This is a genomic window from Actinoplanes sp. KI2, assembly GCF_025630775.1.
Classification (GTDB): Bacteria; Actinomycetota; Actinomycetes; order Mycobacteriales; family Micromonosporaceae; genus Actinoplanes.
The window spans coordinates 110,910-166,188 of record NZ_JAOSZE010000021.1 but is presented as its reverse complement, the minus strand read 5'-3'; the positions used below and the strand labels follow the sequence as shown (position 1 = coordinate 166,188).

At 72.4% G+C, this 55,279-nt stretch carries 57 protein-coding genes and 1 riboswitch (2 of these 58 only partly in view); of the genes, 41 read left to right on the top strand and 16 right to left on the bottom strand.

Features of this window, described 5'->3' with window-relative positions; all coding sequences use genetic code 11:
• The 6 genes from gsmA to ODJ79_RS23105 form a co-directional block, all read left to right on the top strand.
• On the top strand, positions 1 to 341 hold the 3' end of the coding sequence (gsmA, locus tag ODJ79_RS23130; RefSeq protein ID WP_263025629.1) for a sporangiospore maturation cell wall hydrolase GsmA. It extends 790 nt beyond the left edge of the window; the window shows 341 of its 1,131 coding nt (coding positions 791-1,131); its start codon lies off the left edge, out of view; its stop codon occupies positions 339 to 341.
• A gap of 76 nt (positions 342 to 417) precedes the next feature.
• Positions 418 to 663: a hypothetical protein gene (locus tag ODJ79_RS23125; RefSeq protein WP_263025628.1), complete on the top strand. Its 246-nt coding sequence runs from the start codon at positions 418 to 420 to the stop codon at positions 661 to 663.
• Between the two features lie 11 nt (positions 664 to 674).
• A complete protein-coding gene (locus ODJ79_RS23120; RefSeq protein ID WP_263025627.1) occupies positions 675 to 1,451 on the top strand; it encodes an aldo/keto reductase in 777 nt (258 codons plus the stop codon).
• Positions 1,452 to 1,494: 43 nt separating this feature from the next.
• Positions 1,495 to 5,400: an ATP-dependent RNA helicase HrpA gene (hrpA, locus tag ODJ79_RS23115; RefSeq protein WP_263025626.1), complete on the top strand. Its 3,906-nt coding sequence runs from the start codon at positions 1,495 to 1,497 to the stop codon at positions 5,398 to 5,400.
• Between the two features lie 75 nt (positions 5,401 to 5,475).
• Positions 5,476 to 5,865 (top strand): DUF6401 family natural product biosynthesis protein, encoded by a 390-nt coding sequence (locus ODJ79_RS23110; protein ID WP_263025625.1) that lies wholly within the window; start codon positions 5,476 to 5,478, stop codon positions 5,863 to 5,865.
• Between the two features lie 65 nt (positions 5,866 to 5,930).
• A complete protein-coding gene (locus tag ODJ79_RS23105) occupies positions 5,931 to 6,710 on the top strand; it encodes a LamG domain-containing protein (RefSeq protein WP_263025624.1) in 780 nt (259 codons plus the stop codon).
• A 68-nt stretch (positions 6,711 to 6,778) separates the two neighbouring features.
• Here ODJ79_RS23105 and ODJ79_RS23100 read toward each other — a convergent pair whose 3' ends face one another.
• From ODJ79_RS23100 to ODJ79_RS23080, 5 genes are all read right to left on the bottom strand, one after another.
• Positions 6,779 to 8,023, bottom strand: a complete 1,245-nt coding sequence (locus ODJ79_RS23100) for an aminotransferase class I/II-fold pyridoxal phosphate-dependent enzyme (RefSeq protein ID WP_263025623.1) — start codon at positions 8,021 to 8,023, stop codon at positions 6,779 to 6,781.
• Positions 8,024 to 8,025: 2 nt separating this feature from the next.
• A complete protein-coding gene (locus ODJ79_RS23095; protein ID WP_263025622.1) occupies positions 8,026 to 8,820 on the bottom strand; it encodes an SDR family NAD(P)-dependent oxidoreductase in 795 nt (264 codons plus the stop codon).
• A complete protein-coding gene (locus tag ODJ79_RS23090) occupies positions 8,817 to 9,581 on the bottom strand; it encodes a tryptophan 2,3-dioxygenase family protein (RefSeq protein ID WP_263025621.1) in 765 nt (254 codons plus the stop codon). The genes ODJ79_RS23095 and ODJ79_RS23090 overlap by 4 nt, the downstream gene beginning before the upstream one ends.
• A gap of 25 nt (positions 9,582 to 9,606) precedes the next feature.
• Positions 9,607 to 10,518 (bottom strand): diiron oxygenase, encoded by a 912-nt coding sequence (locus ODJ79_RS23085; protein ID WP_263025620.1) that lies wholly within the window; start codon positions 10,516 to 10,518, stop codon positions 9,607 to 9,609.
• A 148-nt stretch (positions 10,519 to 10,666) separates the two neighbouring features.
• The gene (locus ODJ79_RS23080; RefSeq protein ID WP_263025619.1) at positions 10,667 to 10,894 is read right to left on the bottom strand and encodes a hypothetical protein; all 228 of its coding nucleotides are present in this window, start codon (positions 10,892 to 10,894) and stop codon (positions 10,667 to 10,669) included.
• A 300-nt stretch (positions 10,895 to 11,194) separates the two neighbouring features.
• On the opposite strand from ODJ79_RS23080, the gene ODJ79_RS23075 reads away from it, so the two are divergent.
• Entirely contained in the window at positions 11,195 to 11,773 is a 579-nt protein-coding gene (locus ODJ79_RS23075; RefSeq protein WP_263025618.1) for a dihydrofolate reductase family protein, read from the top strand.
• On the opposite strand, the gene ODJ79_RS23070 is transcribed toward ODJ79_RS23075, so the two are convergent.
• From ODJ79_RS23070 to ODJ79_RS23060, 3 genes are read right to left on the bottom strand one after another with little or no spacing between them, the layout of a single operon-like run.
• Positions 11,755 to 12,465: a helix-turn-helix domain-containing protein gene (locus ODJ79_RS23070; RefSeq protein WP_263025617.1), complete on the bottom strand. Its 711-nt coding sequence runs from the start codon at positions 12,463 to 12,465 to the stop codon at positions 11,755 to 11,757. The genes ODJ79_RS23075 and ODJ79_RS23070 overlap by 19 nt on opposite strands.
• A gap of 35 nt (positions 12,466 to 12,500) precedes the next feature.
• Entirely contained in the window at positions 12,501 to 13,175 is a 675-nt protein-coding gene (locus tag ODJ79_RS23065; RefSeq protein ID WP_263025616.1) for a polysaccharide deacetylase family protein, read from the bottom strand.
• Between the two features lie 60 nt (positions 13,176 to 13,235).
• Entirely contained in the window at positions 13,236 to 14,519 is a 1,284-nt protein-coding gene (locus ODJ79_RS23060) for a citrate synthase (RefSeq protein WP_263025615.1), read from the bottom strand.
• Positions 14,520 to 14,683: 164 nt separating this feature from the next.
• Here ODJ79_RS23060 and ODJ79_RS23055 point away from each other — a divergent pair, with 164 nt between their 5' ends.
• The 12 genes from ODJ79_RS23055 (at position 14,684) to ODJ79_RS23000 (ending at position 24,774) form a co-directional block, all read left to right on the top strand.
• Complete coding sequence (locus tag ODJ79_RS23055; protein WP_263025614.1) at positions 14,684 to 15,523, top strand: universal stress protein; 840 nt, start codon at positions 14,684 to 14,686, stop codon at positions 15,521 to 15,523.
• Between the two features lie 33 nt (positions 15,524 to 15,556).
• Complete coding sequence (locus tag ODJ79_RS23050) at positions 15,557 to 17,797, top strand: putative bifunctional diguanylate cyclase/phosphodiesterase (protein ID WP_263025613.1); 2,241 nt, start codon at positions 15,557 to 15,559, stop codon at positions 17,795 to 17,797.
• 309 nt (positions 17,798 to 18,106) lie between these two features.
• A complete protein-coding gene (locus ODJ79_RS23045; protein WP_263025612.1) occupies positions 18,107 to 18,898 on the top strand; it encodes an exodeoxyribonuclease III in 792 nt (263 codons plus the stop codon).
• 19 nt (positions 18,899 to 18,917) lie between these two features.
• Complete coding sequence (locus ODJ79_RS23040) at positions 18,918 to 19,658, top strand: MarR family transcriptional regulator (protein WP_263025611.1); 741 nt, start codon at positions 18,918 to 18,920, stop codon at positions 19,656 to 19,658.
• Positions 19,655 to 20,041, top strand: a complete 387-nt coding sequence (locus ODJ79_RS23035; protein WP_263025610.1) for a VOC family protein — start codon at positions 19,655 to 19,657, stop codon at positions 20,039 to 20,041. The genes ODJ79_RS23040 and ODJ79_RS23035 overlap by 4 nt, the downstream gene beginning before the upstream one ends.
• Positions 20,042 to 20,304: 263 nt before the next feature.
• Positions 20,305 to 21,480: a chromate efflux transporter gene (chrA, locus tag ODJ79_RS23030; protein WP_263025609.1), complete on the top strand. Its 1,176-nt coding sequence runs from the start codon at positions 20,305 to 20,307 to the stop codon at positions 21,478 to 21,480.
• A gap of 100 nt (positions 21,481 to 21,580) precedes the next feature.
• The gene (locus ODJ79_RS23025; protein WP_263025608.1) at positions 21,581 to 22,306 is read left to right on the top strand and encodes an L-type lectin-domain containing protein; all 726 of its coding nucleotides are present in this window, start codon (positions 21,581 to 21,583) and stop codon (positions 22,304 to 22,306) included.
• A gap of 100 nt (positions 22,307 to 22,406) precedes the next feature.
• Positions 22,407 to 22,766, top strand: a complete 360-nt coding sequence (locus ODJ79_RS23020) for a nuclear transport factor 2 family protein (RefSeq protein WP_263025607.1) — start codon at positions 22,407 to 22,409, stop codon at positions 22,764 to 22,766.
• Positions 22,767 to 22,768: 2 nt separating this feature from the next.
• Positions 22,769 to 23,572 (top strand): glycosyltransferase, encoded by an 804-nt coding sequence (locus ODJ79_RS23015; RefSeq protein WP_263025606.1) that lies wholly within the window; start codon positions 22,769 to 22,771, stop codon positions 23,570 to 23,572.
• 97 nt (positions 23,573 to 23,669) lie between these two features.
• Positions 23,670 to 24,134, top strand: a complete 465-nt coding sequence (locus ODJ79_RS23010; RefSeq protein WP_263025605.1) for a glycosyltransferase — start codon at positions 23,670 to 23,672, stop codon at positions 24,132 to 24,134.
• Positions 24,135 to 24,157: 23 nt separating this feature from the next.
• A complete protein-coding gene (locus ODJ79_RS23005) occupies positions 24,158 to 24,433 on the top strand; it encodes a hypothetical protein (protein ID WP_263025604.1) in 276 nt (91 codons plus the stop codon).
• Positions 24,430 to 24,774, top strand: coding sequence for a hypothetical protein (locus ODJ79_RS23000; RefSeq protein WP_263025603.1), 345 nt, complete (start codon positions 24,430 to 24,432; stop codon positions 24,772 to 24,774). Before ODJ79_RS23005 ends, ODJ79_RS23000 begins: the two co-directional genes overlap by 4 nt.
• Before the next feature lie 66 nt (positions 24,775 to 24,840).
• On the opposite strand, the gene ODJ79_RS22995 is transcribed toward ODJ79_RS23000, so the two are convergent.
• On the bottom strand, positions 24,841 to 25,722 hold the full coding sequence (locus ODJ79_RS22995) for an SDR family oxidoreductase (protein WP_263025602.1): 882 nt from the start codon (positions 25,720 to 25,722) through the stop codon (positions 24,841 to 24,843).
• 85 nt (positions 25,723 to 25,807) lie between these two features.
• Here ODJ79_RS22995 and ODJ79_RS22990 point away from each other — a divergent pair, with 85 nt between their 5' ends.
• Positions 25,808 to 26,380 (top strand): TetR/AcrR family transcriptional regulator, encoded by a 573-nt coding sequence (locus ODJ79_RS22990; protein WP_263025601.1) that lies wholly within the window; start codon positions 25,808 to 25,810, stop codon positions 26,378 to 26,380.
• A gap of 20 nt (positions 26,381 to 26,400) precedes the next feature.
• Here ODJ79_RS22990 and ODJ79_RS22985 read toward each other — a convergent pair whose 3' ends face one another.
• Complete coding sequence (locus ODJ79_RS22985) at positions 26,401 to 26,979, bottom strand: TetR/AcrR family transcriptional regulator (RefSeq protein ID WP_263025600.1); 579 nt, start codon at positions 26,977 to 26,979, stop codon at positions 26,401 to 26,403.
• Between the two features lie 91 nt (positions 26,980 to 27,070).
• On the opposite strand from ODJ79_RS22985, the gene ODJ79_RS22980 reads away from it, so the two are divergent.
• The 12 genes from ODJ79_RS22980 (at position 27,071) to ODJ79_RS22925 (ending at position 38,904) form a co-directional block, all read left to right on the top strand.
• Complete coding sequence (locus ODJ79_RS22980) at positions 27,071 to 27,982, top strand: NADP-dependent oxidoreductase (RefSeq protein WP_263025599.1); 912 nt, start codon at positions 27,071 to 27,073, stop codon at positions 27,980 to 27,982.
• A gap of 168 nt (positions 27,983 to 28,150) precedes the next feature.
• Positions 28,151 to 28,297, top strand: a complete 147-nt coding sequence (locus ODJ79_RS22975) for a hypothetical protein (RefSeq protein ID WP_263025598.1) — start codon at positions 28,151 to 28,153, stop codon at positions 28,295 to 28,297.
• Complete coding sequence (locus tag ODJ79_RS22970) at positions 28,294 to 30,015, top strand: gluconokinase (protein WP_263025597.1); 1,722 nt, start codon at positions 28,294 to 28,296, stop codon at positions 30,013 to 30,015. Before ODJ79_RS22975 ends, ODJ79_RS22970 begins: the two co-directional genes overlap by 4 nt.
• A gap of 16 nt (positions 30,016 to 30,031) precedes the next feature.
• Positions 30,032 to 30,157: riboswitch (cobalamin riboswitch) on the top strand.
• Between the two features lie 9 nt (positions 30,158 to 30,166).
• On the top strand, positions 30,167 to 32,287 hold the full coding sequence (locus ODJ79_RS22965; RefSeq protein ID WP_411267362.1) for a VWA domain-containing protein: 2,121 nt from the start codon (positions 30,167 to 30,169) through the stop codon (positions 32,285 to 32,287).
• Between the two features lie 5 nt (positions 32,288 to 32,292).
• Positions 32,293 to 32,892 (top strand): cob(I)yrinic acid a,c-diamide adenosyltransferase, encoded by a 600-nt coding sequence (gene cobO / locus ODJ79_RS22960; protein WP_263025642.1) that lies wholly within the window; start codon positions 32,293 to 32,295, stop codon positions 32,890 to 32,892.
• On the top strand, positions 32,886 to 34,334 hold the full coding sequence (locus ODJ79_RS22955) for a cobyrinate a,c-diamide synthase (protein WP_263025595.1): 1,449 nt from the start codon (positions 32,886 to 32,888) through the stop codon (positions 34,332 to 34,334). The genes cobO and ODJ79_RS22955 overlap by 7 nt, the downstream gene beginning before the upstream one ends.
• Positions 34,335 to 34,353: 19 nt before the next feature.
• On the top strand, positions 34,354 to 34,722 hold the full coding sequence (locus tag ODJ79_RS22950; protein WP_263025594.1) for a cobalamin biosynthesis protein: 369 nt from the start codon (positions 34,354 to 34,356) through the stop codon (positions 34,720 to 34,722).
• A complete protein-coding gene (locus ODJ79_RS22945; protein ID WP_263025593.1) occupies positions 34,719 to 35,615 on the top strand; it encodes a hypothetical protein in 897 nt (298 codons plus the stop codon). The genes ODJ79_RS22950 and ODJ79_RS22945 overlap by 4 nt, the downstream gene beginning before the upstream one ends.
• 89 nt (positions 35,616 to 35,704) lie before the next feature.
• Positions 35,705 to 37,144, top strand: coding sequence for a hydrolase (locus ODJ79_RS22940; protein WP_263025592.1), 1,440 nt, complete (start codon positions 35,705 to 35,707; stop codon positions 37,142 to 37,144).
• A gap of 88 nt (positions 37,145 to 37,232) precedes the next feature.
• Positions 37,233 to 37,688, top strand: coding sequence for a fluoride efflux transporter FluC (locus tag ODJ79_RS22935; protein WP_411267361.1), 456 nt, complete (start codon positions 37,233 to 37,235; stop codon positions 37,686 to 37,688).
• Positions 37,688 to 38,047, top strand: a complete 360-nt coding sequence (crcB, locus tag ODJ79_RS22930; protein WP_263025640.1) for a fluoride efflux transporter CrcB — start codon at positions 37,688 to 37,690, stop codon at positions 38,045 to 38,047. Before ODJ79_RS22935 ends, crcB begins: the two co-directional genes overlap by 1 nt.
• 44 nt (positions 38,048 to 38,091) lie before the next feature.
• Positions 38,092 to 38,904: an alpha/beta fold hydrolase gene (locus ODJ79_RS22925; RefSeq protein ID WP_263025591.1), complete on the top strand. Its 813-nt coding sequence runs from the start codon at positions 38,092 to 38,094 to the stop codon at positions 38,902 to 38,904.
• A 939-nt stretch (positions 38,905 to 39,843) separates the two neighbouring features.
• Here the strand turns inward: ODJ79_RS22925 and ODJ79_RS22920 are convergent.
• The gene (locus ODJ79_RS22920; RefSeq protein WP_263025590.1) at positions 39,844 to 41,319 is read right to left on the bottom strand and encodes a glutamate--cysteine ligase; all 1,476 of its coding nucleotides are present in this window, start codon (positions 41,317 to 41,319) and stop codon (positions 39,844 to 39,846) included.
• Between the two features lie 81 nt (positions 41,320 to 41,400).
• The gene (locus ODJ79_RS22915) at positions 41,401 to 41,922 is read right to left on the bottom strand and encodes a hypothetical protein (RefSeq protein ID WP_263025589.1); all 522 of its coding nucleotides are present in this window, start codon (positions 41,920 to 41,922) and stop codon (positions 41,401 to 41,403) included.
• 98 nt (positions 41,923 to 42,020) lie between these two features.
• Between ODJ79_RS22915 and ODJ79_RS22910 the strand changes: the two genes are divergently transcribed.
• Positions 42,021 to 43,157: a peptide chain release factor 1 gene (locus ODJ79_RS22910; RefSeq protein WP_263025588.1), complete on the top strand. Its 1,137-nt coding sequence runs from the start codon at positions 42,021 to 42,023 to the stop codon at positions 43,155 to 43,157.
• 85 nt (positions 43,158 to 43,242) lie between these two features.
• The gene (locus tag ODJ79_RS22905) at positions 43,243 to 45,315 is read left to right on the top strand and encodes a hypothetical protein (RefSeq protein WP_263025587.1); all 2,073 of its coding nucleotides are present in this window, start codon (positions 43,243 to 43,245) and stop codon (positions 45,313 to 45,315) included.
• A gap of 14 nt (positions 45,316 to 45,329) precedes the next feature.
• Here ODJ79_RS22905 and ODJ79_RS22900 read toward each other — a convergent pair whose 3' ends face one another.
• The gene (locus tag ODJ79_RS22900; protein WP_263025586.1) at positions 45,330 to 46,064 is read right to left on the bottom strand and encodes an ATP-binding protein; all 735 of its coding nucleotides are present in this window, start codon (positions 46,062 to 46,064) and stop codon (positions 45,330 to 45,332) included.
• Positions 46,065 to 46,215: 151 nt separating this feature from the next.
• On the opposite strand from ODJ79_RS22900, the gene secA2 reads away from it, so the two are divergent.
• From secA2 to ODJ79_RS22875, 5 genes are all read left to right on the top strand, one after another.
• Positions 46,216 to 48,507 carry an accessory Sec system translocase SecA2 gene (secA2, locus tag ODJ79_RS22895; protein ID WP_263025585.1) on the top strand — a complete coding sequence of 764 codons (2,292 nt, stop codon included), beginning with the start codon at positions 46,216 to 46,218 and terminating at the stop codon, positions 48,505 to 48,507.
• Positions 48,508 to 48,839: 332 nt separating this feature from the next.
• Positions 48,840 to 49,394, top strand: a complete 555-nt coding sequence (locus ODJ79_RS22890) for a winged helix-turn-helix domain-containing protein (RefSeq protein WP_263025584.1) — start codon at positions 48,840 to 48,842, stop codon at positions 49,392 to 49,394.
• A gap of 10 nt (positions 49,395 to 49,404) precedes the next feature.
• Complete coding sequence (locus ODJ79_RS22885; protein ID WP_263025583.1) at positions 49,405 to 50,037, top strand: uridine kinase; 633 nt, start codon at positions 49,405 to 49,407, stop codon at positions 50,035 to 50,037.
• 166 nt (positions 50,038 to 50,203) lie between these two features.
• A complete protein-coding gene (locus ODJ79_RS22880) occupies positions 50,204 to 50,620 on the top strand; it encodes a TraR/DksA family transcriptional regulator (RefSeq protein ID WP_263025582.1) in 417 nt (138 codons plus the stop codon).
• A gap of 66 nt (positions 50,621 to 50,686) precedes the next feature.
• Positions 50,687 to 51,559 (top strand): DUF72 domain-containing protein, encoded by an 873-nt coding sequence (locus tag ODJ79_RS22875; protein WP_263025581.1) that lies wholly within the window; start codon positions 50,687 to 50,689, stop codon positions 51,557 to 51,559.
• Here the strand turns inward: ODJ79_RS22875 and ODJ79_RS22870 are convergent.
• Entirely contained in the window at positions 51,534 to 52,274 is a 741-nt protein-coding gene (locus ODJ79_RS22870; RefSeq protein ID WP_263025580.1) for a DUF72 domain-containing protein, read from the bottom strand. The genes ODJ79_RS22875 and ODJ79_RS22870 overlap by 26 nt on opposite strands.
• A gap of 77 nt (positions 52,275 to 52,351) precedes the next feature.
• Between ODJ79_RS22870 and ODJ79_RS22865 the strand changes: the two genes are divergently transcribed.
• Both ODJ79_RS22865 and ODJ79_RS22860 read left to right on the top strand, forming a co-directional pair.
• Positions 52,352 to 52,606, top strand: coding sequence for a BatC protein (locus ODJ79_RS22865; RefSeq protein WP_263025579.1), 255 nt, complete (start codon positions 52,352 to 52,354; stop codon positions 52,604 to 52,606).
• Between the two features lie 8 nt (positions 52,607 to 52,614).
• Positions 52,615 to 53,835 (top strand): cupin domain-containing protein, encoded by a 1,221-nt coding sequence (locus ODJ79_RS22860; protein WP_263025578.1) that lies wholly within the window; start codon positions 52,615 to 52,617, stop codon positions 53,833 to 53,835.
• A gap of 45 nt (positions 53,836 to 53,880) precedes the next feature.
• Here the strand turns inward: ODJ79_RS22860 and ODJ79_RS22855 are convergent, their stop codons facing one another.
• Positions 53,881 to 54,576, bottom strand: a complete 696-nt coding sequence (locus tag ODJ79_RS22855; protein ID WP_263025577.1) for a hypothetical protein — start codon at positions 54,574 to 54,576, stop codon at positions 53,881 to 53,883.
• Between the two features lie 82 nt (positions 54,577 to 54,658).
• Positions 54,659 to 55,279, bottom strand: the end of a protein-coding gene (locus ODJ79_RS22850; RefSeq protein WP_263025576.1) for an FtsK/SpoIIIE domain-containing protein. 2,007 nt of this gene lie beyond the right edge of the window; 621 of the gene's 2,628 nt are visible here — the last part of the coding sequence; the start codon falls outside the window, past its right edge; the stop codon is at positions 54,659 to 54,661.

Sequence of the window (55,279 nt, the reverse complement as noted above, 5' to 3'; positions counted from 1 at the left end):
ACGGAAACTACTTCGGGATCAAGTGCCAGAACGGCAAGTACGGCACGATCGCGAAGGGTTGCCACGTCTACAACACCAGCGAGTGCGACAAGGCCGGCAAGTGCTTCGGCACGACGGCGAGTTTCCGGATCTACGCGACCATGGCCGACTCGTTCCGCGACCACGGCAACTTCCTGCGGGTCAACAGCCGTTACCAGCCGGCGTTCAGCTACACCAAGGACGCGAACAAGTTCATCTGGCAGGTGTGGAAGGCCGGGTACGCGACGGACCCCAACTACTTCACCAAGATCACGGGGTTGATGGCCTCGCGCAACCTGTACCAGTACGACATCTGGAAGTAAGTCAGAGCTTTTGCCCCCATCGGCTGATGCAGCTGATGGGGGCAATTTGCGTATTACGCTCGTTTTGCTGAGGCGGATGACCCTCGTGCCGGGTCGCTCGGGGGTCGGCGAGGACACCGAGGAGGCCGAGATGACCGACAAGACCACGCGGGAGCACGACGAGGCCCGGGAGAAGCTGGAACGGGCCCTGGCCGAACGGGCCGCGATGCACGACATCCGGCTGCCGGGGCTGGGCGCGCTGCCCACCGCCGACCCGTCGGCGCGGCTGCCGAGCGCGGCCCGGCTGCGCTCGCCGGTACCGCATCACGTCCCGGCCGCGTAAGACTGGGGCGTATGAGCATTCCCGCGCTTGCGCTGCGGTCCGGCCCGGCGATGCCGGTGCTGGGCTTCGGCACCTGGCAGATCCGCGGCGAGTCGGCGTACCAGGCGGTCCGGCACGCACTGGACGCCGGCTACCGCCACATCGACACCGCCACCATGTACGGCAACGAGGCCGAGGTGGGCCGTGCGCTCGCCGACTCGGGCGTACCCCGCGACGAGGTCTTCGTCACCACCAAGCTGCCGCCCGAGCGGGCCGGCCGCGAACGCGCCACCCTCACCGAGAGCCTCCGGCAGCTGCGGGTGGACGCGGTCGACCTGTGGCTGATCCACTGGCCGCCGTCACGCGGCCGGTCGGTGCGGGTGTGGCAGGAGTTCGTCGACCTGCGCGACGCCGGGCTGGCCCGGGCCATCGGGGTCAGCAACTTCGACCTCGACGAGATCGACGAGCTGACCAAGGCCACCGGCGAGACGCCGGCGGTCAACCAGATCCGCTTCGGGCCGACGCTGTGGGACCCGGCGCTGGTCGAGGGGCATCGGGCCCGCGGCATGGTGGTCGAGGGGTACTCGCCGTTCAAGACCACCAACCTGCACGACCCGGTGCTGACCCAGATCGCCGCGCTGCACGGGGTCGACGCGGCCCGGGTGGTGCTGCGCTGGCACGTCCAGCACGAGATCGTGGTGATCCCCAAGTCGAAGACCGCCGCGCGCATCGCCACGAACTTCGACATCTCCGGTTTCGAGCTCACCCCGGACGAGATGCGCTCGATCGACGGTCTGGGGCGGCGTTAATCACCAGGCGATTCCGGCCCGTTCCGCCTATTCTTGCTGCGCCATGTCTTCCACACCCGCCGCGCTTCGCACCCGGCTACAACAGCTCCTGCCCCGCGACGAACGGCGACTCCAGCGTCGCCTGGAGGGCACCCGCAAGATCCGCGACGAGGCGGCCCGCGCGGCCGTGCTCGCCGAGATCGAGGCCGAGGCCTCGCAGGCGTTTGAGCGCCTCGAGGCCCGGCTCGCCGCGGTACCCAAGGTCACCTATCCCGAAGCGCTGCCGGTCAGCCGGCGCAAGGACGACATCCTCGCCGCCATCCGCGACCACCAGGTCGTGGTGGTGGCGGGTGAGACCGGCTCCGGCAAGACCACCCAGATCCCGAAGATCTGCCTGGAGCTGGGGCGCGGCGTGCGCGGCCAGATCGGGCACACCCAGCCGCGCCGGATCGCCGCCCGTACGGTCGCCGAGCGCATCGCCGAGGAGCTGGACCGGCCGCTCGGCTCCACGGTCGGCTACAAGGTGCGCTTCACCGACCAGGTGAGCGACGACACCATGATCAAGGTGATGACCGACGGCATCCTGCTCGCCGAGATCCAGAACGACCGGCAGCTGCGCCGGTACGACACGTTGATCATCGATGAGGCGCACGAGCGCAGCCTGAACATCGACTTCATTCTCGGGTACCTCCGTGAGCTGCTGCCGAAGCGTCCCGACCTCAAGCTGATCATCACGTCGGCGACCATCGAGACGCAGCGGTTTGCCGAGCATTTCTCGGACGCTTCCGGCAAGCCGGCGCCGGTTATCGAGGTCTCGGGCCGGACATATCCGGTCGAGGTCCGATACCGACCGTTGGTGGAGACCACCGAGGACGACACCGAAGAGCCCATGGACCAGGTCGACGGGATCGCGGAAGCCGTCGACGAACTGGGGCGCGAAGGGGACGGCGACATCCTCGTCTTCCTCTCCGGGGAGCGGGAGATCCGGGACACCGCCGACGCGCTCGGCAAGCGCAACCTGCGCAACACCGAGATCGTCCCGCTGTACGGGCGCCTGTCGGCGGCCGAACAGCACCGGGTCTTCGAGCGGCACACGCAGCGCCGGGTCGTGCTGGCCACCAACGTCGCCGAGACCTCGCTGACCGTCCCCGGCATCCGCTACGTGATCGACCCCGGCACCGCGCGGATCAGCCGCTACTCCAACCGGCTCAAGGTGCAGCGACTTCCGATCGAGCCGGTCTCCCAGGCCAGCGCCAACCAGCGCAAGGGCCGCTGCGGCCGGCTCGCCGACGGCATCTGCATCCGGCTCTACTCGGAGGAGGACTTCGAGGGCCGGCCCGAGTTCACCGAGCCGGAGATCCTGCGGACGAACCTGGCGAGCGTCATCCTGCAGATGACCAACCTGGGACTGGGCGATCTCACCAGGTTCCCGTTCATCGACCCGCCGGACAAGCGCAACATCACCGACGGCGTGAAGCTGCTCGAGGAGCTCGGTGCGCTCGACGACCGGCGGCTCACCCCGATCGGCCGCCAGCTGGCCCAGCTCCCGGTCGACCCGCGGCTGGCCCGCATGGTGATCGAGGCGGACAAGCAGGACTGCGTCGCCGAGGTCATGGTGATCGCGGCCGCGCTGTCCATCCAGGACCCGCGCGAGCGGCCCACCGACAAGCAGCAGCAGGCCGACGAGAAGCACGCCCGGTTCCTCGACAAGGAGTCGGACTTCTTCAGCTACCTCAACCTCTGGCGCTACCTGCGCGAGAAACAGCAGGAAATATCCGGCAACCAGTTCCGCCGGCTGTGCCGATCGGAATTTCTCAACTACTTGCGCGTACGCGAATGGCAGGACATCTACGCGCAGCTGCGGCAGGTCGCCCGCACCCTCGGGCTGGCCCTCGCCGAGGACCGCGAGGAGGTGGCCGAGGGGCAGCACGTGCACACCGCGCTGCTCGCCGGGCTGCTCAGCCACCTCGGGCTCAAGGACGGGGAGAAACGCGAGTACCTCGGTGCCCGCGGCGCGAAGTTCGCCATCTTCCCGGGCTCGGCGCTGTTCAAGAAGCAACCGCGCTGGGTGATGTCGGCCGAACTGGTGGAGACCAGCCGGCTGTGGGGCCGGGTGAACGCCCGGATCGAGCCGGAATGGGCCGAGAAACTCGCGCCGCACCTGGTGAAGCACTCGTACAGCGAGCCGCACTGGGAGAAGAAGCAGGGCGCCGTCATGGCGTACGAGAAAGTGACGTTGTACGGCCTGCCGATCGTGGCGCGCCGGCGCGTCGGGTACGCCCGGGTCGATCCCGCGCTGTGCCGGGAACTGTTCATCCGGCACGCGCTGGTCGAGGGCGACTGGGAGACCCACCACAAGTTCTTCGACGAGAACCGCAGGTTGCTGAGGCGGATCGAGGAGATCGAGAACCGGGCCCGCCGGCGGGACATCGCGGTCGACGACGAGACCGTCTTTCGCCTGTACGACGAGCGGATCCCGGCCGAGGTGGTCACCGCCCGGCATTTCGACGCGTGGTGGAAGAAGGCCCGGCGGGACCAGCCGGACCTGCTGACCTTCACCCGCGATCTGCTGGTGAACACCGGGCGCGACACGGTCGACCCGAACGCGTTCCCGGACGCGTGGCTGGCCAACGGCGTGCGACTGCCGCTGACGTACGAGTTCGAGCCGAACTCGGCGGCCGACGGGGTCACCGTCGAGGTGCCCTTGCCGCTGCTCAACAAGCTCGACCCGGAGGACTTCGGGTGGTCGGTGCCGGGCTTCCGCAAGGACGTGGTGATCGCGCTGATCCGGTCGTTGCCGAAGGCGCTGCGCACCAACTTCGTGCCGGTCCCGGATTGGGCCGAGGCGGTGCTCGACCGGGTGCCGGCCCGCCGCGGGCCCTTGACCGACGCCATCGGCAACGAACTGCGCCGGCTCACCGGCGCGGTGGTGCCGCGCGACGCGTGGCGCCCCGCGGAGGTGCCGTCGCATCTGCGGATGAACTTCCGCGTGGTCGACGAGTCGGGGGAGACGCTCGGGGTCGGCCGCGATCTGGACGAGTTGCGGCGCCGCCTCGCGCCCACGGTCCAGCGGACGATAGCGGCGGCGGCCGGGAACATCGAGCGGCGCGGGATCACCACGAACGACTTCGGCATGCTGCCCCGGCGGGTCGCCCAGGTCCGCGGGGGTTACGAGGTCACGGTGTTTCCGGCGTTGGTCGACGAGACGGACAGCGTGGCCGTCCGGGTCTTCGAGAACGAGCCCGAGCAGCGGGTCGCCATGCGGGCCGGCACCCGGCGACTGCTGCTGCTCACCCTCCCGCCGGCCGCCCGCTTCCTGCAGGGCCGGCTGGACAACCGGGCCAAGCTCGAACTGTCCCGGGCCAACCCGTACCGGTCGATCGCGGACCTGCTCGACGACTGCGCCGGCGCGGCCGTCGACAAGCTGGTCGCCGACGCCGGCGGGCCGGTCTGGTCCTCGATCGAGTTCGCCGCCCTGCGCGACACGGTCCGGCAGGACCTCGTCGACGCGGTGGAGGGCGTGGTCGCCCAGGTCCAGGCGGTGCTGGCCACCACGTACGACGTCGAGCAGCGCCTCAAGAGCCTGCGCGACCCGCAGCTGATCCCCGCGCTCGCCGACATCCGGCAGCAGCTCAAGGGCTTGGTGCACACCGGGTTCGTCACCGAGGCGGGCTGGCGGCAGCTGCATCATCTGCCCCGGTACCTCCGCGGCATCGTGTACCGGCTCGACCGGGTCGGCGGAAACCTCGGGCGCGACCGGCAGCTGATGGCGCAGATCCAGGAGATCGAGGCCGAGTACCGGGAGCTGCGCGCCGAGTTCCCGCCGCTCAGCGCCGCCGACGAGGGGCTCGCCGAGATCCGTTGGATGATCGAGGAACTGCGGATCAACCTGTTCGCGCAGACCCTCGGCACCGCGTACCCGGTTTCGGACAAACGCATCTACAAGGCGATGGATCAACTACCGGCGTAGCGAGGCCGTAGGGGCTTGGGTGCCGTTCGGTTACCCACCTGTCGCGACCCCGGCGCAGGCCATAGCGTCATCGCCATGACGAACGAATTCCTGACCTTCGCCCCGATCTCCACCGCCGCGACCGCCCCGAATCTCGCCTCGTCGACCGCCCAGCTGGACGAGATGATGGCCCGCGTGGGCGTCGACGGACTGGTCGCCGCCTTCGCCGACCCGGGCCTGCTGGCCCTGGTCGACCAGCACGCGTCCGCCGTGCGGGACGCGCTCGCCGACGCGGAGCGGGAACCGGACGCGGAGGCGCTCGCCGCGTACGCCCGGTCGGTCGTCGCCTCCGCTCGTCGCGCCGGCCGGTACGTACCCGCCGCGGGGGAGGCGCCGGTGCGCCCCGCCGAGTGGCTGGCGGGGGACTGGCACCTGCTGCGGCTGGTGGCGGTCTGCTACCTGGCTGAGAGCTTTGGACTACTTTGAGCGATTTCGAAGACTTTATTCCTAAATTTCCAGTAACAGTTGTGGGCGGCAGCGATCTCTGAGGTATGAAGATCGCAATTGCGGTAGCGGCTCTGGCCGGCCTGATCGTCCCGATGTCCGCCGCCCAGGCGGCGACCGCCGCTCCCCATGACACGCCCCCGGCCGCGAGCACGGCGCCGGCCACCACGGCCGCTCCGGTCCTGGTCGCTCGTTGGAACTTCGACGCCGGCGCCACGGCCGGCCGGGTCGCCGACACCTCGGGCCACGGTGCCCCGGCGCTCACCGCGCGCGGCGCCGACCAGGGCGCGCTCAGCTACGAGGCCGGCCCGACCGGCGGCAAGTACGTCGCCTTCCCGGCCCTGTGCTCGGTGGGCGCCACGGCCTGCCCGCGGGCCATGCTCGAGGCGCCCAACGACGGCGACCTCAACCCGGGCACCCGGCTGTTCCGCTGGGGTGCCACCATCCGCGTGCTGAAGAGCCAGGTCCGGGGCTCGTCGAACATCATGCAGAAGGGCACCAACGCCACCGGCAGCCAGTGGAAGATGCAGATCGGCCAGAAGATGGGCCGCGCCCAGTGCGTCGTGATCGGCGTCGGCTCGCCGGCCGTCTACATGGCACACTCCACCAACCCGATCACCGACGGCGCGTGGCACAAGATCCTCTGCCAGCGCTCGGGCACCACTCTGGCGATCTTCGTCGACGGGGTCCAGCAGGGCACGGTCTCGGTCCCGGCGGCGATGTCGATCAGCAACTCGATGCCGCTGCGGATCGGCGGCCCGAACTTCAACACGTCCAGCGACATGTACCACGGCCAGCTCGACGACGTGTACGCCGAACTCGGCTGACCCCATCCACCACGGCCCGGCGCCCCCTGGCGCCGGGCCGCTTCCTCGTCGTCTCGGCGGGGCGGGACCTAACGGGGCGGGAAGGCGGTCGTCGAGTCGCCCAGGACGTGCCGCAGACGGGCCACCGCCTCGGCGACCGTCGCCGGATCGGTCGTGTGACACAGCCGGAACCAACCGGGTTCCGGGTGGTGGAAGACCGCACCGGGCAGCAGGTTGATTCGGCCCGACCGGAACAAGCGCTGCCACAGCAGACGCTCGGCCTCCGGCGATGCCGCGTCCAACCAGCCACGCAGATCGGTCCAGATGGAGAAGCCCGCCTCGGCCGGCCGGAACGGCACACCGGCGGCGGTGAGGTGGCCGGCTGCCGCGGCGTACGAGGCGGCGAGCCGGTTCCGGCTGGTGGTCAGGAACTGCACCGTCCAGTCGTCGGCGGCCAGCAGTTCCGTCAACAGCCACTGGGTGTCGGTGGAGACCGGCGCGAAGTATGCCAGCTCCCGCGCCGCCACGCGCACCTGCGGTTGCCGGGTATGCAACACGCCGACCTTGAGCCCGGGCAGGCCGAGGTCCTTGGCGAATCCCCACACCACGTGAACGCGTTGCGGATCCAGTGGGCCGGACGCCGCATCGCGGGCGCTGACGAAGGCCGGACCGGCGAACGCGCAGTGTGCGTACACTTCGTCGGCGATCAGGTCGAGGTCGAGTGCCGCGCAGGCCGAGGCGAAGGCGCGCAACTCGGTCTCGCGGTAGATCAGCCCGAGCGGGTTGTGCGGCGATGTCAGCACCAAGGCGCGTACGGTGGTGCCGGCGGAGCGAGCTCGCCGGACCGTGTCCACGACCGCCGCCGCATCCGGCAGCGGTGCCCCGGCAAGCGGCGGCACCGGTACCAGTCGCGCCCCGGATCGGCCGGTCAGGTCCGTGTCGAGGGCTCCGTAGTAGGGCACCGGCACGGCCAGCGCCTCGCCCGGATCGCACAGCACCGACGCGATGATGTCCAGGGCCGCTGTCGCCCCGCTCACCACGACCAGATCCTCGGGGTCGATGGGAGCGCCGCCTCGGGCCAGGAACCGGGCCACCTGTGACCGCAGCGCGACGGTGCCGTGCAGCGGCGCGTATCGAACGTCGGCGGCCGTCACCGCTCGGGCGGCGCACAGCCGCGGCCCCAGCATGTCCCACACCAGCCGGTTCTCGGCCGTACCCACATTGACATAGCCGTCCGGGTTGGACATCGAGTCGTACGGGTCGGCCTCGGCGACGAAGTGGGCGGCGGCGATCGCCGGCGTCCCCGCCACCAGCCGGGTGGCCTGCTGCGACACCATCAGTGTGCGGCCGGATCGGGCTGGAACATTCCCGGCGCCAGCCCGAGTCCCAGCGAGGCGTCCAGGACCGCGCCGTGCAGGCTGGCGGCCGCACCGGTGCACAGCCAGGCGATGAGGTCGGCGATTTCGCCGGGCTGGATGAGCCGCTGCTTCGGCAGTGCGGCCAGGAAGGTGGCCCGCGCGGCGTCGTCCAACCGGCCCAGGACGCTCGCATTGAGCATGGGTGTGTCCACGGCGCCCGGGCAGACAGCGAACACGTCCACCGGCGTGTGCGCCAGCTCGACCGCGAGCTGGCGGCTCAGGTGCACGAGCGCAGCCTTGCTCATGCCGTCGGCGAGATCGAAGGTGGGGAAGGGCGCTATCCCGCCGCCGACGCTGGCGACGTTGATGATCTTTCCGTAGCCGCGTTCCAGCATGCTGGGCACCAACTGCTGGACGAGCCAGAGCGGACCGACGCTGTTGATCTGGAGCATGGCCGCCGACCGCTGGTGTGCCGCCCCGGGCTCGTAGTCCACCACCGTGGCCGAACCCACCGCGGCGTTGTTGACCAAGATGTCCACCGGGGCGGGAAGCTTCCGCAACAGCCGCTGATGGCTGTCCCAGTCACCCTGGTCGAACGCGAAGGCGTTCACTTCGACGCCGTCCGAGGCCAGCTCTTCCACCAGGGTCTTGGCGCGGTCCGCGCCGTGCAGGTAGGTGAACCAGACCGTGTCCCCGCCGCGGGCGAACCTGGCGACGGCGTGCCGGCCGATGCCGCTGGAACCGCCGGTGATCAGAACGTTCCTGGCGTTCATAGCCGGCTGCGCACCTCCCACAGGTCGGGGTAGAAGCGCCGGTCGCGGCGTGAGCGCAGAAAGCTCGCCCCCGTGCTGCCGCCCGTGCCGGCCTTGACACCGATCTGCCGCTCCACCAGCAGAGCGTGCCGACAACGCCACAGTGACCAGGACTGGTCATGGTCGAGCAGGGCCTCGGCCAGTCGCCACAGGCCCCGACGATCCCCCCTGGCACGCGCCAGTTCCGCCAACACGCCGGCACGCCGTTCCGGATCGGACACGTCATGGCCGGCAGCGGTCAGCACCGTCAGGAAGCCGTCCCACAACGTCGGCTCGTCCAGCCGCCGCTGAAGCCGGTCACGTTCCTGCGCCGGCAGGCCGGCCGAAAGGTAGCGCCTGTCCGGCCAGCCGGACAAGAACTCGATCTCGCGGAACTGGACGGACTGGAAGCCGGACGCCCCCGCCAACGCCGACCGGAATTCCGCGAAGGAGGCGGGCGGCAGGGTGTCCAGCACGTCCATCTGAGCCAGCATCAACCGTTCCACGGTGTGGCATCGGGCCAGCAATGCCCACGGCCGCTCCGCCTCGCCCGCGAGCATGGCATCCCGGGCCGCGGTCAGTTCGTGCAACAAGAGCCGGAACCACAATTCGTACGCCTGATGCGTGACGATGAACATCAACTCGTCGTGCATCGCCGGAACGGCCTGCGGACGCTGAGCGTCGAGCAGCCGCGGCAGGCAGAGGTACTCGGCATAGGTGAACCCGTCCCGCGCTTGCGCCACGGGCCGGCGCCGCACCTGCGGCCGGCTAGTCATCGACCAAGCCCTTGGCGGCGAATGCCTCCCAGGCGCCCGGCTGGTCCAGAACGCCGGTCGACCGGCACAACCGCACGGTGGCCGACGCGGTCTGTCGCATCTCCGGTACGCCGCCGTAGCAGTCGCGTACCACGGTGTCGGCCTCGGCTTCGGTGAGCCCCGCCAGCGTCAGCGATCGGCGTACCGGTTCGCCGTCCCAGCGGAGACAGTCGGCGATCAGCTCGGGCAGGGCAACGGCCGCCCGGGCCCGGGTCGGCGCATCGAGGTGGGTCCACAGGTGCCGGAAGAACCCCGCGAAATAGCGATGGTGGCGTCCTTCGTCGCGCGCGTGGTCGCGGGCGAGGTCGCGGACGGTCGTCACCACCGTCGGATCGGCGGGCAACTCGTTGAGGACCGACGTGATCAGCGTCTCGAAGACCACGACCTGCAACAGTTGGGCGAGCACCTCGGCACCGGGCAGCAGCGCGGCCGCGGTCGCGTCGAGCCGGTCGGCGAATCCGCCGAAGTCCCAGTCGGGCAGGGCCGTCCCGGTTGCCGCCTCGACCTGCCGCGCCAGGTCCAGGCTGTACAACGAGTGGTAACCCTCGTCGCAGTAGACCTTGAACGCGTCCATCCGCAACTGCCCGCCGACCGGCACACCGATCCGGTTGTTCGCGATCCGTTCCGCTCCCCGATTGACCACCCGAGTTTCCAGGTGGGTGGTGGCGAGCAGGAATTGGTAGAGGTGCCGAACGGTCAGCACCTCGCGCTGCCCCGGGGCCCGCTCGCGGACCAGGTCATGCTCCAGGTACGGCACCAGGGCCGCCGGGAAGAACACCTTGCCCTGGTCGCGTTCGTCGGCGAACATCCGGCGTTTCCCGGCCCGCACGCCGGCCGCGTCGTACCAGTCGGTGAACGGGTTCATGGCCTCGTTCTCCTCGTCGTCAGCACCGGCATGAATCGATGCTAGGTGCAGACCGAGTGGGTAACCGACGGCCGATACGTGGTTCGTCAGGTACGTCGGTCGGCTTCACCACGTTCGCCGACGCGACCCACCGACTTCGATACCTGTCCTAGCTGCGGCGGAACGCGTAGGACCGCGACTTCCCGCCGCCGGCCCGGGCGTGGTCGCGCCCGGACTGCCCGCGAGCCGCCTGCCGGTCGTCCCGGCCGCCGCGGCGCCCGGCGCCGGACGCGTCGCGCCGTTCGGACGCGGTGGCCTCGGTGGACGGCCGGGCGAGTCCGGCCGCGAGATCGCGTACCGCGAGCTCTTTCTGATCGACATGCACGGAGAAGGGCATACGGAAACCTCCGGAAACTGGCAGAAGGATGCCGTGGAGAGGGGGTGTTTGCTCCGGGCGTCGGCACGCCGGCGTCTCCACGGCGGACAACCCGCCGGAGCGCCCGGAGCCGGAACGCTGTGCGGCCGCTACCGGCGGCCACCATCTCAGAGCATCAGGATCATGCGGTCACGTTAGCCGGGCACCGTTCATCGTCGCGACCCATTTAGAGCGCCGGCCGCTGTCGTTTCTGTCCAAGACCGTCGCCCCGGCCGCGATCTAGCGTGAACCCGGCAACTCGCGAGCATGAGGAGAAACAGCATGCGTGACCTGGTCTACACCGGTTTCATGTCGCTCGACGGCGTCGTGGACTCGCCCGGCGGCGGGCCCGGGGAGGAGCACCGCAGCGGCGGGTGGGTGGTCAAGGACCTCGAGTTCGTCCCGGAGGCCTGGTCGCTGAAGGGTGAGGAGCTCGCCGACACGACGGCGCTGATGTTCGGCCGGCGCAGCTACGAGGCGTTCGCGCCGGTCTGGCCCGGGTCGGCGGACCACGCCGGCTACAAGGACCTGCCCAAGTACGTGGTGTCCGCCACGCTGCCCGAGGACGCCCTGGTCAGCGGGTGGGGGCCGACGACCATCCTGCGCTCGACCGAGGACGTCGCCGCGCTCAAGGAGGCCGACGGCGGCGCCATCTTCATCCACGGGAGCGCGGAGCTGGCCCGGCGACTGTCGGACGCGGGCCTGATCGACCGGTACCACCTGCTGGTCTTCCCGGTGCTGCTCGGCGCGGGGAAGAGCCTGTTCGGCCGGGCCGACCGGGACAAGCACATGCTGACGCTGCGCGAGTCGGAGAGCTACTCGAACGGGATCCTGAAGCTGGTCTACGACGTCAGGCGCTGATCCACGTCGAGGCCGATCGCGCCGCCGGCGCCCTCGCGCAGCTGTCCGGCGGTCCGTCCGACGTAGGCACGCAGCGCCCGCGCGAGATGTGGCTCGTCGAAGTAGTCGAGCCGGGCCACGACGTCGGCGGCCGGGTCGCCGGCGGCCAGCGATGCCGCCGCCGTGCGGGCCCGTTCGATCTGCCGGACCGCGCCCCGGGTCAGGCCCGTCGCGGCGCGGAACCGGCGTTCGACCGTGCGCCCCGAGACGGCCGGGCGGTGGCCGCGCAGCACGTCGGCGACGAGCGGGTCGCGGACCACGATCCCGGCCCGCACGAGGCTCGCCACCAGGGCCTCGGCGTCGTCCAGGCCGGGCGTCCGCCAGCGGGCGCCGTCCAGCCGGAACGTCCGGCGGGTGGTGTCGGGCAGGCCGATGCCGCCGTCGACCAGCGTCGCCGTGGGCATGGCCCGCAACGAGGTGCCGACGGCGAAGTCGATGCCCGTGAAGGTCGCGCCCTCGGGCACCGGCGCCGTGCGGGTCCGGGTCTCGGGACCGGTGATGCTCGCGTACGCCCGGCCGGCCTGCTCCCAGAAGACCAGACCCCACCGTGCCTCGGCGACCGAGGTCATCGTGGTGACCTGCTCGCTCGTGCACGTCCAGACACTGTCGACCCACGGCGAATCCGACCGGCGCGTGGTGAACTGCAGTCCCACGGGCGAAGACTACGCCGCGGCCGCCGCGTACGAAATCATGGTTTTGCTCGGTTCACGAGGTCGGCGACCGTGACCGCGGTCAGACCGTCGAGCGCCGACAGCAGCTCCTCGGTCGTCTGCACCACGCCCCGGCGCTGCGGGGTGCCCTCGTGCAGGACGAGGATCGAGCCGGGGCGCAGGCTGGGGAGCAGGGAGCGGGCGATCCGGTCGTCGGAGGGCAGGCCCCGGTTTCCAGCCACCAGCGTGCCGAGGACGGCCTGCAGGTTCTGCTCGGCGGCGGAGCGGAGCATGCGCGGGGTGAAGACGCCGGAACCGGGACGGAACCAGCGGACCGGGCCGTGCGGCGCGAGCAGCTCGGTGGTGCGGGCCAGGTCACGGCGGAACTGACGGTCGGGGATCAGCGCCGAGCGCTCGTCCCGCATCAGGTGGTTGGCGATCTCGTGACCGGCGGCGACGATGTCGGCGACCAGCCCGGGGTGGGCCTGGACCCGCTCACCCACCAGGAAGAAGGTGGCCTTCGCGCCGTGCTCGGCGAGCACCGAGAGCAGGCCGGGCGTGCTGGTCGGCGAGGGGCCGTCGTCGAAGGTCAGCGCGAACACCGGGTCGGTGGTGTCGACGTACCAGATGACGTCGCCGGGGATCAGGCGGGAGACGGCCCGGGTGGCGGGCTCGCGCCAGGCCTGCAGGAGTCCGGCCGGTGTCGTGCTCATGAACAAAGAGTAGAACGCCCCGCCGATCGGAATCGGCGGGGCGCTTTCTCGCGGAATTGATCAGCGCTTGTCGATCGGGATGAACTCGCGCTCCGGGGAACCGGTGTAGAGCTGACGCGGACGACCGATCTTCGTGGCCGGATCGGTCATCATCTCGGACCACTGGGCGATCCAGCCGGGCAGCCGGCCGAGGGCGAACAGGACCGTGAACATCTTGGTCGGGAAGTTCATCGCCTTGTAGATCAGGCCGGTGTAGAAATCGACGTTCGGGTAGAGCTTGCGGCTGACGAAGTAATCGTCGTTGAGCGCGATCTCCTCAAGCTGGAACGCGATGTCCAGCAGCGGGTCCGGCTTCTCCAGTGTGTTCAACATCTCCTGGGCGGCCTTCTTCACGATGGCGGCACGCGGGTCGTAATTCTTGTAGACCCGGTGGCCGAAGCCCATCAGCTTGACGCCCTTTTCCTTGTTCTTCACCCGGGTGACGAACGAGTTGACGTCGCCGCCGTCCTTGCGGATCTGCTCGAGCATCTCGAGCACCGCCGCGTTGGCGCCGCCGTGCAGCGGGCCGGACAGCGCGTTCACGCCGGCCGAGATCGACGCGAACAGGTTGGCCTGCGCCGAGCCGACCAGGCGGACCGTGGAGGTCGAGCAGTTCTGCTCGTGGTCGGCGTGCAGGATGAACAGCATGTCAAGGATCTTGGCGACCTTGGGGTCCACGTCGTACTGCACGGTGGGCAGGCCGAAGGTCATGCGCAGGAAGTTCTCGACGTAGTCGAGCGAATTGTCCGGGTACGGCAGGGGGTGGCCGATGCTCTTCTTGTACGCGTACGCCGCGATCGTCGGAAGCTTCGCCATCAGCCGGATGCCCGAGATCTCGACCTGCTCGGGGTCGAGCGGGTCAAGCGTGTCCTGGTAGAACGTCGACAGCGCGGTCACCGCCGAGGACAGCACCGCCATCGGGTGCGCGTCGCGCGGGAAGCCGGAGAAGAACGAGCGCATCTCCTCCTGCAGCAGCGTGTGCACCCGGATCTTGTCGGCGAAGTCCTTCAGCTGCTCCGGCGTCGGCAGCGCGTCGTGCATGAGAAGGTACGACACCTCGAGGAAGGTCGACCGCTCGGCGAGCTGCTCGATCGGGAAACCGCGATAGCGCAGGATGCCCGCATCGCCGTCGATGTACGTGATCGCCGAGGTGGTCGACGCCGTGTTCACGAAACCCTGGTCCAGGGTGACGTAGCCGGTCTCCTTGAGAAGGGCACTGACGTCGATGCCGCCCGGACCCTCGACGGCCGAGCGCACCGGCATCGACAACTGGCCACCCGGGTGGTCGAGCTTGACATCCGTCATGTATTTCCCTCACTTCACCGGCAGATGTCCACAAGAATTTGTCGTTCACCGTAAACCCTCAACCTGAATGGGTCATCAGGCGGCCACCGGCTGAGGGATTGATCACGAAGAGTGGCGTTCTTGCATAGATAATGGTGCGCAGTCTCGGAGCGGAGGTGAGACCGGTGCGCAACCCTGTCGTGGTCGGTGTGACCGGCACGTCGGCGGGCCTGGCCGCGGTGCGGCTGGCCGCCCGCGAGGCCGTTTCCCGCGGCTGTCAGCTCAAAGTCGTTCACGCGTTCACCTGGCCCAGTCATGGCCCGCCGGGCGCCGGGATGGACTACGACCGGGCTCGACGGGCCGCCTCACAGGTGGTTGGCGAGGCGGTCCTCACCGCCCAGCGTTCCACACCCGGGGTCCGGGTGACGGGACAACTGGTGGACGGCCTGCCCGACCGGGTGCTGCTGCGGCTGAGCCGGGCGGCCGTGCTGCTGGTGCTCGGCGACGACGACCTGGCCACCACGCCGTGGCTGCCGCCGGGCTCGGTGCTGGTGCAGGCGGTGGCCCGGTCCTGGTGCCCGGTGCTGGTGGCGCGCGGGCCGCGGCCGCCGCGCGGTGCGGTGCTCGCGGCGGTGGACGGGTCGGCGAACGGGATGCGCGCCCTGCGGCACGCGCTCGCCGAGAGCCGCCGCCGGCGGGCGACCCTGGAGGTGTTGCACGTGGTGCGTGAGTACGGCGGTGCGGACGAGGAGCAGGGCCGCCAGGTGCTCGCCGAGGCCGCCGAGGCGGCGCCCGCCGCGCACACCCGGCTGCTGGCCGGCGCGCCCGGCCCCACGCTGGTGCTGGCCTCCCGCCGCGGCCGGGTGATCGTCCTCGGGCCGCGCGGGACCCGCGACGCCGGGCTGCTCGGCGCGGTGGCCCGGGAGGTGTTGCACCGCGGCGCCTGCCCGACGATCTTCGTGCACGGCCGGTCCGTCCCCGTGCCACGGTTGCCATCCGATCGCAAAGCCGGTGCTATGACCTAAAACTTGGGCGTAACGCGCCGATCTGAACCGTTGATGACCGGAATGTGGCGGCTGTTCGCTCTCGGCGGGGTGGCGGCGACGGCCGTATATCTGTTCGACCTTTCGCCCGCCGTGAACAGCGTCTGCGCGCTGTTGATCGGCGCGGGCACGGTCGTGGCCTGCACCGTCGGCCCGCGGCGGCTCGCCGCCGAGCCCCGCACCGCCTGGCCGCTGATCGCGGCGGCCTCGCTGTCCTTCCTGATCGGCGTGATCCTGCGGCCGATCGTCACCGCCGCCGGTCTGCCGCTGATCGCCGACGCCTTCACCATCCCCGGCTACCTGCTGCTCTGTGCCTTCCTGACCATCCTGCTGCGGGCCCGGCAGAGTCTCGAATGGCACTCCGTGCTGGATGGCCTGATCGTCTGCCTCTCCGCCGGCCTGGCCAGCGTGCTGCTGCTGGCGCTGCCCGCGGCCCGGATCGGCGACCGGCCCGAGATCGTGTCGATGCTGGCCGGGCTCTACCCGCTGTTCGACGTGGTGGTGCTGATGCTCGTGCTCAGCCTCACCTTCACGGCCCGGAGCTGGCCGCTCAGCCTGATCACCCTGCTGGCGTCGATGACGATGCTGCTCACCGGCGACGTCGCGTACGCGATCATCGGCGCTCAGGGCAAGCTGTACACCTCGCCGCTGCTGGACGTGCCGTTCCTGCTCGCGTACGTGCTGCTCGGGGTCACCGCGCTGCACCCGTCCGCGGTGCTGCTGGGCCGCCCGTCCCGCCCGCCGGTCGCGGCCTGGTCCGGGCGGCGGATGGCGCTGCTCATCCCGGCCCTGATCGCCCCGTACGTGCTGGTCCTGGCGATCGGCGACACCGCCGGCCACCGGCTGGTGATCGCGGCGGTCGGCATGCTGATCGTCACGCTCCTGCTGCTGCGCGCGATCACCGCGGTGCAGGCGCAGGCCAGCGCCCAGAGCTTCGCCGAGCACCAGGCCACCCACGACGCGCTGACCGGGCTGCCGAACCGGCGGATGATCAGCCACGAGATCGAGCGTCTGCTCGGCTACCTGGCGCCCGGCGACGAGTCGGTCTGGGTGCTGCTGCTCGACCTGGACGGCTTCAAGTACGTCAACGACTCGTGGGGCCACGACACCGGCGACCGGCTCGTCATCGAGGTCGCCGAGCGACTGCGCGCCCGGGTGCCGTCCGACGTCCGGGTCGCGGCCCTCGGCGGCGACGAGTTCGTGCTCACGGCGATCGGCGACAACGCGTACGCCCGCCGCCTGCTGGACTCGGCGCGGGCCTGCTTCGACCGCCCGTTCGTGGTCCGCGACTTCGAGCTGAAGATCAGCGCCTCGATCGGCATCGCCTCGGCCGGGCTGGACGGCGACCCCGAGGAGCTGATGCGCGACGCCGACACGGCGATGTACCAGGCGAAGGCGGAGGGGCCCGGGCAGGCGACGGTCTTCGACCGGTCGATGCACGACCAGGTACGCGAGCGGATCGAGCTGGAGGTCGCGCTGCGCCGGGCGCTCGGCGAGGGCGAGCTCTGGGTGGCCTACCAGCCGATCGTCCGGCTGGAGACCGGCCGGCCGCTCGGCGCCGAGGCGCTGGTCCGCTGGGTGCATCCGGAGCGCGGTCCGATCTCGCCGGCCGTGTTCATCCCGCTCGCCGAGGACGCCGGGCTGATCCGGGCGATCGGCACCTACGTACGCCAGGAGGCCCTGCGCCAGCTCGCCGCGTGGCGGGCCGACGGGACCGTGGCCGAGGACTTCTACCTGTCCATCAACGTCTCCGCGAAGCAGCTGTCCGACGCCACGTTCCCGCTGGTGCTCTCGGCCGAGCTGCTCCGCTTCGGGGTGCCGGCCGGGGTGGTGGCCCTGGAGATGACCGAGTCGGTGATGATGGACAGCTCCAGCGACACCTCCCGGGTCGTCTACGAGCTGCGCGAGCTGGGCGTGCAGCTGCTGATCGACGACTTCGGCACCGGCTTCTCCGGGCTCGGCTACCTGCGCCGCTTCCCGGTCACCGGTGTCAAGATCGACCGCTCGTTCGTGACCGGGCTGGGCGCCGACGAGGAGGCCGGCGAGCTGGTCCGGGCGATCGTGGCGATGAGCCAGGCGCTGCGGCTCAGCGTGATCGCCGAGGGGGTGGAGACCCGGCTGCAGCGGGACGTGCTCGCCCGGATCGGGGTGACCAACGGCCAGGGCTGGCTGTGGGGACCGGCCGTGCCGCCGGCCGAGTTCGCGGCGCATTGGCGCGCGTCCGGCGCCGCGGCGACGCTCGCCGGGCACGACTGACCACTGGCGCCCGCGCGATTCGTCGGGCATCATTCGTGACCTGCGGTAACCCGGATCACATTTCTGGAGGACCCCTGATGATCGCGCTGGTGAGTGTTCTCCTCATGCTCACCGCGGGGCTCGCCGCGGCGCTGACGGCGGCGGTCCGCCGCCCGTGACCGCCACGCTCGGCGGCTCGTGACCGCCACGCCCGGCCGTTCGTGACCGCCACGCCCGGCCGTTCGTGACCGCCACGCCCGGCCGTTCGTGACCGCCACGCCCGGCCGCTCGTGACCGCCACGCCCGGCCGCGATAGGGCAGGCTGGGCTGATGCGCTTCGCCACGTGGAACATCAACTCGGTCAAGGCCCGGCTGCCGCGGCTGCTGGAGTGGCTGGACGGCACGAAACCCGACGTCGTCTGCCTGCAGGAGACCAAGGTCCCGGCCGACGGCTTCCCCTCCGCCGAGGTCGCCGAGCTCGGCTACGAAACCGCCGCCTACGGTCAGGGCCGGTGGAACGGTGTCGCCCTGCTGTCCCGGGTCGGCCTCGCCGACATCCGTAACGGATTTCCGGGCGAGCCCGGATTTCCCGATCCCGAGGCGCGCTGCATCGGCGCCCTTTGCGGCGATATCAGGTTTATTTCGGTCTATGTCCCCAATGGTCGGACGCCCGAGGATCCGCACTATGTTTACAAGCTCTCCTGGCTGGCGGCGCTGCGCGACTCGCTCGCGTCGTCCCTCAGCGAGGGCCCGCTGATCATCGCGGGAGACTTCAACGTGGCGCCCACCGACGAGGACGTCTGGGACCCCGCGGTGTTCGTCGGCTCCACCCACGTCACCCCGCCCGAGCGCGACGCCCTCGCCGCCATCCGCGACCTGGGGCTGCGCGACATCGTCGGGCGCCCGCTCAAGGGCGACCGGCCCTTCACGTACTGGGACTACCGAGCCGGGATGTTCCACATGAACAAGGGCATGCGCATCGACCTGGTGCTGGCCACGCCGGACCTCGCGGCGCGGGTGACCGACGCCGTGATCGACCGGGAGGCGCGCAAGGGCAAGGGCCCGTCCGACCACGCCCCGATCGTCGTCGACCTCGATCGCCCGGCTATTGCATCAAATTGATTTGATGTAATCTGCGCGGGTGACCGCACCGCCGCCGGCGTTCGTGATCGCCGCCGGGCACCCGCTGCGCTGGCTCCTGCTCAGCGAGCTGGCCCACGGCGACCGGCCGGTGCGCGAGCTGACCGAGCTGCTCGGCCGGCCGCAGAACCTGGTCTCCTACCACCTCGGCAAGCTGCGTGCGGCCGGCCTGGTCACCGTGCGGCGCAGCAGCGCGGACGGGCGCGACACGTACTACGCGCTCGACCTGGCCCGCTGCTCCGCACTGCTGGCCGAGACCGGCGGCGCCCTGCACCCGGGACTGCGGCTGATCGCGCCGTCGCCCGCCGCCGAGGCCGTCGCGGGCCGCCGGGTCCTGTTCCTGTGCACCGGCAACAGCTCGCGGTCGCAGATCGCCGAGGCCCTGCTCCGGCACCGCACCGGCGGCGCCGTCGAGGCCTTCAGCGCCGGCAGCCACCCCAAACCCATCCATCCGTACGCGGTGGCCGCGCTGGCCGATCGGGGAGTGGAGCTCGGCGCGGCCCGCTCGAAGCACCTGAGCGAGTACACCGCCGAGCGCTTCGACCGGGTGATCACCCTGTGCGACCGGGTGCGTGAGGTCTGCCCCGAGTTCCCGGGCCACTCCCGCCCGGTCCACTGGAGCGTCCCCGACCCGGCGCGCGATCCGGCCGGGCGCCCGGCGTTCGACCGCGTCACGACCGAGCTCGACGAACGGATCACCTTCCTGCTGCACACCCTCGAAGCCCTGGAGGAAGCACCATGACCACCGACACCGTGAGCGTCCGCTACCTGGTGGACGACGTCCAGGCCGCCCTGGACTTCTACACCGCCCACCTCGGGTTCAAGCCCGGGGAGTGGGTGGCCCCGCCGGCCTTCGCCGAAATCCGCCGCGGCAACCTGCGCCTGCTGCTGTCCGGCCCGAGCAGCTCGGCCGGCCGCGCCATGCCGGACGGCCGCCGGCCCGGTCCCGGCGGCTGGAACCGGATCGAGCTGATCGTCGAGGACATCGACGCCGAGGTCGCCCGGCTGCGCGCGGCCGGCGTCGTCTTCCGCAACGACGTGATCAGCGGCCCCGGCGGCCGGCAGGTCGTCCTGGACGACCCGGCCGGCAACGCGGTCGAGCTCTTCCAGCCGGCCGGGGCATGAGCGCCTGCACCGAGCGGCACTTCCGCAACGTGCCCGCCCAGGCCGAAGGCGAGGGCCAGAAGGGCATGCCTAAGGAAGGCGCAGCATGACCGCCTGCACCGAGCGGCACCTCCGCAACGTGCCCGCCCAGGCCGAAGGCGAGGGCCAGAAGGGCATGCCTGAGGAAGGCGCAGCATGACCGCCTGCACCGAGCGGCACCTCCGCAACGTGCCCGCCCAGGCCGAAGGCGAGGGCCAGAAGGGCATGCCTAAGGAAGGTGCAGCATGACCGTGCCGCCGTCCCCGGCGACCCGGCCGGTCGCCGGGCTGCGAACCGTCCTCGTCCAGTGGGGGCGGATCGGTTGCATCGGGTTCGGCGGGCCGCCCGCGCACATCGCGCTGCTGCGCAAGCTCTGCGTGGACGACCGGAAATGGCTGAGCCCGCGGGAGTTCGAGGACGCGATCGCCGCCTGCAACCTGCTGCCCGGCCCGGCCTCCACCCAACTGGCGATCTTCTGCGCCTGGCGGGTACGCGGCCGGGTCGGCGCGCTGGTCGGCGGCGCGGCGTTCATCCTGCCCGGACTGTTCGTGATCCTCGCCCTCGCGGCGCTGTTCCTGCAGGGCGACCCGCCGGCGGCGGTGAAGGCGGCCGGGGCCGGTGCGGGCGCGGCCGTGGCGGCGGTCGCCGTGCAGGCCGGCTCGAGCCTGATGCCGGCCGGGTGGCGGCGGGCCCGTGAGCACGGCAGCCCGGCGCGGTGGATCGTCTTCCTGCTGCTGGGCGCGGCCGCGGCGGCGACGGTCGGCCCGTGGCTGGTGCTGTTGCTGATCGCCTGCGGCGTCGCCGAGGTCGTCGCGCAGCGGGTGGCCCGCCCGCCGGCGAAACTGCCCGCGCTGCCGGTCCTGGCCGGCGCCGGGCTGGGCGGCGGCGTGCTGCTGTCGATCGCCTGGGTCGCGATCAAGGTCGGGGCCCTCTCGTACGGCGGCGGGTTCGTCATCATCCCGCTCATGCAGGCCGACGCGGTCGACCGTTACCACTGGATGACCTCGGCCCAGTTCCTCAACGCGGTCGCGCTCGGACAGATCACCCCCGGCCCGGTCGTCCAGACCGTCGCGGTGGTGGGCTACGCCGGCGCCGGACTGGTCGGCGGGGTCCTCGCCTCGGTGGTCGCGTTCAGTCCGTCGTTCGCGCTCATCCTGCTCGGCGCCGACCGCTTCGACCGGCTCCGGGCCGACCCGCGGGTGCGCGCCTTCCTCGACGGCGCCGGTCCGGCCGCGATCGGCGCGATCCTCGGCTCGGCGATCCCGCTGGCCCGGGCGCTGGGCGAGCCGTGGCAGCTCGCGGTGCTGGCCGGCGCCGCGATCCTCGCCCTCGGGTTCCGCCGCGGCCCGGTCCTCACCCTGCTCACCGCGGCGGCGGCCGGCATTCTGATCGTGCTCGCCGGTGGTCCGCTGCCGCAGTGAGGGCCTGGGCAATTGCCTGGTTCGCCTGATTAAGCGCTTCCGTCGGCTTTACGGTGGTCCGGATCGAACCGACGAACTCGCCGCCTGGAAGGTGGGGAAAATGTCTTCCGGATATCGCAGCATGGTGTATGGCGGTCTTCTGGCCGCAGCCCTGTCGATCAGCGTCGCGCCCGCCCCGGCCCTGGCCGCCGGCGCGTCCACGGGCACCGGTCGGGTCACGGCCGCCAAACCGCCCGGGTTCCGCCTGAACGGCACCGCCACGATGTTGTCCAACAACCGAATACGCCTGACCAACGGGGGCTACCAGCAGATGGGCTCGGCCTGGTTGACGGATCAGATCGACGTGACACGATCGTTCGTCGCCACGTTCCGGGCGTCCCTGCTCGGCGTCGAGGACCGCGGCGCGGACGGCGTCGCGTTCGTAGTTCAATCGGTGGGTCCGCGGGCCCTCGGCGGCTGGGGCGGCGGGCTCGGCTACCGCGGCGTCCGCCCGAGCGTCGCGGTCGAGCTCGACGACTTCCAGAACGCGCCCGACCCGGCCGGCGACCACATCGGCATCGTGCTGGGCGGCAACCCCGACGTCCACCTGGCCACCGCGCCGACGGCCAAGCCGCTGTACGGCAACACGACCACGGTCAAGGTGGTCTACGACGCGTCGGCCCACCGACTCCTGGTGTTCGCCGGCAAGGACATGGCGCTGGACCAGAGGGTCGACGTCGCCCGCGAGCTCGGCGCCGGCCGGGCCTGGGTCGGCTTCACCGGCGCGACCGGGGATCTCACCTCCATCCAGGACATCACGAACTGGGCGGTCGTGACCGGACGCTGACGGCTCGACCCCACCGTTTCCACGAGCGGGGCGGGACGGCCCTCGGGTATTTTCAGGTCCCGCGGCCGGTCCCGGCCGAGCTGACGTTCGTGGAGGCGTGATGCATGCGTTCCGGAAGGCGGTCGAGGCCGGCGACATCGAGGCGGCGCTGCGGCTGCTCGCCGACGACGTGGTTTTCCTCAGCCCGGTGGCCTACCAGCCGTACCAGGGAAAGGCGGCCGTCTCGGCGATCCTGCGGGCGGTCTTCACGGTGTTCGAGGACCTGCGTTACGTACGCGAGATCGGCGGCGGCGACGACACGGCCCTGATCTTCGAGACCCGGATCGGCGAGCGGGCGGTCAACGGCTGCGATTTCCTGCGGCTCGACGGCGACGGGCTGATCTCCGAGTTCATGGTGATGGTGCGGCCGTTGAGCGGGCTCACCGCGCTGGCCGCCGCGATGAAGGAGAAGCTGGCCTAGCGGTGCGCGTCCTGATCGTCGCCTCGGGGTCGATGGGTGACGTGGCGCCGTACACGGGTCTCGGGGCGGGACTGCGGGTGGCCGGGCACGAGGTCACGCTCGCCGCGCACGAGCCGTTCCGGACGTACGTCACCGGCACCGGTCTCGGGTTCCGGCCGCTGCCCGGAGACCTCCGCGGGATGCTGGCGAACGCGCCCGGCGGTCTCGGGCCGCGGGCGCTTGCCCGGCAGTTCCGGCTGGCCCGGCCGCTGATCGCGGCGCTCGGGGCCGGGATTGTCGACGCGGTCACCGCGGTACGGCCCGACGTCATGCTGCTGTCCACCATGGTGGCGCCGCTCGGCTATCAGGTCGCGGAGGCCTATCGGGTACGCCGGGCCGGGGTCTTCCTGCAGCCGGTGCACCCGACCCGGGAGTTCGGGTCGGTGCTGCTCGGCGGGCGCCCGCTCGGGGCGGCGGCGAACCGGCTCACCGGGCTGGCGGCCACCTGGGCGATCCAGCCGCTGTACGCGGAACCGATCCGGGAGCTGCGGCGCCGGCTCGGGCTGCCCCGGGTGCGGCTCGCCGCGCTGCGCCGGGAGCAGGAGTTCGCGGCGCCGACCTTCCACGGCTTCAGCGCGGCCGTCGTGCCCCGGCCCGCGGACTGGCCGGCCCCGCTGCGGGTGACCGGCTTCTGGTGGCCGGCCGGCCGGCGCGGTCGCCGGCGACGGCCCGGGGCCGGCCGGCGAGGTTGCCGGCGACGACCTGAGGCCCCCTGGGGCGGTTGCCGGCCACAGCCGCGGGACGCCTGGCGCGGTTGCCGGCCGTGACCCGGGGGCGGCCTCGGCGCCGGCCTGGCGGCCATCGGCGGCGCTCACGGCGTTTCTGGCTGACGGGCCGCGGCCGGTCTTCGTCGGGTTCGGGAGCATGGTCCCGGGGCAGGGCGAGCGGCCGGGACCGATCGTGGCGGAGGCGGTGCGCCGGGCGGGGCTGCGGGCGGTCGTCCAGGCCGGGTGGTCCGAGCTCGCGGTCGCCGGCGAGCACGTGCTGAGCATCGGGGAGGCGCCGCACTCGTGGCTGTTCCCGCGGATGGCGGCCGTGGTGCACCACGCCGGGGCGGGGACGGCGGCGGCCGCGCTGCGGGCCGGTGTGCCCGCGGTGGCCGTGCCGGTGCTGGCCGATCAGCCGTTCTGGGCGCGGCGCCTGCACGATCTGGGGGTGTCGCCCGCGCCGATCCCGATGCCGAAGCTGGACGCGGACCGGCTGGCGGCGGCGCTGCGGCAGGTCACCACGAATCCGCACCACGCGGCGCGGGCGCGGGCGTTGTCGGCCCGGATCGGCGCGGAGGACGGCGTCGCGCCGGTCCTCGACTGGCTCGGTTCCGGCGCGTAATACGTGCGTAGTACGCTGGGAGGGTGCCGTACGAATGGGAGGACTGGGCTCTGGCGGCCCTCATCGGCATCGAGTCGTACGAGGTCCGGCAGGTGCTGGAGGCGAAGCGGCGGTGGCCGCGGCGGGCGATCAGCGCCAACCGGGTTCCGGTCCTCACCGTCTGGGGGCGCACGGCGGCCGGGCGACCGCTGATCGTCGCGGTCTACCACGTCGCCGAGCTGACCTGGCGGATCATCGGGGCACGGGAGATGTCGGATGCGGAGCTGACCGAGTTCAGCCGGTGGGAGGAGACGCGATGAGTCACGACGGCGACGTGCCGCGCACGCCCGAGCAGCTGGCCGCGTTCATGAACGGCCTGTCCTTCGAGCCCGCGCCCGCCCCGCAGGACGAGCAGGCCCTGCTCGACGCGCTGCCACCGGCCGGCTCGCCGGTCATGGTGGTGCGGTCGCTGCGCCTGCCGACCGAGCTGGACGAGGCGGTGGCCCTGGCCGCCAAGGCCGCCGAGGTGCCCAAGACCACCTGGATCCGGCAGGCGATCGAGATGGCCCTCGCCGTCCAGGCCGAGGACGACCAGCCCATCTCGCGGGCCGAGGCGTTGCGCGCCCTGACCCTGCTGCGCCCGGCCCGGCACGTCGCCTGACCGGGCTGCGCCGGGCCGATCGGACCGCGCCAGGCCGACCCTGCCGCGCCTGGCTGACCGGGCCGCTCATGGGTGGATGTTCTCCAGGTCGTCGAGCAGGCTGGGGTGCGTCGGCGCCCAGCCGAGCGCCTGCCGGGTGTGTGCGCTGGACGCGGGCTGGTCGGTGGCGAAGATCGGGCCGAGCGGGCCGTACGTGCCGGCCGGCACCGACTCGACCGGGAGGCCCAGCCGGCGGCCGATGACGGTGGCGATGTCGCGCACCCGGTCGCCCTCGTCGGCCACGGCGTGCCAGCAGGTGCCGGCCGGGGCCCCCTCGAGGGCCAGCCGGAAGAGCACCGCCGCGTCCCGCGCGTGCACGGCCGGCCAGCGCTGCGTGCCGTCGCCGGGATAGCCGGCGACGCCGCTGCGCCGTGCGATGGTGGTCAGCAGGCCGGCGAACCCGCCCGCGCCCTCGTTGTGGACGGTCCGCGGCAGGCGTACGGCCGTGCTCCGCACCCCGTGCTCCGCCAGCCCGAGCACCGACATGACCGAGCGGCCGCGACCGCCGACCGGGCCGTCGGTGGGCACCGGGTCGGCCTCGGTGGAGGGGCGGCCGGGCACCCACGGCGTGCCGGAGACGGTGACCAGCGGCCGGCCGCTGCCGGTGAGCGCCTCGCCCAGGGTGGCGAGCGCCGCGCCCTCCTCGGCGACCGACCGGGCGACCGCCTCGGCGCTGCTGAAGTCGTTGCCGAAGGCCAGGTGGATCACCCCGTCGGCGCGGTCGCAGCCGGTCCGCAGGGTGTCGAGGTCGGCGAGCCCGCCGCGGATCGGCTCGGCGCCGGCCTTCTCGGCGGCCTGCGCGGACGTCTCCGAGCGGGCGAGCGCGAGGACGGTGTGGCCGCGACCGAGCAGCTCGGCGACGACGGCGGAGCCGATCAGGCCGGTGCCGCCGGTGATGAAAACGCGCATGACGTACCCCTCGATGTGATGGGACCTTTGTCCCATCACACTACCACGGTGACGGGACAAAGGTCTCATCACTATGCTGGGCGCCATGGCTCGATGGGAACCCGGCGCGCGCGAACGACTCGTCGTGGCCGCCGTCGAGCTCTTCTCCGAGCAGGGGTACGACGAGACGACCGTCGCGCAGATCGCCGAGCGGGCCGGGGTCACCAAGAGCACGTTCTTCCGCCACTTCCCGGACAAGCGCGAGCTGCTGGTGGCCGGGCAGGAGACGCTGAGCAGGCTGCTGGCCGAAGGGATCGCCGAGGCGCCCGCCGGGTCGACGCCCCTCGCCGCGGTCGCCGCCGGTCTCGACCGCGCCTCGCACGCGATGACCCCGGTCAGCCGGGAACTGGCCCCGCGCCTGACCGCCGCGGTGGCCGCCAGCGCCGAGCTGCGGGAGCGGGACGCCCTCAAGAGCGTCGGCCTCGCCGCGGCGATGACGAGTGCCCTGGTCGAGCGCGGCGTGCCCGACCCGACCGCGGCGCTCGCCAGCGAGCTGGGCGTGCTCGCCTTCAAGCGGGGGTACGCCGCGTGGGCGCAGGCCAACTCCGGCGACGACCTCGCCTGGCACACCCGCGCGGCGCTGGACGAGTTGCGCGCGGCCAGCACCGCCCTGGGCTGATCGGCGACCTACGCGACTGATCAGCGACCCGCCGGGCTGATCGCTCCCTCGGCGGCGACGGCCCGGAGGTCGGCGGCCCCGGCGGCGAGGAGGTCGGCGAACGGGGTGTGCTCGTCGTCCATCCAGCGCCTCAGGGCCAGCCGCAGCACGGCCGAGCCGACGTCGGTGGCCAGTAGCGCGGTCTGCTCGTCGACGCCGCGGGCGGTCAGGGCGGCGGCGATCGTGCCGGACAGGCCGGCCATCTTGATCAGCTCGCGCTCCTGGAGCGGCGGGTTGGCGGCGATCACCACCGCCCGCTCGCGCAGGAACTCCCGCGGGCGCAGCACCTCGGGCACCGACGCGAAGGCGGTCAGCAGGGCCGGCAACGCGGCCGTGCCGGCCGGGACCGCCTCGATCGCGGCGGTGATCCGGGCCTCCAGGTCGTCGCCGGCGAACAGCACCTCGCGCTTGTCGGCGAACCAGCGGTAGAACGACCGCTCGGTCAGGTTTGCCCGCTTGGCGATCTGGGCGACCGTCGTGCGGTCGTAGCCCTGCTCGGTGAACAGGGTCAGCGCCGCCCGCTCCAGCCGTCCCCGCGTGTTGCCCTCCCACCTGGCCATGCCGCGAGTGTAGCGACAGCAGATGCTGTCATCACGGTGCTAGGTTGGTGACGACAGATCCTGTCGTCACCTCTCGGGGAGGAGACCCCTGATGCGCACTCTTCGTTTCCATGAGTACGGCGATCCCGCCCAGGTGCTGCGGCTGGAGGAGGCCGCGGCGCCCGAGCCGGGGCCGGGGCAGATCCGGGTCGCGGTCGAGGCCTGCGGGCTGACACCGGCCGACTGGGCGCTCTGCGGCGGGCTGTTCGCCGGGGAGCTGCCGCGCGGGATCGGCCTCGAGGTGGCCGGCACGGTCGACGCGCTCGGCGCGGGGGTGAGCGGCGTGGCGGCCGGCGACCCGGTCTTCGGGCCGGCGCCGTTCCGCGGGCCCACGGCCGGGGCCGCCGAGCTGGCGGTGCTCGACGTGTGGTTCGCGCGCCCGGCCGGGCTCGGTCCGGCGCAGGCGGCCGGGCTGCCGATGGCGGTCGAGACCGCGTACCGGGGGCTGGCCGATCTCGGGGTGACCGCGGGGACCACCCTGCTGGTCAGCGGGGCGGGAACCACGGTCGGGTTCGCGGCGGTGCAGATCGCGATCGGGCTCGGCGCGCGGGTGATCGCCACCGCCGGCCCGACGTACGCCGGCGACCTGCGCGATCGGGGCGCCGAGGTGACCGGGTACGGCGAGGGGCTGGCCGACCGGGTGACGGCGATCGCGGGCGGCCCGGTGGATGTCGTGCTGGACCTGGCGCCGGCCGGGACGGCGCTGCCCGAGCTGGTGCGGACCGTGGCAGCGCCCACGGACGTGCTGACGCAGAGCGACCTGGCGGGGGCCGGACGATATGGCGTGCGGGTGAGCGCCGGCGCGATCCGTGACGACGTGCTGGGCGAGTACGCGGAACTGGCGGCCGCCGGGCGGTTCTCGGTGCCGATCGCCGGGGTCCACCCGCTCGACGAGTGGCGGGCGGCCCTCTACCGGAGCCGCTCGGGACAGGCGCACGGCAAGCTGGTGCTGCAGATCGGGTGACGCGCCGGACGGTGGGGCCGCCCCGGCCGGAGGCCGGGAACGGCCCGGTGCCGCGCCCGGAGTGGCCGCCGCACCGGGGACGACGCGGGTTGCGGTCGGGGACTGCTTCCCGCGTACGTCCGAAGGAGAGCAACCGAATGCACCCAGCCGGTGTCTATCCGGTTGTGTGTGTGTGGGGGGGAGGACTTCGACGAGTTCGTGCTGGCACGCTCGACCGGGCTGCTGCGCGTCGCGTATCTGCTGCTGGCCGTGACCCTCCCCCCGATCGTGGTGTTCACGCGCTCCGGCCGCGCTGCCATTACGTTGGGAACATGACGGACGTCGTGATCGGGATCGACACCGGAACCACGGCCACCAAGGCGATCGCGGCCGGCCTGGACGGGCGGCTGCGGGCACGGACGAGCGTCCACTATCCACTGTCGGTGCCGGCCCCGGGGCGGGCCGAGATCTCGCCGTCCGACCTGATCGGCGCGGCGGTGACGGCGCTGCGGGACGTGCGCGCCGCCTGCGACGCCCAGGGCGATCGGGTGGTGGGGGTCAGCCTCAGCGCGTTCCTGCACGGCCTGGTGCCGATGGACGCCGACGGCAAGCCGCTCGGGCCGCTGATCACCTGGGCCGACGGGCGGGCCGGCGACCAGTGTGACGAGATCATCGCGTCGGGGCGGGCCAAGGGGTTGCACGGCCGGACCGGCACCCCGGTGCATCCGATGGCCCCGCTGAGCAAGCTGGCCTGGTGGCGGTCGGAGGATCCCGGGCTGCTGCGCGACACGCCGCGCTGGGGTGGCGTCAAGGAGCTGATCCTGTCCGCCCTGGTGGACAGGTCGTTCCTGCTGGATCTTTCGGTCGCGTCGGGCACCGGGCTCTACGACATCCACCGGCGGCAGTGGGATCCCGAGGCAATGGAGATCGCCGGCGTCCGGGACGGGCAGCTCGCCGAGGTCGTGCCCACCACCAAGGTGCTCAAGGTCGGCGACCTTCCGCTGGTCGTGGGCGCCGCCGACGGGCCGCTCGCCAACCTCGGGCTCGGCGCCACCCCGGCCGGTGTCGCCGCCGTCTCGCTGGGCACGAGCGGCGCGGTGCGGACGATCGTCGACCGGCCCACGGCCGACGCCGACGGGCGGCTCTTCTGCTATGCGCTCACCGAGGACCGCTGGGCGATCGGCGGCGCGGTCAACAATGCCGGCTCGGTGGTGCGCTGGGCGGGGCAGAGCTTCGCGTCCGGCTTCGAGCGACCCGGCGCCGAGGGCGAGGACGCCGACGAGCGGGACGCCGCGCTGCTGATCGAGGCACAGGGCGCGCCGCCGGGCAGCGACGGGCTGCTCTGCCTGCCGTACCTGCTCGGCGAGCGGGCGCCGTGGTGGCGCTCCGGCCTGCGCGGCGCCTATCTCGGGCTGCGCCGCGAGCACGGGCGGGCGCATCTGGTGCGGGCCGCCGTCGAGGGCGTGTGCCAGCAACTGGCGCTGGTGCGGGACTCGTTCGCGACCGAGGGCTTCGAGGTGCGTGAGGTGCGGGCCACCGGCGGGTCGACCGCCTCCGAGCTGTGGGTGGGCGTGCTCGCCGCCGCGCTGAACCTGCCGGTCGCGATCGCCGACACGCCCGAGGGCACCGCGCTCGGGGCCTGCCTGCTGGGCTGGCACGCGCTGGGCGAGCTGCCCGACCTCGACCACGCGGCGGCGCTCGTCGAGATCGGCGAGCCGACCCGGCCGGACCCGGCGGACGCCGAGCTCTACGCGCGGTTGCGGCCGTTGGTGGAGAAGGCGGCGCTGTCGGTGCTGGAGACCGTGCGCGAGCTGGATCGGCTGGCGCCGCTGCCGGAGACGGCCGCACATCCGCACGCCGCGGAGACGGCCGCGCATCCGCACGCCGCGGAGACGGCCGCGCATCCGCACGCCGCGGAGACGGCCGCGCATCCGCACGCCGCGGAGACGGCCGCGCATCCGCACGCGGCGGAGACGGCCGCGCATCCGCACGCCGACTCCGGCGGCGGGCGGGGGACCCGCGTTGACGGTCCGCCGGACGGTAGGAAACGATGACAGCCGAGCGGTAGCGGAGGAACCCGGTGCGAATCCGGGACGGTCCCGCCACTGTGACCGGGGAGTTTCCCGCCGAGTTCAAGCCACGGCCGCGAGGCTGGAAGGCACGGCGGGCGGCGGCGATCCGGGAGCCAGGAGACTCCGGCCGCTCGTGCCGACCGCCGCGCGGGCGTGGACACCCGTGCAGAAGGGGAAACCTGTGACGCCGTACCCGTTCTCCGCCGTGGTCGGTCTTGCCGACCTGCGCCTCGCGCTCCTGCTCACGGCCGTCTCCCCGCACGTCGGCGGGGTGCTGGTGCGGGGCGAGAAGGGCACCGCGAAAAGCACCGTCGTGCGCGCGCTGGCCGGCTTGCTGCCGGCGGTTCCGGTCGTACGCGGCTGCCGCTTCGCCTGCGATCCCAGCGCGCCCGATCCGCTGTGCCCCGACGGGCCGCACCCGCCGGACAGCCCGGCGCTCTCCCGGCCGGCCGCCCTGGTCGAGCTGCCGGTCGGGGCCACCGAGGACCGGGTGGTGGGCACGCTCGACATCCAGCGCGCGCTCGCCGACGGGGTGAAGGCCTACGAGCCGGGCCTGCTGGCGGCGGCGCACCGCGGGGTGCTCTATGTGGACGAGGTGAACCTGCTCCCCGACCACCTGGTCGACCTGCTGCTGGACGCGGCGGCGATGGGCCGGGCGCACGTCGAGCGGGACGGCGTGTCGGTCAAGCACGCGGCCCGGTTCCTGCTGGTCGGCACCATGAACCCGGAGGAGGGTGAGCCGCGCCCCCAACTGGTGGACCGGTTCGGCCTGGTGGTGACGGTCGGCGCGCCGCGGGAGCCGAGGGAGCGGGCCGAGGTGGTGCGGCGGCGGCTCGCCTACGAGGCGGACCCGGCCGGGTTCGCGGCCCGGTTCGCCGACGCCGAGCGGGAGCTGGCGGCCCGGATCGTGGCGGCGCAGGCGGCGCTGCCCCGGGTGCAGCTGCCGGATCGGGAGCTGGACCGGATCGCCCGGGTGTGCCTGGCCTACGGCGTGGACGGGATGCGCGCGGACATCGTCGTGGCTCGCTGCGCGGTGGCCCTGGCGGCCTGGCACGGCCGCGAGGCGGTGACCTCCGACGACGTACGGGACGCCGCCCGGCTGGCGCTTCCGCATCGGCGGCGCCGGGACCCGCTCGACCCGCCCGGGACGGACGAGGAGCGACTCGAGGAGGCGCTCGCCCGGGCCGAGGCCGAGCTGGAGGACGACCCGGACGACGACCCGGACGGGGGAGGGGCGCCGCCGCCCGGCCCGGACGGCCCCGACTCCCGCCCACCCGACATTCCCGAAAAGTCGGGCGGCCCCGAGGGGCAGGAACCGCGGCCCGCCGGCGCGCCGAGCGGGCATGCCGGCGCGCCGCGCGGGGACGCCGGCGAGCAGGGCGGGGACGCCGGCACCCCGCGGAACGCGGACGCGGGCGCGCAGCCGGACCCACCGCCCGACGCCGCCGACGCCGGGCAGCGCCCGGCCGGGGCGGAGCAGGCGGCGCCGGCCGTCGCGGCGGGCAACCCCTACCGCACCCGTACCCTCTCGATCGCCCGGCGTGGCGAGGGCGGGCATGCCGGCCGGCGCTCCCCGGCCCTGGCCCGGCGTGGGCGGGTGGTCGGCAGCCGGGTCCCGCGCGGCAAGCTGGCCGGCGCACCGCACCTGCCCGCCACCCTGCGGGCCGCCCTGCATCGCGGCGCCCGCGGCGTCGACCCGCGCGACCTGCGCGAGTCGGTGCACGTCGGCCGGGAGGCGAACCTGGTCCTCTTCGTGGTCGACGCCTCCGGCTCGATGGCCGCCCGCAAGCGCATGTCCATCGTGAAGACCGCCGTCCTGTCCCTGCTGCGCGACGCCTACCAGCGCCGCGACCGGGTCGGCATGATCACGTTCCGCGGCCACGGTGCCGAGCAGGTGCTGCCGCCCACCTCCAGCCACGAGGTCGGTGTGCTGCGCCTGGCGAGCCTGCGCACCGGCGGTCGCACCCCGCTCGCCGCGGGCCTGCGCACGGCGGCCGCCACCATCGCCACCGAGCGCCGCCGGGACCCCCGCCGCCGCCCGCTGCTGGTGGTGGTCACCGACGGCCGGGCGACCAGCGGCCCCGACCCGGTGACGGTCGCCCCGGCGCTGGCCGGTGTGGCCGCCGTCGTGGTCGATTGCGAGTCCGGGCCGATCCGCCTGGGCCTGGCCCGCCGCCTCGCCACCGCCCTCGACGCCGACCTGATGCCCCTCGACCACCTCGGGGCCGCCCCGACGACCCGAAAGGCCGCGTGATTCCGATGCCGCAGGGCAAGGTCACCACCGTGCCGCAGGATGGGCTCACCACCCGGCAGCGCCGCCGCCAGGCCGTGCTCGCCGTGCACACCGGGCACGGCAAGGGCAAGTCGACGGCCGCGTTCGGGATGGCGCTGCGGGCGTGGAGCGCCGGCTGGCCGATCGGCGTGTTCCAGTTCGTGAAGTCGGAGAAGTGGCGAGTCGGCGAGGAAGCCGCGCTCAAGGCCCTCGGCACGACCGGTGGTGCGCCGGTGGCCTGGCACAAGATGGGCGAGGGCTGGTCGTGGATCCAGCGGCCCGGCACCGAGCGCGACCACGCGGCCGAGGCGGCCGAGGGCTGGGCGCAGATCAAGCGGGACCTGGCCGCCGAGACGTACGCGTTCTACGTGCTGGACGAGTTCACGTACCCGATGAAGTGGGGTTGGGTCGATGTCGACGACGTGGTGGCGACGCTCGCCGGGCGGCCCGGCACCCAGCACGTGGTGATCACCGGCCGGGACGCGGCGCCCGCCCTGCTCGAGGCCGCCGACCTGGTCACCGAGATGACCAAGGTCAAGCACCCGATGGACGCCGGCCGCAAGGGGCAGCGGGGCATCGAGTGGTAGACATCCCGCGCGTCGTCATCGGCGCGCCCGCCTCCGGACACGGCAAGACGACCGTGGCCACCGGTCTGCTGGCCGCGTACGCCCGGCGCGGCGTGCCGGTCGCGCCGTTCAAGGTCGGCCCCGACTACATCGACCCCGGCTACCACGCGCTCGCCGCCGGTCGCCCGGGCCGCAACCTCGACCCCGTGCTGACCGGTGAGCGCCTGATCGGCCCGCTCTTCGCACACGGCGCGGCCGGCGCCGGGCTGGCGGTCGTCGAGGGCGTGATGGGCCTCTACGACGGCCGGGTCGGCGCCGGCGACACCGGCTCGACCGCGCAGGTGGCCGCCCTGCTCGACGCGCCGGTGATCCTGGTGGTGGACGCGGCCGCGCAGGGCCGGTCGATCGCCGCGCTGGTGCACGGATTCCGCAGCTTCGGCAGCGTCCGGCTGGCCGGCGTGATCCTCAACCGGGTCGGCTCCGACCGCCACGAGTCGCTGCTGCGGGAGGCGTGCGAGGAGGTCGGCACCCCGGTGCTGGGCGCGCTGCGCCGGGCCGACGCGGTGGCCGCGCCGTCCCGCCACCTCGGCCTGATCCCGGCTGCCGAGCGCCGGGCCGAGGCCCGGCAGTCGGTGGAGGCGCTCGCCGCCCTGGTCGCCGCCTCGGTCGACCTGGGCGAGATCGAGGCGGTCGCCCGATCCGCGCCCCCGCTGCAGGTGGAGCCGTGGAATCCGGCGGACGCGGTCGGGCCGGGGGCCGGGGCCGCGCGGCTCGGGACCGGCGCCGGCCGCGGCGCGCCGGAGCCGGACGCGGTGGCCGGCGGCGCGGAGTGGGGCCTGGGCGGGCGGCCGGTCATCGCGCTGGCCGGCGGCCCGGCGTTCTCGTTCTCCTACACCGAGACGCCGGAGCTGCTCGCGGCCGCGGGCGCCGACGTGGTCGTCGTCGACCCGCTGCGCGACGAGAAGCTGCCGGCCGGCACGCGCGGCCTGGTGGTGGGCGGCGGTTTCCCGGAGGTGTACGCGTCGGAGCTGTCCGCCAACGAGCCGCTCCGCCGCGAGGTCGCCGCCCTGGCCGCTCGCGGCGGGCCGATCGTGGCCGAGTGTGCGGGCCTGCTCTGGCTGTGCCGGACCCTCGACGACGCCCCGATGTGCGGCGTCCTCGACGCGGACGCGGCGATGACCCCGACCCTCACGCTGGGCTACCGGGACGCCGTCGCGCTGGCCGACAGCCCTCTCGCCCCGGCCGGGACACGGGTGACCGGGCACGAGTTCCACCGCACCGCCGTGCACCCGCGCTCGGGCCTGCTGCTCTCCCCGGCGGCGGGCGGAGCGTGGCAGTGGCGCGGGGCGGATCCGGAGGGCTTCGCCACCCCGGCCGTGCACGCCTCCTACCTGCACCTGCACTGGGCCGGGACGCCGTCCCTGGCCCGCAACGTGGTCATCGCGGCCCAGGCGAGTGAGTGACCGTGCCGGGGGCCGCTTCGTGGTCGGGCTCGGGGCCCGGCCGGATCGCAGCGCCGCCGAGCTGACCGCGGCCGTCGAGGCGGCCCTGGCCGAGGCGGGGATCCCGGCGGCGGAGGTCGTCGCGCTGGCCACCGTCGACCGGCGGGCGGGCGAGGAAGGCGTGCGAGCCGTGGCCGCCGGGCGGGGATGGCGGCTGATGAGTTTCGCCCCGGAAGAGCTCCGTGCTCACGACGTACCCAATAGGAGCGAAACCGTCGCTGCGGCCGTGGGCACTCCCGGCGTCGCGGAGGCGGCGGCCCTTGCCGCCGCCGGCACGGGGGGCACGCTGATCCTGCCGAAGCGGGTCTTTGGCGGGGTCACGGTGGCGGTGTCTACACTCCCGCGGTGATCTTCCGACTGGTCGTGGCGACCGCGCGCTTCCGGCGCCCGCTGTTCGTCGGTGGCGTGCTGCTGCTGGCGGCGACGGTGGTGGCCGGGCGGCTCGGCGGCGATCGCGAGGTGCTCGTCTTCCTGCCGGCCGGGATGTTCGTGGTGGGTGCCGGGCTCGCGGTGGTCACCTTCGTCGCGCCGTCGACCCGGCGGCCACCCGCGGCCCTCGTCGCGGACGGGCGGTCGCTGCGTACGCCGCGGACGGTCGTTCTCGGGCTCGCCGCCTTCGCCCACCTCGGCCTCATCGGCATGGTCCTCCTCTTTCCGGCTGAAATGTCCGCCGAAGGCGTGGCGTGTATCGCCTTCCTGTTCTGCTACCTGCGGGCGGTCTGGCGCGGCGTCGGCCTGACGATCACGGCCGAGGGGCTGCGCGCCGACAAGTACTCCGGCACGCTCACCGTGCCGTGGGAGGCCATGTCGCCGGTGCCGCCCAAGGCCGTCATGGGTCCGGCCATCGAGCTCACCTACGACCGGCGGGAGTCGGCGCGGACGACCGGGTTCGTGCTGAACCGGCGCCAGATGCTCGTCGAGGGCGTCGACCCGGAGTTCGTGGCGGCGGCGATCCATCATTACCGCACCCATCCGGAGGAGCGCGCTCTGATCGGCACGGCTGCCGCCGAGGTCGCCCCGCTGCCGGAGAGCCCGGTCACGCTGGTCACTCGCGCCCGGCTTGCGGCCGTCACCGTGATCTGCGGTGTCGTGACGATCGGGGTGGTCGCCGCCGACGTGGGGGCCGACGGGCTGACCGGCCCGCTGGGCTCGATGGCGCACCTCGCCGCCATGTGCCTCGCGGTCGCAGCGGGAACGGTGTTCGGCATGACGGTCCGGGCCTACCGTAGGTCGCGCCGATAGGGTTTCCCCTTGCGTCACCGAAGGAGGGTGGGCGCGGTCACCTCGCGCCCATAGTCTCCGGTCGATATATCGACAATCGGAGGTGCAAGGTGCTGGTCCGTACCCGGGCTGTCCTCGCCGCCACCATCGTGGCTGCCGGAGCCGCCCTCGTCGCCGTGGTCTCGACGCCACCCGCGTCGGCCGCGGTCGTCCATCGTGTGCTGTTCGACAACAGCAAGGCCGAGACGGCGGGCAACGCCGACTGGATCATCAGCACGTCCCAGCCGGATCCGCTGGGGCAGAACTCGAACCCGACCTCGGAGACCTCGTGGACGGGCGCGCTCTCGTCGTGGGGCGTCGCGCTGCAGCGCACCGGGTCCTACAGCCTGAAGACGCTGCCGGCGGGGAGCACCATCACGTACGGCGGAAGCGGTGCTCTTGATCTGAAGAACTTCGACGTCTTCGTGATGCCGGAGCCGAACGTGCTGCTCAGCGCCGCCGAGAAGACGGCGGTCATGAAGTTCGTCCAGGCCGGCGGCGGGTTTTTCCTGATCGTCGACCACACCGGCAGCGACCGGAACAACGACGGGTACGACTCGGTCGAGGTCGCCAACGACCTGCTCACCAACAACACCGTCGACTCGACCGACCCGTTCGGCTTCAGCATCGACAGCAACGACATCTCCAGCGAGAACCCCACCGCGATCTCCAGCAGCACCGACCCGGTGATCAACGGCTCGTTCGGCAAGGTGACCGGCAGCATCATCCGCGACGGCAGCACCCAGACCCTGCACAAGGCGGACAACGCCACCGTGAAGGGCCTGGTCTGGCGGCCCGGTTACAGCCCGACCGGCAGCACCGGGGCGTTCTTCACGACCAGCACGTTCGGCTCGGGCCGGGTCGCGGTCTGGGGCGACAGCTCGCCGATCGACGACGGCACCGGGCAGTCCGGCAACACGCTCTACGACGGCTGGAACGACACGGCCGGCACGAACGCGGCGCTCGCGCTGAACGCCACCGAGTGGCTGGCCGGGACCGGCTCGACGCCTACCACATCACCCACGACATCACCCACGACCTCGCCCACCGGCGGCTCGTGCAGCACCGCCCAGTTGCTGACCAACACCGGTTTCGAGTCGGGCAGCTCGGGCTGGACCGCCACCTCCGGCGTGATCACCAACTCGTCGTCGGAGGCCGCGCACGCCGGCTCGTACAAGGCCTGGCTGGACGGCTACGGCACGGCGACCACCGACACGCTCTCCCAGACGGTCACCGTCCCGGCGGGCTGCCGCGGGGCGACCTTGAGCTTCTGGTTGCACGTCGACACCGCCGAGACGACCACCACGACCGCGTACGACAAGCTGACCGTCGCCGCGCGCGGAACGACGCTGGCCACCTACTCGAACCTGAACGCCGCCTCCGGTTACGTGCAGAAATCTCTCACCGTTTCCGGCTCGGGCAGCACGACGATCACCTTCACCGGCACGGAAGGTTCACAGCTGCAGACGTCCTTCGTCCTCGACGACGTGACGCTCACCCCGACGGCATGAATCCTGGCGGGCCCCACGGTAGGCTCAGTTCCCGGCGGTGGGGCCCGCCGACTCCCTGCCTGGCAAGATCAAAGGCAGGAGTGTGTACGTGGCCGAGTCCAGCGCCGCCCCCACCGATTCCGACGTGGACCTGCACGTCCCGGCCATGCGCGCCGAGTTGCATGCCTCGGTGCTGGCCGCCGTCTCGGCCGGCGGCGTGGTCGGCGCCCTGGCCCGCTACGGCCTGGCCACCGCCTGGCCGCACCCGCCGGACGGCTTCCCCTGGTCCACCTTCGTGATCAACGTGACCGGTTGCTTCCTGATCGGCGTCCTCATGGTGATCGTCACCGAGGTGGTCACCCACAAGCCGCTGGTGCGCCCCTTCCTGGGGGTGGGCGTCCTGGGCGGTTACACGACCTTCTCCACGTACGTGGTCGACATCCAGCGCGCGGCGGGCGAGGGCGCCGCCCTGGTGGCCCTCGGCTACCTGGCCCTGACCCTGATCGGAGCGCTGCTGGCGGTCTACACCGGCACCGTCCTGACCCGCCTGGCGGTGCGCCGGTGATCACCATCCTCCTGGTCGCGCTGGGCGCGGCGGTCGGCGCCCCGCTGCGCTACCTCACCGACCGAGCGGTCCAGGCGAGGCACGACTCGGTCTTCCCTTGGGGCACTTTCACGGTCAACGTCTGCGGTTCGCTGATCCTCGGCTTCCTCACCGCCGCACCGGTCGGCCCGACGGTGACCGCCCTGCTCGGCACCGGCTTCTGCGGCGCGCTCACCACGTATTCGACCTTCAGCTACGAGACGCTGCGCCTGGTCCAGCAGGGCGCCCGCTTCTACGCTCTGGTCAACGTGATCGCCTCGATAGTCGCCGGCCTGGGCGCCGCCGCGATCGGCCTGCTGCTCGCCCAGGCGGTCAGCTGAATCCGGTTGATCCATGGCGCGCTGACCCTCATGCTGGGTGCCCTATGCGGACAGTTGCGGAAGGCTTCGCCGAGGTTCCCGACGGCTACCTCTACTACCGGCAGCACGGGCACGGGCCGGATGTCGTGCTGCTCAACGCGGGCCTGGCCGACGTGCGGATGTGGGACACGACCGTGGCCTGGCTCGCGGACATCGCCCGGGTCACGACCTGGGACTACCGCGACACCGGCCTGTCGTCCTGGAGCAGCCGCCCGTACCGCGAGATCGACGACCTCGAGGCGGTGCTGGACGCCGCCGGCGTCGCCCGCGCCACGCTGCTCGGCGCGTCCGACGGCGGCCGACAGGCGCTGGCCTTCGCCCACCGGCACCCCGGCCGAGTGGTCAAGGTCTGCGTCGTGGGCGGCTCGTTCGGCGAGTTCCCCGACCCGGCCCCGCGGGAGACCGCCGCCCGGCAGCAGATGCGCAAGGTCTTCGACGAGGTGGAGCGGCACCTGCGCAACCAGGACATCCTCGCCGCCTCGACGGTGGACGTGGACGCGTGGAGCCCGGCGGTCAACGCCGCCGACCGACGCCGGCTCATCGGCTGGCACGTGGCGAACTCCCGCGTCCTGACGATGCCGCAGTACCACGGCGTGGAGCTCGACCCGCCGGTCAAGACCCGGTTCGCGGAGATCGACACGCCGATCGCCGTCTTCGCCGGCGGCCGAGATTTCGAGGGCACGCGGTTGTGGGCCGCGCGCCTTGCCGACCAGGCACCGCAGGCGAGCCTTTTCGTCGCGCCGGACGCGGACCATTTCCCGATGTTCTCCGACCCGACCCGGTTCGAGCGTTTCGTCCGCGAAGCCATCGCTGACTGATGCGCTCCCCGCAGAACAAATAGAACGGTTTCGCCGCAGCGCGTCCGGGACAGTTTCCGCAGTGCTGCTCGGCCGCTCCATCACGAAAGTCTCCGACGACTCCGACGGCGGTAGATCCGGCCTGGCTGCCGCAGGCTCCGCCACCAGCACCGGATCTGCCTGGTCGGCCACCGGCAAGTCGCACGCCTGCCCGACCACCTGGGGATGGGACGGTTGCTCGACCACCCGCGGATCGCCTGCCTGGTCGGCCCGGCCGAGCATCGCCGCGGTCAGCGCCACGATCCCGTCGCCGCCGTGCAGCTCGCGAAGCTTCCGAGAGTGCCGCTGCACCAGCCCCCAGGCGCGATGCCTCTCATGCTCCCGGCGAAACGCTTCCTTCTCCGCGGAATAGCGGCGAGACCTGGTGCGATCGCGCATTCCAGCTAATTGAGCTTTGGTGAAGAATCCCAGCTGTCCCACACGAACATTATCCCACCCCCGGAAACGCCGTGGTAAGCCTGAATCCTGGGAAGATCATGCCAATCTCGCGAAATTCCAAAAGGGGATGTCGGCCATTCCGGCGGCGCAAAATGACCCTATACCGCCGCCGACCGCGACCGGCGGCACCCACCGGAACCAGGCACCCCCGGGCCATGGCTGCCAAGCCCGACCACGACATCTCCGCGACCGGCGGCAGGAGGCGCGACCAGGCAGCCCCTGGGCCATGGCTGACGAGCCCGACCACGACGTCTCCGCGACCGGCGGCAGCAGGCGCGACCAGGCAGCCCCTGGGCCATGGCTGACGAGCCCGACCACGACATCTCCGCGACCGGCGGCAGGAGGCGCGACCAGGCAGCCCCTGGGCCATGGCTGACGAGCCCGACCACGACATCTCCGCGACCGGCGGCACGAGCCGCGACCAGGCACCACCCGGGCCATGGCAACCAGGGCCGGACCAGCTCAACCCATCGGCCACTCATGGACCGGGATGTTCTCGTGCATCAACGGCAGATACCGCCGCAGCATCTCGTGCAGCGCCTGCTGCCGGTCCCGTCCGTCGGCCTCGAGCGCGTGCAGCGTCCCCACCTGCCAGGACGCCCCGTTCCGCTGGTTCAGGCAGCGCTGCTCGATGATCCCGAGCAGCCGGTCCCGCTCGCCCGCGGAGACGCCCCACCGTTCCAGCCCTCTCTGGGCCAGCGGCAGCAGGCGCCGCAGCACCAGCTCGGTGACCTGGATGTAGCCGAGCCCCGGCCAAAACACGCTGGCGTCGATCCCGTGCCGGGCGCAGGCGTGGAAGTTCTCCTCGGCCGCGCTGAAACTCATCTGCGTCCACAGTGGCCGTTCGGCCTCGGCCAGGTTGCGGATCAGCCCGTAGTAGAAGCCCGCGTTCGCCAGGGTGTCGATGACGGTCGGGCCGGCCGGGAGCACCCGGTTCTCCACCCGCAGGTGCGGGCGGCCGCGCACCACCGCGTAGATCGGCCGGTTCCAGCGGTAGACCGTGCCGTTGTGCAGCCGTAGCTCGCTGAGCTCGGGCACCTCGCCCCGTTCCAGGATGTCGGCCGGGTCGAGCTCGTCGCAGATCGGCAGCAGGGCCGGGAAGTAACGCACGTTCTCCTCGAAGAGGTCGAACACCGAGGTGATCCAGCGTTCGCCGAACCACACTCTCGGGCGTACACCTTGCGCTCTTATCTCTTCCGACCGGGTGTCGGTGGCCTGCTCGAACAGCGGGATGCGGGTCTCGCGCCACAGCTCCCGGCCGAACAGCAGCGGCGAGTTCGCGCCCAGCGCCACCTGCACGCCCGCGATGACCTGGGCGGCGTTCCAGTACGACGCGAACTGTGCCGGGCTGACTTGCAGGTGGAACTGGGTGCTGGTGCAGGCGGACTCGGGCGCGATGGTGTCGGTGGTGACGGCCAGCCGGTCCACACCGTCGATCCGGATGTCGAGATCTTCGCCCCGGGCCGCGAAGATCTGCTCGTTCAGCAGTTTGTAGCGCGGATTCGCCGACAGCGCGTCCAGCGTCATGTGCTCGCGGCGCAGCGTCGGCAGGATCCCGATCATCAGGGTGTGCGCACCGACCGCGCGCGCGTGCTTCTCCGCGTTGTTCAGACTGGCCCGCAGCGTACGTTCGAGGTCGGCGTTCTCGTCCCCGGCCAGCCGGCGCGGCGGCACGTTTATCTCGATGTTGAACTGGCCCAGTTCGGTCTGGAAGTCGGGGTCGGCGATCGCGCCCAGCACCTCGGCGTTGCGCATCGCCGGATTCGCGTCCTCGTCGATGAGATTGAGCTCGATCTCCATGCCGGTGAGCGGCCGCTCGAACTCGAAGCGGGATTCGCGCAACATTGCGGCGAACACATCCAGGCTCCGGCGGATCTTGTGCCGGTACTTCGCTCGATCCTCTCGGGTGAAGTTGGTCTGCTCGACTTCCTCGCCCACGGCACACCACCTCTTCTCGAGTGAATCCAAGTTCGCACACCGGGCAGGTCTGCGCCACAGGGGAAGGGGGTGTCTGGATTTTCAGGAGAGCCAGGCGGCTGCCACCGTTGCGACGACGAGAAACCCGATCATGGCTTGCAGCAGCAGGGCCGGACCGAGATGCGACCACATTGTCGGGATCCGCGGGGTGAGCGGCTGCATGGTGGTCAGGTTCACCACCTGGATGAGCCGGACCGGTAGCCGCACGTCCTTCTGCGGCCGGGTGGTGAGCTGGATCAGGTCGCCCCGGTGCAGCGCCGACTGCGGCAGGTGGCCGTGCATCTCGACCTCGTACGTCTGTCCCAGGTCGTCGCGTACGCGCAGCGGGGTCACCAGGAACTCCGGCCCCTTCTTCAGCTCCTTGAAGCTGCGCCGGGCGCCACCCATCCGCAGCAGCGAGCCGAGCATCTGGGCGACACCGGCCGCCAGGTAGACCAGCACCAGCAGCGGCTGCCCGACCTTCACCTCCCGGGTGTACGACGTCTGGTATCCGGCGAAACGACCGGTGATGACCGGGCTGACGTGCCGGAGGACCTGCTCGCGGTACAGCTCGACCTCGTCCAAGCGGACCACCTCCTGGATGTGTTCATATCGTACGGAGCGCAACTTCTCACTTACCGTGAGTGAAAAAGTGAGAATCGGTCAGAAGGGGGTACGCGATCATGGACCTGGAATATCTGCGCCCGCTGTTCGCGGGGGACGGCCCGTGGGCGTCGGTCTACCTGGATGCGACCCACGCCGAGAACGCGACCCACGCCCAGAACGCGACCCACGCCGAGAACGCGGCCCATGCTGAGGATGCGACCCGCGCCGAGGGGGATGCCGGCCACCGGATCGAGCAGCGGTGGCGGGACCTGGCCGGTCTGCTGGCCGGCGCGGGCGCCGATCCGGCCACGATCGCGGCGATCGGCGAGGCCGTCCAGGGATACCCGCACCGCCCCGGCCGCCACGGGCTCGCGATCTTCGCCCGCGCCGGGGAGGTCGCGCTGATCGAACCGCTGCCGGCGCCGCCGGTCGCCGACCTGGCCACCTGGGGGCCGCTGCCGCACGCCATGCCGATGGTCGCGCTGCGCGGCGAGGAGATCCCTTACGTACGGGTGCAGGCCGGGCACCGCGAGGGCGACATCGAGGCGCTGGACGCCGGCGGAACGCCCCGCCGGTACACGGTGCACGGCGCCGGCGAGCAGCCGATCGCCAACCCGCGCTACCAGCGGGCCGCCGAGGAGAACTGGAAACGCCACGCCGGCGACGTGGCGGCCGCCGCCGACGCGGCCGAGCAGATCGGCGCCGAGGTCGTGGTCGTGGCCGGTGACCCGAAGGAGATCCCGTACGTGGTCGGCAAGCTTCCGCCCCGCTGGCGCGACCGGGTGGTCACCACCGGGCAGACCGGCGGGTCGGGCCGGCTGGACGAGGCCACCGAACGGGCCGTCGCGGAGGTCGCCGCGCAGAACATGAAGGCGTCCGTGGCCCGGTACGGCAGCCGGCCGCACGCCGACGGCCTCGGCGACGTGGTCGTCCGGCTCCGCCGCGGCCAGGTCGAGGAGGTGCTGCTGGTCGACGACCCGGACTCGACCGACCGGCTCTTCATCGGCGCCGGCGATCCCCGACTGATCGCCACCGAGCCGGGGACGCTGCGCGCCTCGGGCGTCGAACCGATCGAGGTGCGCGCCGATGCGGCCCTGCTGCGCGCGGTCGTCGGCACCGGCGCGGGCCTGCTGCTGGTCGACCCGGCCGAGATCGGCCTGACGCACGGCATCGGGGCGATCCTGCGCGACGACGACGACGAGAGCACCGCCTGAATCCCCGAAAACCCCGCGAAGGATCACCACGAAAGGTGAACTTGACTCGGAACCGTGCGGCCTCGCGCGGGGGAGGGGGCAGGACATGGCACCCAAGGCGTTCGTGGACCCGGACAGTGTGCTCGCCCGGACCGCCCTCGGGATGCTCGAGGCGCACGGCGGCGGGGCCGGCCCCAGCGAGGAGATGACCGAGTGCCCGGTCTGCGGCGCGCCGTTGCCTTGCCCCGTCGGGCGCGCGGCCGCCGAGGTCGTCGAGGCGGCCGGCCTCGCCGAGCTCGCCGAGGCCTCCGGGTTGGTGACGGCCGCCCGGCAGGGCACGCCGGGTGCGGTCGAGGACCAGCCGTACGCGTCTCCGCCGCTGTTCGGCTCGCTCGATCCGCTCCCGGGCTCTTCCCTCGGCGAGCCGGATCGCCCGGCGTGGCCCGGCCCGTCCGCGGGCAGCCATGCGCCGGACGACGAGCCGCACGTGGAGGTGTCGTTCGCCTCGCCGAAGGCAGATATCGAGCTGCCCTCGATCGAGTCGTTGACCGCAGCCCTGCCGCGGGAGCCGTTGAGTGCCGATCTGCCCCCGATCGAGCCGTCGACCCTGGTGGCGTCGCCGCTCGACGATGGGCTGCTCCCGCCCGCGCCTTCCGATTCTCTTGAGGTCTCCGAGTCTCTTGAGGTCTCCGAGTCTCTTGAGGTCTCCGAGTCTCTTGAGGTCTCCGAGTCTCTTGAGGTCTCCGAATCTCCTGAGCCTGCCGATTCTCCTGCGCCTTCCGGCGAGCCGCCCGGGCCGCGCCTGAGCGGGCTGACCGCCGCGTCGCTGGACCTGCCGTCGGCCGAAGCACCGAGCGGACTCTCCTTCACCCCGCCGCCGCTGGGATCCGCGTCGCCCCGCCACGCCGAGCCACGGGTCCCCGAGCCGCCGGCGATGGACCTGCCCCCCGCCGTCCCGCCGCCGGCCGCCGAGGTCGAGCCCCCGGCCGGGGACACTCAGGTCGAGACTCCGCCGTCGAACCCGCAGCCCGGGCCCCCGCCCGCGACTCCCACGCCGGCCCGGCAGCCGCTCCCGTCCGGCCCCGGCTCGCCGGTCGGCAGCCCGCCGCAGTACCGCCCGCAGGAGCGCCCCCTGGACGCCCCGCTCTACACGCCGATCAACCGCCCGCCCGCACCCCGCCCGGTCGCGACGTCCCGCCCCGCCCCGGCGGAGGCCGCGCAGCCACCCGTCCCACCATCGCCGGCCGTCGTCCCCCCGAACCCGGCGATGGGCCGGCCCTCCGCGCCCCAGCCGCCAGATCAGCCCGCCGGGCCGCAACCGCTCAGCCAGCCTGCCGCGCCGCCATCGTTGGGTCAGCCGGCTGCACCGCCATCGTTGGGTCAGCCGGCTGCACCGCCATCGTTGGGTCAGCCGGCCGCGCCGCCATCCCCGGTTCAGCCGGCCGCGCCGCCGTCGTTGGGTCAGCCGGCCGCGCCGCCATCCCCGGTTCAGCCGGCCGCGCCGCCATCGCCCGGCCACCAGGCCGCGCACCAGCAGACGAACTGGCCCCCGGCCACCCCGCCGCCGAGCACTCCCGGCATCCCGCAGCCCGACGCACCGAGCAGCCTCGGACTGGCCCGCCCCGACGCCCCCAGCGGTCTCGGCACCGCCCCGCCAGCGCCGCTGCCGAGCGCTCCCGCTGTCCCGCCGCCCGCCGCCCCCAGCGGCCTCGGACCGGCCCGGCCCGACGCCCCCAGCGGTCTCGGCATGGCCCGGACTGACGCCCCCAGCGGCCTGGGTCCGGCCGCTTCGCCACCGCAGCCGCCCGCCACGACGCTGCCGACCGCTCCGGCCGTCCCGCCGCCAGAGGCACTCAGCGGCCTCCGACAGCCCCGGACGGACGCACCCAGCGGCCTGAGCCCGGCGGCTTCGCCACCACAGCCGCCCGCCACCCCGGAGAACGCCAGCAACCGCTTCGGCGGCGACGGCGGCGCCGTGCCCAGCGGCCTGGGCGTGCACCCCAACCGCGGCCCGGCCGAGCCCCTGCCGACCAGTCCGGCCGGCGCGCAGCAGCCGCCCAACCAACCGCCCCAGCCGGCCGCGAAGGCGGCCCGCCGCAATCGCCCCCCGCTGGAGCCCCCGCAGATGGGCCAGCTCAACCGTCCGATCGGGGAGAGCGGCCAGGATCAGAAGGATTAGCCCGGCCGGCTCCGCTACATCGCGGCCCCGAGCTGCGTCCACACCACCTTGCCGTCGCTGACCGGCAGGACGCCCCACGCCTCGGTCAGATCGCGCACCAGCCACAACCCCCGCCCGCCCGGTGACGTCAGCCCCGGTTGGGCCGGCTCGGGCAACCGCCGGCTGCCGTCCCGCACCGCCATGCGGAGCCGCCCGGCGCGCAGCCCGAAGGTGAACTCCATCGTCGTGTGCGCGTGCCGCACCACGTTGGCGACCAGTTCGGTGGCGATCAGCGCGGTGGTGGCCGCGAGGTCCGCCCGGTGCCACGCCTCGCAGGCCGGGGTGACCAGTTGGCGCACCTGGCGGCAGGCGTCCGGCACGGGCCGCAGCCGGGCGCGGATCCGGGGCGGCTCGGGCTCCTTCCGGAGCTCGGCGAGGGCCCCTTCGCAGTCGGCCGAGTAGACCAGGCCGGCGCATCCGGGGGCGGCCTCGATCGCGCGCCGGGTGGCCGGTGGGGCGCCGCAGACGACGATCGGCACGCTGGGCCACTCGCGGGTCTGTCCGACCACCTCGCCGAGGGCGCCGAGCCCGATCGGGTCGCCGATGCGCAGGCCGGCGACGTCCAGCAGGAGGCCGGTCGGCTCGTTCGCGAGGCTGCGGCGGACGGCGTTCTGCAGCGCGTCCCCGGTGACCGGGTCGAGAGTTCCGCTGACCCGCAGCACCGCCACGGGCCGTTTCCCCTCCGGCCGGCACACGAGCTGGCTGGGCAACGCCGATTCCTCCCCGTGCGCAAGCCATCAGATGGTGAGATCCTGGTTCCCCGCCCCGGCGGCGCTAAACATCTGACCTGAGGTGGCGGCGTCCGCTCGGCTGCTGGTGTCGTGACCCGCCTTTCAGCAAAATGAAGTACCGTTGCGCGCCATGGGTGTGTCGACGCGGCTCAAGAGCCGGTTCCGCAAGTTTCTGCAGCGTCCGGGCACGACGGTCGACCTGGCGCCGTTCCGGAAGCGGCTGCCGGCGATCGAAGCTCGTGAGGAGGCGTTGCGCGAGCTCGACGACGAGGCGCTGACCGCGGCGGCCGGCGAGGCGAAGGATTTCACCGAGATCTGCGCGATCGGGCGCGAGGCCGCGTGGCGTGCGCTCGAGCAGCGGCCGTACGACGTGCAGCTGCTCGGTGCCATGGCGCTGCTCTCCGGCCAGGTCGCCGAGATGGCCACCGGCGAGGGCAAGACGCTCACCGCCACCGTCGCCGCATACGGGCACGTCCGCCTCGGCCACGGCCCGGTGCACGTGCTGACCGTCAACGACTACCTGGCCCGCCGCGACGCCGAGTGGATGGAGCCGGTCTACAAGCTGCTCGGCCTCTCGGTCGGCTGGGTCACCGAGTCCTGCACCCCCGCGCAGCGCACCGAGGCCTACCTGGCCGACGTCACGTACGTCTCGGTCAGCGAGGCCGGCTTCGACTACCTGCGCGACCAACTGGTCACCGACGTCGAGGACCGGGTGCAGCGCGAGCTGGCCACCGCGATCGTCGACGAGGCCGACTCGATCCTGATCGACGAGGCTCGCGTACCGATGGTCCTCGCCGGCTCGATCACCACCGAGGCCGACCCGGTGCACGAGGCCGCCGAGCTGGTCCGTGACCTGCGCGCCGGCAAGGACTACGAGGTCGCCGAGGACGGCCGCAGCGTTGCGCTGACCGACACCGGCCTCAAGCTGATCGAGGAGAAGCTCGGCGGCATCGACCTGTACGCCGACGACCAGGTCGAGCACCTCTCCGCGGTCAACGTGGCCCTGCACGCCCACGCCCTGCTGCACCGCGACGTCGACTACATCGTCCGCAACGGCGGCGTCGAGCTGATCGACGAGATGCGCGGCCGGGTCGCCCAGCGCCGCCGCTGGCCGGACGGCCTGCAGGCGGCCGTGGAGGCGAAGGAGGGGCTGAGCGCCACCGCCGAGGGCGAGGTGCTGGACACGATCACCGTGCAGGCCTACATCGCGCTGTACGCCACGGTGTGCGGCATGACCGCGACCGCGGTGCACGTCGGCGAGCAGCTGCGCGAGTATTTCAAGCTCGAGGTCGCGGTGATCCCGCCGAACACGGAGAACATCCGCGAGGACGAGCCGGACCGGATCTACTCGGTGCACGAGGACCGCGACCGCGCCCTGGTCGAGGAGATCCAGATCGCCCACGAGAAGGGCCGCCCGGTGCTCGTCGGGACCCTCGACGTGAAGGCGTCCGAGCTGCTGGCCAAGCAGCTGGCCGCGGCCGGCATCCCGTCGAACGTGCTGAACGCGAAGAACGACGCCGAGGAGGCCGTGATCATCGCGGAGGCCGGCGCGGTAGGCGCGGTCACCGTCTCCACCCAGATGGCCGGCCGGGGTGTCGACATCCGGCTGGGCGGCAGCGACGAGAAGGACCGCGACCGGGTGGTCGAGCTCGGCGGCCTGTTCGTGATCGGCTCCGGCCGGCACGACAGCCGCCGCGTCGACGACCAGCTCCGCGGCCGGGCGGGCCGGCAGGGCGACCCGGGCGGCTCGGTCTTCTTCGTGAGCCTCGAGGACGAGCTGGTGGTCCGGCACGCCGGCGACATCCTGCCCCGCTCCCCGCGGATGGACATGGACGGCGTCGTGCACGACGACCAGGTGGAGTACGCGGTCGAGCACGCTCAGCGGGTCGCCGAGGGCGTGAACCACGAGATCCACCGCAACACCTGGCGGTACAGCGTGGTCATCGAGCAGCAGCGGCTGCAGCTGGCCGAGCGGCGCGAGCGGCTGCTCACCTCCGAGGTCGCGGCCATCATGCTGCTCGAGCGTTCGCCGGAGAAGGCGAACGAGACCGACGAGGACGTGCTCTCCGACGCGGCCCGGGCGATCGCACTCTTCCACCTGGACCGGCTCTGGGCCGAGCACCTGGCCGAGCTGCAGGAGGTGCGGGAGGGCGTGCATCTGCGCGCGCTGGGCAAGCTGGACCCGCTGGACGAATTCCACCGGGCCGCCGTTCCGGCCTTCCAGAACCTGCTGACCCAGGTGGAGGCGCGCACCATCGAGACCTTCGAGCAGACCGATCTCACGGAGGGCTGGGAGCCGGAGCGCGCCGAGATCGTCCGCCCCAGCGCGACGTGGACGTATTTGGTGCACGACAACCCGTTCGGCTCCGAGCTGGACCGGTTGATTGCGGCGGTGGGACGCCGCCTGACCGGCGGAAACTGACGAGAAAGATCCCGCGTGGCGCCGTGTGCGCCACGCGGGATTTTTGCTTCCACAAAGAAATGTGGTGTGGCAATAATCTCATTATTGCCCGTCGATGCCTCGTGGCCTGCACGGACGTCACCGGATCAGTTCGGCAACGTTTAAACAGACTGACAGAAGCCGTTACCAGAATGCATTTGGCTGGGTCAAAGCCGATGTGGAACGATTTTCCCACAGTGTGGTTGCCGCCTTGACCCGGCAACAACGGTCGCGGAATTATTCACCGCGAATTTACGGAGGGTGATCGGTCGTATACGGTTACCGACCATGCAATTTCAGGGGGCTCTATCACAATGCCGGTAAGCGCGCTGTCGCCTCGTGTCAACCGCCATGCCACAGGTCCGGGGCGGGGTAGCTCCGGACTCCGCCGGCCCGCCGACTCCGCTTTGACCGTCACGGTCGCCATCCCACTCACCACCGACACTCTCTCGCCGCAGGCCCACAAGCTGATCGAGGCAGTCCGCGAGCTCGTCGAGATCAGCCAGGGCACGATCACCGTCGAGCCGGCCGCGACCGCTCTGCTGGAGCGCGACGAGCCCACCGGCCCGGAGGTGCGGCTGCTGACCGGGACCCGTCAGGTGCTGCTCGACGGGGAGCCGCTGCCGCTGACCCGGCTCGAGTTCGATCTCCTGCTGTTCCTGGCCGAGCGGCCCCGCCTGGTGTTCACCCGCGGCCAGCTGCTGGCCGGCGTCTGGGGCTACGAGCACACCGGCGAGCGCACCGTCGACGTGCACGTCCGCCGGCTGCGCCTCAAGCTCGGCGCCACCCTGCCGGTGATCACCACCGTGTACGGGGTGGGCTACCGCCTCTCGGACGACGCCCGGATCGTGGTGCAGCCCCGCGAGTAGTCTTCCGGGCGTGCGCGTCCGCCCGGTGTCCGTCGGCAACCTCGTCGAGGAGCTGGCCGATGAGCTGGCGAGTCGGGAACCTGACAGTTTTCTCCGCGTGGCCATCGACGGGCCCGCGGCGGCCGAGCCGGGACGCCTTGCCGACGCCCTGGTCGACCCGCTGCGGCTACGGGGGCGTCCGGCCGTGCGGATCGACACCGCCGACTTCCTGCGCCCCGCGTCGGTGCGCCTGGAGTTCGGGCGGGAGAACCCCGACTCGTTCTACGCGGGCTGGTTCGACGAGGCCGGCCTCGCCCGCGAGGTCCTCGACCGGGCCGGCCCGGGCGGCGACGGCCGGGTGCTGACCCGGCTCTGGAACGCGGAGACGGACCGCTCGGCGCGTGATTCCTACCACCTGCTGGCCCCGGCGTCGGTGCTGTTGGTGAGCGGCCCGCTGCTGCTCGGCGGCGGCCTCGCCGTCGACTTCGCGGTGCATCTGGAGATGTCCCCGGCGGCCCTGCTCCGGCGCACCCCACCTGGGCTGCGGTGGACCTTGCCGGCCTTCGATCGGTACGCGTCCGAGGTCGCCCCGGCGTCCTTCGCCGACGTGGTGCTGCGGGTCGACGACCCGAGGCGTCCGGCCCGCGTCGAGGAACGTTGGTGACGCGAGTCTGTAGCGGACTCGACCACTGACAGTTATGCTCCGGTTACTTTTTTAGCGGAGGGGCCAGTTTGGGACCTCCGGCGGCGGGTATCAAGGGCGCCCACGGTGCGATGGGTGGCCCCTGGAGGGATCCGCCGGCAGGGGCAGAGGAAGGGTGGGGGAGCGCATGCTCGTCAATGGAGCGGTGATCACGGGCAAGGGTGCCGCCAAGAGCCGGACGGCGGAAGAGGTCGAGCTGATCCGGGACATCCTGCGGGGCCGGTTCGACGACGCGAACGCCGAGTACGAGGAGGCGCTCGCGGAGTCCCACAAGCTCCGGCTGGTCGAGATCGGTGACGCGGCCGGCGACGACCAGGCCGACAGCGGATCCAAGACGGCCGAGCGCGACGCCGCCACGTCGCTGCTGCGTACCCTGCTGGACAGGCGGACGCAGGCCGAGCACGCCATGCAGCGGCTCGACGACGGCACCTACGGCAACTGCGAGGGGTGCTCGAACCCGATCCCGGTGGAGCGGCTCGAGGTCTTCCCCTCGGCCACCACGTGCGTCAACTGCAAGCAGAACCGCGAGCGCCGGGCCGGCTGAATCGGACGATCACGGGTCCGCCGCCTCGCAGCGGCGGACCCGCTGTATCAGCGCTAGCGTGATCGGATGGGCACGATCCAGGTGGGCACGGCCTCGTGGACGGACCGGACGCTGCTGGCCTCCGGCTGGTACCCGGCGTCGGCCGACACGCCGGAGAAGCGGCTGGCCTATTACGCCAGGCAGTTCCCGATCGTCGAGGTCGACGCGACCTACTACGGCCCGCCGAACGAGCAGACCACGAAACTGTGGGCGCAGCGTACGCCGGCGGGGTTCGTCTTCAACATCAAGGCGTTCAGCCTGCTGACCGGACACCCCACCCGGGTGTCCGCGATCTACAAGGATCTCCGGCCGGAGACGGACAAGAAAAACGTCTATCCCCAGGATCTCGCACCGCAGACGTACGAGGAGATCTGGAGCCGTTTTCTCACGGCGCTGGACCCGCTCGCCCAGGCCGGGAAGCTCGGCGCCGTGCTCTTCCAGTTCCCGCCCTGGTTCGGCATCCGGCGCTCGAACAAGGACTTCATGGTCGAGGTGGCGCAGCGGTGCAAGCCGCTGCGGCCGGTGTTCGAGCTGCGCAACGCGTCCTGGTTCGAGGGCGCGAACCAGACCGAGACGCTGGACTTCCTGCGCGCGCACGCGTTGCCGTTCGTCTGCGTGGACATGCCGCAGGGGCACCGGTCGTCGGTGCCGCCGGTCGTCGCGGCCACCGCGGACCTGGCGGTGGTGCGTTTCCACGGCCACTCCGACAAGTGGACCAGCAAGGACATCCACGAGAAGTTCGGCTACGAGTACTCCTCGGCCGAGCTGGCGAGCTGGGCGCCGAAGCTGCGCGACCTGTCCGACAAGTCGGGGCACGTGCAGGTGTTCATGAACAACTGCTACTCGGACTACGCCCAGCGCAACGCGTCCACCCTCATCGACCTGCTGGGCTCCGACTGACCTCGACGCCTCGGCGGCGGGCCAGCGCGGCCAGGGCGGTGGCATCCGCGACCGCCGCGCCGCCGGGATCATTGTTGAAGAAGACGTACGTACGGGGAAAACGCCCGGCCCGTTCGAGCCAGTGGGCCAGGGCCGCCCTGCCGTAGCGCGGCCATGGCCGGGCCCGGCCCTCGTGCAGCCGGACATATCCGAAATCGGCGGTCTGCCACAGCGGGTTGAGCGGCCGTCCCTTCCGATCCGCCCAGCACAGCGCCGCCCGGTGCTTCTCCAGCACCGCCCGCGTCTCGTCGGTGAACCAGCTCGGATGCCGGGGCTCGACGACCACCTCGACGTGCGGCGGGAACCCGGCGAGGGTCCGTTCGAGGGCGTCCGGGTCGCCCCGGAGGGAGGGCGGCAGCTGGATCAGCACCGGGCCGAGCTTGCGGCCCAGCCCCTCGGCCCGGGAAAGGAACCGCTGCACCGGCTCCTCCGGCTCGTTGAGCCGCTTCACGTGGGTCAGGTAACGGCTCATCTTCACCGCCACCACGAAGCCGGCCGGCGTCCGCTCCCGCCACTGCTCGAAGGTGGACCTCTCGGGCAGCCGGTAGAACGCGTTGTTCACCTCGACCGTGCCGAAGTTCTCCGCGTAGTGCTCCAGCCACAGCCGCTGCGGCAGCTTCTCCGGATAGAGGCCGCCGCGCCAGTCCTGGTACTGCCACCCAGAGGTTCCGACCATCAACACAATCCCCGAATACCCGGTTTTGCACGATCAACTCGGGGTACTTCGGGAGCCCACGACAACGAGGAGCTCCCATGTCACTCAGCGACGACGACATCATCGGCACCGGCACGCCCTCCGGCGAAGGTCCGGCCGACGGCGGCGCCGACGTGTCCGGCCACGACGGCGGCGCGGACGGCGGCGCCGGCGGGGAGGGCCCCGCCGACGGCGGCGCCAACCCCGGCGGCCAGGACGGCGGCGCGGACGGCGGCGCCGGCGGCGAGGGCCCCGCCGACGGCGGCGCCAACCCCGGCAGTCAGGACGGCGGGGCCGACGGCCCGGCCGCCTGAGCATCGGCATGACCGACGAGACGCCGGGCGGCCACCGCCCGGCACTCACCCGCTGCGTGAGCCTCGAGCCGGAGAAGTTCGCCGCCGCGCACTGGGGCCGGGAGCCGCTGCTGTCGCACGCCGGCCCGTTCACCGACCTGCTCTCCCCGGCCGCCGTCGACGAGCTGCTGAGCCGCCGCGGGCTGCGCACGCCGTTCCTGCGGGTCGCCCAGCGCGGCAAGGTGCTGCCCGACGGCCGATTCACCGGGCCGGGCGGCGCCGGCGCCGAGATCGCCGACCAGGTGCTCGACGACGAGGTGATGCGCCTGTTCGCCGGCGGCGCCACCCTCGTGCTGCAGGGCCTGCACCGGATGTGGCCGCCGCTGATCGGCTTCGCCCGCGAGCTGGGCGCCGAGCTGCGCCGCCCCGTGCAGGTCAACGCGTACCTGACCCCACCCGGCAGCCAGGGCTTCGACACCCACTACGACACGCACGACGTGTTCGTGCTGCAGGTCGACGGCGTGAAGAGGTGGCGCATCCACGAGCCGGTCCTCGACGATCCGATCGAACGCCAGCCGTGGGGCGGCCGCGCCGACGAGGTCGCGGCCGTCGCGCACGGCGAACCGGCCCTCGACGTGCTGCTGCGGCCGGGCGACGCCCTCTACCTGCCGCGCGGCTGGCTGCACTCGGCGCAGGCGCAGGAGTCCCGCTCCCTGCACCTCACCGTCGGGGTGCGCGCCCTCACCCGGTACGCCCTGGTCGAGGAGCTTCTGACGATGGCAGCCGACGACGTCCGCCTGCGCGGCACCCTGCCGTACGGTGTGGACGTCACCGACCCGGCCGCCCTCGAACCCACCCTGACCGACACGGTCGAGGCCCTGCGCGACTGGCTCGCCACCGCCGACCCGGTCGAGGTCGCCGCCCGGCTCACCGCCCGGGACTGGCCGGCCGCCCGCCCGGCCCCGATCTCCCCCCTCGCTCAGCTGGATTTCGCCGCCGGCCTGACCCCGTCATCGGCGGTGGCGGTGCGCGACGGTCTGCGATGGCGGCTGGTCGAGGACGGCCCCGGGCACGTCGTGCTGCGGCTGTCCGGCCGCGCGCTGAGGCTGCCGGCGTCCTGCGCGGAGGCGCTGCGCGTGGTGCTGGCCGGCGGCCCGGTGCGGGTCGCCGACCTGCCGCTCGACGACGACGCGGACCGCCTCGTGCTGGCCCGGAGGTTGTTGCGCGAGGGTGTCCTGACGCCGGCGTAGGGCCCGCCCTACCGATCGCGGCTCTTTGACGGCCGATCCCGGCTGCTACAGGCCGATCGCGGCCAGCACCAGGCCGCCGGTGACCAGACCCGTGATCAGCACGGTGGCCACCGTCGCGGCGTCCAGCCCCACCTGCCGGCGGTCGGCCACCTTCTTGGCCGCCACCACCGCCAGCACCGGGCAGGCCAGGAACACGACCAGGGCCACCACCGGCAGCGCGTCCCGCCACGTGCCGGTCCGCTCGTTGCCGGCCGCCTCCCGCAGCGCGTGGAAGACCAGCCCGGCGAGCAGACCGCTGACCAGACCGAAGAGCGCGAACAGCGCCTTCACCCCGAAGTTCAGCGGCTGCTGCGGCGGGATGTACTTGACCTTCGCGGCCACCTCCTCGAGGTAGTCCTCGGCGTTCCGGTCGCCGCGCTGCCGGGGGATCGACGCGGCCGGCATGGTGCGCCCGTAGCGCTCGGCGACCGGCCCGACCTTGTGCACGTACTCGGCCCACAGCCCGAGCGCCCGGGCGTCCACCCGCTCCAGGTCGCGCTGCGCCTGCTCGGCGGCCCGGGCGGCGCCGGCCAGGCCCTCGTCGGCCTCGCGGACGGCCTGGTCGGCGGCGGCGACCCGGCCGTCGTGCCATCGCCGCGCCTCGGCGCGCAGATCCGCCGCGTCGGCGTCCAGTGTGGTCAGCCGCCGCAGCACGCTGCGATAGTCGGCGGTCTCGAAGTCGGCCGGTTGAAGCTCGCTCATCGAGGGTTATTCACGACCTTCCTCGAGTTGCACCTCGCGCAAGTTGTCCATCCTGATCGCCACCGTCGTGAATAATCCTCGATCATTGTCCGTAAGGGATTATCACCTCGGCGCCACGATGCACCGAGCGGTCGAAATGCAGGGCCCGCCACGGCCGGGGGTACCAGGCCGGCGCGCCGGCGCCGGGATAGTACGGCGCGAGCTCGCTGCCGTGCACGTCCAGGGCCACCCACGCGCCGATCGGGTCGGTGCGCGAGGCGTGCCCGCCGAGCGCGTCGCGCAGCAGGCCGGCGCCGCGCCACCAGCCGAGCACGTGGATGCGCCGCTCCGGGCCCTGCCGCAGGATCGTGCGCAGCTGTCCGGCCGCGTCCTTGCCGCCGGGCAGCGCGTCGGCCGCGTAGATCAGCAGGAAATGCGGCCGGTCGGCGGGGAAGGCGCCGGAGGACTCGGCGGCGGCGTCCTCGAGCAGCCAGTCCGCGTTGTCCGCGTCGTACCAGCCGCACTCCGGCAGCTCGGCGCAGAGGTCGGCGGCCGGCTGCTTGGCGTCCTGGTCGAGGCAGAGCAGCGAGAAGCGGGCGCCGTCCGTCGGGAACTGGGCGGCGAGCGAGCGACCCGCGGTGGCCAGCACCGCGCACGCCTCCTCGGTGCGGGTGCCGAGGACGGCCAGATTGCGGCCGGGGGCGCGGCGCAACACCGTACGCGC

Excerpts from the sequence above, each read along its gene's own strand:
- ODJ79_RS23125 (WP_263025628.1), top strand. The coding sequence starts at position 418 with ATGACCCTCGTGCCGGGTCGCTCGGGGGTCGGCGAGGACACCGAGGAG.
- ODJ79_RS23120 (WP_263025627.1), top strand. The coding sequence starts at position 675 with ATGAGCATTCCCGCGCTTGCGCTGCGGTCCGGCCCGGCGATGCCGGTG.
- hrpA (WP_263025626.1), top strand. The coding sequence starts at position 1,495 with ATGTCTTCCACACCCGCCGCGCTTCGCACCCGGCTACAACAGCTCCTG.
- ODJ79_RS23110 (WP_263025625.1), top strand. The coding sequence starts at position 5,476 with ATGACGAACGAATTCCTGACCTTCGCCCCGATCTCCACCGCCGCGACC.
- ODJ79_RS23105 (WP_263025624.1), top strand. The coding sequence starts at position 5,931 with ATGAAGATCGCAATTGCGGTAGCGGCTCTGGCCGGCCTGATCGTCCCG.
- ODJ79_RS23095 (WP_263025622.1), bottom strand. The coding sequence starts at position 8,820 with ATGAACGCCAGGAACGTTCTGATCACCGGCGGTTCCAGCGGCATCGGC.
- ODJ79_RS23085 (WP_263025620.1), bottom strand. The coding sequence starts at position 10,518 with ATGAACCCGTTCACCGACTGGTACGACGCGGCCGGCGTGCGGGCCGGG.
- ODJ79_RS23080 (WP_263025619.1), bottom strand. The coding sequence starts at position 10,894 with ATGCCCTTCTCCGTGCATGTCGATCAGAAAGAGCTCGCGGTACGCGAT.
- ODJ79_RS23075 (WP_263025618.1), top strand. The coding sequence starts at position 11,195 with ATGCGTGACCTGGTCTACACCGGTTTCATGTCGCTCGACGGCGTCGTG.
- ODJ79_RS23065 (WP_263025616.1), bottom strand. The coding sequence starts at position 13,175 with ATGAGCACGACACCGGCCGGACTCCTGCAGGCCTGGCGCGAGCCCGCC.
- ODJ79_RS23060 (WP_263025615.1), bottom strand. The coding sequence starts at position 14,519 with ATGACGGATGTCAAGCTCGACCACCCGGGTGGCCAGTTGTCGATGCCG.
- ODJ79_RS23050 (WP_263025613.1), top strand. The coding sequence starts at position 15,557 with ATGACCGGAATGTGGCGGCTGTTCGCTCTCGGCGGGGTGGCGGCGACG.
- ODJ79_RS23045 (WP_263025612.1), top strand. The coding sequence starts at position 18,107 with ATGCGCTTCGCCACGTGGAACATCAACTCGGTCAAGGCCCGGCTGCCG.
- ODJ79_RS23035 (WP_263025610.1), top strand. The coding sequence starts at position 19,655 with ATGACCACCGACACCGTGAGCGTCCGCTACCTGGTGGACGACGTCCAG.
- chrA (WP_263025609.1), top strand. The coding sequence starts at position 20,305 with ATGACCGTGCCGCCGTCCCCGGCGACCCGGCCGGTCGCCGGGCTGCGA.
- ODJ79_RS23025 (WP_263025608.1), top strand. The coding sequence starts at position 21,581 with ATGTCTTCCGGATATCGCAGCATGGTGTATGGCGGTCTTCTGGCCGCA.
- ODJ79_RS23020 (WP_263025607.1), top strand. The coding sequence starts at position 22,407 with ATGCATGCGTTCCGGAAGGCGGTCGAGGCCGGCGACATCGAGGCGGCG.
- ODJ79_RS23010 (WP_263025605.1), top strand. The coding sequence starts at position 23,670 with ATGGTCCCGGGGCAGGGCGAGCGGCCGGGACCGATCGTGGCGGAGGCG.
- ODJ79_RS23000 (WP_263025603.1), top strand. The coding sequence starts at position 24,430 with ATGAGTCACGACGGCGACGTGCCGCGCACGCCCGAGCAGCTGGCCGCG.
- ODJ79_RS22995 (WP_263025602.1), bottom strand. The coding sequence starts at position 25,722 with ATGCGCGTTTTCATCACCGGCGGCACCGGCCTGATCGGCTCCGCCGTC.
- ODJ79_RS22990 (WP_263025601.1), top strand. The coding sequence starts at position 25,808 with ATGGCTCGATGGGAACCCGGCGCGCGCGAACGACTCGTCGTGGCCGCC.
- ODJ79_RS22985 (WP_263025600.1), bottom strand. The coding sequence starts at position 26,979 with ATGGCCAGGTGGGAGGGCAACACGCGGGGACGGCTGGAGCGGGCGGCG.
- ODJ79_RS22980 (WP_263025599.1), top strand. The coding sequence starts at position 27,071 with ATGCGCACTCTTCGTTTCCATGAGTACGGCGATCCCGCCCAGGTGCTG.
- ODJ79_RS22970 (WP_263025597.1), top strand. The coding sequence starts at position 28,294 with ATGACGGACGTCGTGATCGGGATCGACACCGGAACCACGGCCACCAAG.
- cobO (WP_263025642.1), top strand. The coding sequence starts at position 32,293 with ATGCCGCAGGGCAAGGTCACCACCGTGCCGCAGGATGGGCTCACCACC.
- ODJ79_RS22925 (WP_263025591.1), top strand. The coding sequence starts at position 38,092 with ATGCGGACAGTTGCGGAAGGCTTCGCCGAGGTTCCCGACGGCTACCTC.
- ODJ79_RS22910 (WP_263025588.1), top strand. The coding sequence starts at position 42,021 with ATGGACCTGGAATATCTGCGCCCGCTGTTCGCGGGGGACGGCCCGTGG.
- ODJ79_RS22905 (WP_263025587.1), top strand. The coding sequence starts at position 43,243 with ATGGCACCCAAGGCGTTCGTGGACCCGGACAGTGTGCTCGCCCGGACC.
- secA2 (WP_263025585.1), top strand. The coding sequence starts at position 46,216 with ATGGGTGTGTCGACGCGGCTCAAGAGCCGGTTCCGCAAGTTTCTGCAG.
- ODJ79_RS22890 (WP_263025584.1), top strand. The coding sequence starts at position 48,840 with ATGCCGGTAAGCGCGCTGTCGCCTCGTGTCAACCGCCATGCCACAGGT.
- ODJ79_RS22880 (WP_263025582.1), top strand. The coding sequence starts at position 50,204 with ATGCTCGTCAATGGAGCGGTGATCACGGGCAAGGGTGCCGCCAAGAGC.
- ODJ79_RS22875 (WP_263025581.1), top strand. The coding sequence starts at position 50,687 with ATGGGCACGATCCAGGTGGGCACGGCCTCGTGGACGGACCGGACGCTG.
- ODJ79_RS22870 (WP_263025580.1), bottom strand. The coding sequence starts at position 52,274 with ATGGTCGGAACCTCTGGGTGGCAGTACCAGGACTGGCGCGGCGGCCTC.
- ODJ79_RS22865 (WP_263025579.1), top strand. The coding sequence starts at position 52,352 with ATGTCACTCAGCGACGACGACATCATCGGCACCGGCACGCCCTCCGGC.
- ODJ79_RS22860 (WP_263025578.1), top strand. The coding sequence starts at position 52,615 with ATGACCGACGAGACGCCGGGCGGCCACCGCCCGGCACTCACCCGCTGC.
- ODJ79_RS22855 (WP_263025577.1), bottom strand. The coding sequence starts at position 54,576 with ATGAGCGAGCTTCAACCGGCCGACTTCGAGACCGCCGACTATCGCAGC.